Annotated in this window: 50 protein-coding genes, 1 pseudogene and 1 riboswitch (2 of these 52 running past the window's edge); of the genes and pseudogenes, 13 read left to right on the forward strand and 38 right to left on the reverse strand. The window is 62.4% G+C overall.

All coding sequences use genetic code 11. The features are described from left to right. Positions 1–1,093, reverse strand: the 5' portion of a protein-coding gene (locus BUA38_RS10740; protein ID WP_072817902.1) for a 2'-deoxycytidine 5'-triphosphate deaminase. 14 nt of this gene lie to the left of the window's left edge; the window shows 1,093 of its 1,107 coding nt (coding positions 1–1,093); its start codon is at positions 1,091–1,093; its stop codon lies beyond the left edge, outside the window. A 104-nt stretch (positions 1,094–1,197) separates the two neighbouring features. Beyond that, positions 1,198–1,277: riboswitch (SAM riboswitch) on the forward strand. Positions 1,278–1,347: 70 nt separating this feature from the next. On the opposite strand from BUA38_RS10740, the gene BUA38_RS10745 reads away from it, so the two are divergent. Then, positions 1,348–2,565 (forward strand): O-succinylhomoserine sulfhydrylase, encoded by a 1,218-nt coding sequence (locus BUA38_RS10745; protein WP_072817903.1) that lies wholly within the window; start codon positions 1,348–1,350, stop codon positions 2,563–2,565. Between the two features lie 27 nt (positions 2,566–2,592). On the opposite strand, the gene BUA38_RS10750 is transcribed toward BUA38_RS10745, so the two are convergent. Genes BUA38_RS10750 through BUA38_RS10760 form a run of 3 tightly spaced genes read right to left on the reverse strand, consistent with a single transcriptional unit; the run spans position 2,593 to position 5,756 of the window. Beyond that, positions 2,593–3,684, reverse strand: coding sequence for an SGNH/GDSL hydrolase family protein (locus tag BUA38_RS10750; protein ID WP_425304955.1), 1,092 nt, complete (start codon positions 3,682–3,684; stop codon positions 2,593–2,595). A gap of 15 nt (positions 3,685–3,699) precedes the next feature. After that, positions 3,700–4,506, reverse strand: coding sequence for an SGNH/GDSL hydrolase family protein (locus BUA38_RS10755; RefSeq protein ID WP_072817905.1), 807 nt, complete (start codon positions 4,504–4,506; stop codon positions 3,700–3,702). Then, positions 4,503–5,756 carry an OpgC domain-containing protein gene (locus tag BUA38_RS10760; protein ID WP_072817906.1) on the reverse strand — a complete coding sequence of 418 codons (1,254 nt, stop codon included), beginning with the start codon at positions 5,754–5,756 and terminating at the stop codon, positions 4,503–4,505. The genes BUA38_RS10755 and BUA38_RS10760 overlap by 4 nt, the downstream gene beginning before the upstream one ends. A 207-nt stretch (positions 5,757–5,963) precedes the next feature. On the opposite strand from BUA38_RS10760, the gene apaG reads away from it, so the two are divergent. Continuing rightward, complete coding sequence (gene apaG, locus BUA38_RS10765; RefSeq protein ID WP_072817907.1) at positions 5,964–6,356, forward strand: Co2+/Mg2+ efflux protein ApaG; 393 nt, start codon at positions 5,964–5,966, stop codon at positions 6,354–6,356. Between the two features lie 57 nt (positions 6,357–6,413). On the opposite strand, the gene BUA38_RS10770 is transcribed toward apaG, so the two are convergent. Continuing rightward, the gene (locus tag BUA38_RS10770; RefSeq protein WP_156898487.1) at positions 6,414–7,616 is read right to left on the reverse strand and encodes a multidrug effflux MFS transporter; all 1,203 of its coding nucleotides are present in this window, start codon (positions 7,614–7,616) and stop codon (positions 6,414–6,416) included. An 835-nt stretch (positions 7,617–8,451) separates the two neighbouring features. On the opposite strand from BUA38_RS10770, the gene BUA38_RS10775 reads away from it, so the two are divergent. Next, the gene (locus BUA38_RS10775) at positions 8,452–9,000 is read left to right on the forward strand and encodes a hypothetical protein (RefSeq protein ID WP_072817909.1); all 549 of its coding nucleotides are present in this window, start codon (positions 8,452–8,454) and stop codon (positions 8,998–9,000) included. A gap of 2 nt (positions 9,001–9,002) precedes the next feature. After that, entirely contained in the window at positions 9,003–9,407 is a 405-nt protein-coding gene (locus BUA38_RS10780) for a hypothetical protein (protein WP_072817910.1), read from the forward strand. A gap of 38 nt (positions 9,408–9,445) precedes the next feature. Here BUA38_RS10780 and BUA38_RS38765 read toward each other — a convergent pair. Both BUA38_RS38765 and dctP read right to left on the reverse strand, forming a co-directional pair. Further along, positions 9,446–10,486: pseudogene (locus BUA38_RS38765) on the reverse strand (methyl-accepting chemotaxis protein); the annotation flags it as partial. Between the two features lie 973 nt (positions 10,487–11,459). Continuing rightward, positions 11,460–12,467: a TRAP transporter substrate-binding protein DctP gene (dctP, locus tag BUA38_RS10790; protein WP_156898488.1), complete on the reverse strand. Its 1,008-nt coding sequence runs from the start codon at positions 12,465–12,467 to the stop codon at positions 11,460–11,462. Between the two features lie 233 nt (positions 12,468–12,700). Here dctP and BUA38_RS10795 point away from each other — a divergent pair, with 233 nt between their 5' ends. Then, positions 12,701–13,420, forward strand: coding sequence for a trypsin-like serine protease (locus tag BUA38_RS10795; RefSeq protein WP_072817913.1), 720 nt, complete (start codon positions 12,701–12,703; stop codon positions 13,418–13,420). A gap of 2 nt (positions 13,421–13,422) precedes the next feature. Here BUA38_RS10795 and BUA38_RS10800 read toward each other — a convergent pair whose 3' ends face one another. From BUA38_RS10800 to BUA38_RS10810, 3 genes are all read right to left on the reverse strand, one after another. Continuing rightward, positions 13,423–14,436 carry an Hsp33 family molecular chaperone gene (locus tag BUA38_RS10800; RefSeq protein ID WP_072817914.1) on the reverse strand — a complete coding sequence of 338 codons (1,014 nt, stop codon included), beginning with the start codon at positions 14,434–14,436 and terminating at the stop codon, positions 13,423–13,425. A 232-nt stretch (positions 14,437–14,668) separates the two neighbouring features. Continuing rightward, positions 14,669–15,607 (reverse strand): ornithine carbamoyltransferase, encoded by a 939-nt coding sequence (argF, locus tag BUA38_RS10805; protein ID WP_072817915.1) that lies wholly within the window; start codon positions 15,605–15,607, stop codon positions 14,669–14,671. After that, a complete protein-coding gene (locus tag BUA38_RS10810) occupies positions 15,604–16,812 on the reverse strand; it encodes an aspartate aminotransferase family protein (RefSeq protein WP_072817916.1) in 1,209 nt (402 codons plus the stop codon). The genes argF and BUA38_RS10810 overlap by 4 nt, the downstream gene beginning before the upstream one ends. A 471-nt stretch (positions 16,813–17,283) precedes the next feature. Between BUA38_RS10810 and BUA38_RS10815 the strand changes: the two genes are divergently transcribed. Beyond that, on the forward strand, positions 17,284–17,793 hold the full coding sequence (locus BUA38_RS10815; RefSeq protein ID WP_072817917.1) for a GcrA family cell cycle regulator: 510 nt from the start codon (positions 17,284–17,286) through the stop codon (positions 17,791–17,793). Between the two features lie 79 nt (positions 17,794–17,872). Here BUA38_RS10815 and phoB read toward each other — a convergent pair whose 3' ends face one another. From phoB to BUA38_RS10865, 10 genes are all read right to left on the reverse strand, one after another. Further along, positions 17,873–18,574, reverse strand: a complete 702-nt coding sequence (phoB, locus tag BUA38_RS10820) for a phosphate regulon transcriptional regulator PhoB (protein WP_072817918.1) — start codon at positions 18,572–18,574, stop codon at positions 17,873–17,875. Positions 18,575–18,636: 62 nt separating this feature from the next. Continuing rightward, on the reverse strand, positions 18,637–19,353 hold the full coding sequence (phoU, locus tag BUA38_RS10825) for a phosphate signaling complex protein PhoU (RefSeq protein ID WP_072817919.1): 717 nt from the start codon (positions 19,351–19,353) through the stop codon (positions 18,637–18,639). Between the two features lie 50 nt (positions 19,354–19,403). Further along, positions 19,404–20,240 carry a phosphate ABC transporter ATP-binding protein PstB gene (pstB, locus tag BUA38_RS10830; protein WP_072817920.1) on the reverse strand — a complete coding sequence of 279 codons (837 nt, stop codon included), beginning with the start codon at positions 20,238–20,240 and terminating at the stop codon, positions 19,404–19,406. Next, positions 20,237–21,082, reverse strand: a complete 846-nt coding sequence (gene pstA, locus BUA38_RS10835; protein ID WP_072817921.1) for a phosphate ABC transporter permease PstA — start codon at positions 21,080–21,082, stop codon at positions 20,237–20,239. Before pstA ends, pstB begins: the two co-directional genes overlap by 4 nt. Before the next feature lies 1 nt (position 21,083). Then, complete coding sequence (gene pstC, locus BUA38_RS10840) at positions 21,084–22,073, reverse strand: phosphate ABC transporter permease subunit PstC (protein WP_072817922.1); 990 nt, start codon at positions 22,071–22,073, stop codon at positions 21,084–21,086. Between the two features lie 200 nt (positions 22,074–22,273). Beyond that, positions 22,274–23,284, reverse strand: a complete 1,011-nt coding sequence (gene pstS, locus BUA38_RS10845; protein WP_072817923.1) for a phosphate ABC transporter substrate-binding protein PstS — start codon at positions 23,282–23,284, stop codon at positions 22,274–22,276. 122 nt (positions 23,285–23,406) lie between these two features. Continuing rightward, a complete protein-coding gene (locus BUA38_RS10850) occupies positions 23,407–24,705 on the reverse strand; it encodes an ATP-binding protein (protein ID WP_072817924.1) in 1,299 nt (432 codons plus the stop codon). A 36-nt stretch (positions 24,706–24,741) separates the two neighbouring features. Next, entirely contained in the window at positions 24,742–25,797 is a 1,056-nt protein-coding gene (locus tag BUA38_RS10855) for a lysylphosphatidylglycerol synthase domain-containing protein (RefSeq protein WP_072817925.1), read from the reverse strand. Between the two features lie 305 nt (positions 25,798–26,102). Further along, positions 26,103–26,399, reverse strand: a complete 297-nt coding sequence (locus BUA38_RS10860) for a hypothetical protein (RefSeq protein WP_072817926.1) — start codon at positions 26,397–26,399, stop codon at positions 26,103–26,105. After that, a complete protein-coding gene (locus BUA38_RS10865) occupies positions 26,396–27,799 on the reverse strand; it encodes an OmpA family protein (RefSeq protein WP_072817927.1) in 1,404 nt (467 codons plus the stop codon). The genes BUA38_RS10860 and BUA38_RS10865 overlap by 4 nt, the downstream gene beginning before the upstream one ends. Positions 27,800–28,049: 250 nt before the next feature. Between BUA38_RS10865 and BUA38_RS10870 the strand changes: the two genes are divergently transcribed. Next, positions 28,050–29,108 carry a polysaccharide deacetylase family protein gene (locus tag BUA38_RS10870; RefSeq protein ID WP_072817928.1) on the forward strand — a complete coding sequence of 353 codons (1,059 nt, stop codon included), beginning with the start codon at positions 28,050–28,052 and terminating at the stop codon, positions 29,106–29,108. 52 nt (positions 29,109–29,160) lie between these two features. After that, positions 29,161–29,970, forward strand: a complete 810-nt coding sequence (locus BUA38_RS10875) for an SDR family oxidoreductase (protein WP_072826020.1) — start codon at positions 29,161–29,163, stop codon at positions 29,968–29,970. A 74-nt stretch (positions 29,971–30,044) separates the two neighbouring features. Here the strand turns inward: BUA38_RS10875 and BUA38_RS10880 are convergent, their stop codons facing one another. The 6 genes from BUA38_RS10880 to BUA38_RS10905 form a co-directional block, all read right to left on the reverse strand. Continuing rightward, on the reverse strand, positions 30,045–31,214 hold the full coding sequence (locus BUA38_RS10880; protein WP_072817929.1) for an alkane 1-monooxygenase: 1,170 nt from the start codon (positions 31,212–31,214) through the stop codon (positions 30,045–30,047). Positions 31,215–31,532: 318 nt separating this feature from the next. Next, a complete protein-coding gene (boxB, locus tag BUA38_RS10885; protein ID WP_072817930.1) occupies positions 31,533–32,969 on the reverse strand; it encodes a benzoyl-CoA 2,3-epoxidase subunit BoxB in 1,437 nt (478 codons plus the stop codon). A 159-nt stretch (positions 32,970–33,128) separates the two neighbouring features. Further along, positions 33,129–34,817 (reverse strand): 2,3-epoxybenzoyl-CoA dihydrolase, encoded by a 1,689-nt coding sequence (gene boxC, locus BUA38_RS10890; protein WP_072817931.1) that lies wholly within the window; start codon positions 34,815–34,817, stop codon positions 33,129–33,131. Between the two features lie 103 nt (positions 34,818–34,920). Next, a complete protein-coding gene (locus tag BUA38_RS10895) occupies positions 34,921–35,445 on the reverse strand; it encodes a DUF309 domain-containing protein (protein WP_072817932.1) in 525 nt (174 codons plus the stop codon). Positions 35,446–35,500: 55 nt separating this feature from the next. Further along, positions 35,501–36,316 (reverse strand): alpha/beta fold hydrolase, encoded by an 816-nt coding sequence (locus tag BUA38_RS10900; protein ID WP_072817933.1) that lies wholly within the window; start codon positions 36,314–36,316, stop codon positions 35,501–35,503. A gap of 158 nt (positions 36,317–36,474) precedes the next feature. Further along, the gene (locus tag BUA38_RS10905; RefSeq protein ID WP_072817934.1) at positions 36,475–38,022 is read right to left on the reverse strand and encodes a benzoate-CoA ligase family protein; all 1,548 of its coding nucleotides are present in this window, start codon (positions 38,020–38,022) and stop codon (positions 36,475–36,477) included. 129 nt (positions 38,023–38,151) lie between these two features. On the opposite strand from BUA38_RS10905, the gene BUA38_RS10910 reads away from it, so the two are divergent. Next, complete coding sequence (locus tag BUA38_RS10910) at positions 38,152–39,060, forward strand: helix-turn-helix transcriptional regulator (RefSeq protein ID WP_072817935.1); 909 nt, start codon at positions 38,152–38,154, stop codon at positions 39,058–39,060. A 31-nt stretch (positions 39,061–39,091) separates the two neighbouring features. Here BUA38_RS10910 and BUA38_RS10915 read toward each other — a convergent pair whose 3' ends face one another. Together BUA38_RS10915 and BUA38_RS10920 are read right to left on the reverse strand one after the other, a co-directional pair. Next, positions 39,092–40,858, reverse strand: a complete 1,767-nt coding sequence (locus BUA38_RS10915; RefSeq protein ID WP_072817936.1) for an adenylate/guanylate cyclase domain-containing protein — start codon at positions 40,856–40,858, stop codon at positions 39,092–39,094. 95 nt (positions 40,859–40,953) lie between these two features. Continuing rightward, a complete protein-coding gene (locus BUA38_RS10920) occupies positions 40,954–41,739 on the reverse strand; it encodes an IclR family transcriptional regulator domain-containing protein (RefSeq protein WP_072817937.1) in 786 nt (261 codons plus the stop codon). Between the two features lie 119 nt (positions 41,740–41,858). On the opposite strand from BUA38_RS10920, the gene BUA38_RS10925 reads away from it, so the two are divergent. Together BUA38_RS10925 and BUA38_RS10930 are read left to right on the forward strand one after the other, a co-directional pair. Continuing rightward, complete coding sequence (locus BUA38_RS10925) at positions 41,859–43,214, forward strand: aromatic ring-hydroxylating dioxygenase subunit alpha (RefSeq protein WP_072817938.1); 1,356 nt, start codon at positions 41,859–41,861, stop codon at positions 43,212–43,214. A gap of 130 nt (positions 43,215–43,344) precedes the next feature. After that, on the forward strand, positions 43,345–44,793 hold the full coding sequence (locus tag BUA38_RS10930; RefSeq protein WP_072817939.1) for a glutamine synthetase family protein: 1,449 nt from the start codon (positions 43,345–43,347) through the stop codon (positions 44,791–44,793). 136 nt (positions 44,794–44,929) lie between these two features. On the opposite strand, the gene BUA38_RS10935 is transcribed toward BUA38_RS10930, so the two are convergent. From BUA38_RS10935 to BUA38_RS10980, 10 genes are all read right to left on the reverse strand, one after another. After that, positions 44,930–46,741, reverse strand: a complete 1,812-nt coding sequence (locus BUA38_RS10935; protein WP_072817940.1) for an OprO/OprP family phosphate-selective porin — start codon at positions 46,739–46,741, stop codon at positions 44,930–44,932. A gap of 186 nt (positions 46,742–46,927) precedes the next feature. Continuing rightward, positions 46,928–47,662: an ABC transporter ATP-binding protein gene (locus BUA38_RS10940; protein ID WP_072817941.1), complete on the reverse strand. Its 735-nt coding sequence runs from the start codon at positions 47,660–47,662 to the stop codon at positions 46,928–46,930. Continuing rightward, complete coding sequence (locus tag BUA38_RS10945; protein WP_072817942.1) at positions 47,655–48,422, reverse strand: ABC transporter ATP-binding protein; 768 nt, start codon at positions 48,420–48,422, stop codon at positions 47,655–47,657. Before BUA38_RS10945 ends, BUA38_RS10940 begins: the two co-directional genes overlap by 8 nt. Then, on the reverse strand, positions 48,415–49,362 hold the full coding sequence (locus tag BUA38_RS10950; RefSeq protein WP_072817943.1) for a branched-chain amino acid ABC transporter permease: 948 nt from the start codon (positions 49,360–49,362) through the stop codon (positions 48,415–48,417). Before BUA38_RS10950 ends, BUA38_RS10945 begins: the two co-directional genes overlap by 8 nt. Beyond that, a complete protein-coding gene (locus BUA38_RS10955) occupies positions 49,359–50,276 on the reverse strand; it encodes a branched-chain amino acid ABC transporter permease (RefSeq protein WP_072817944.1) in 918 nt (305 codons plus the stop codon). Before BUA38_RS10955 ends, BUA38_RS10950 begins: the two co-directional genes overlap by 4 nt. Before the next feature lie 123 nt (positions 50,277–50,399). Continuing rightward, on the reverse strand, positions 50,400–51,572 hold the full coding sequence (locus tag BUA38_RS10960) for an ABC transporter substrate-binding protein (protein ID WP_072817945.1): 1,173 nt from the start codon (positions 51,570–51,572) through the stop codon (positions 50,400–50,402). Between the two features lie 95 nt (positions 51,573–51,667). Next, the gene (locus BUA38_RS10965) at positions 51,668–52,837 is read right to left on the reverse strand and encodes an ABC transporter substrate-binding protein (protein ID WP_072817946.1); all 1,170 of its coding nucleotides are present in this window, start codon (positions 52,835–52,837) and stop codon (positions 51,668–51,670) included. 238 nt (positions 52,838–53,075) lie between these two features. Next, positions 53,076–53,726 (reverse strand): flavin reductase family protein, encoded by a 651-nt coding sequence (locus BUA38_RS10970; RefSeq protein WP_072826021.1) that lies wholly within the window; start codon positions 53,724–53,726, stop codon positions 53,076–53,078. Positions 53,727–53,748: 22 nt separating this feature from the next. Beyond that, on the reverse strand, positions 53,749–54,660 hold the full coding sequence (locus BUA38_RS10975; RefSeq protein ID WP_072817947.1) for a fumarylacetoacetate hydrolase family protein: 912 nt from the start codon (positions 54,658–54,660) through the stop codon (positions 53,749–53,751). Between the two features lie 9 nt (positions 54,661–54,669). Continuing rightward, entirely contained in the window at positions 54,670–55,794 is a 1,125-nt protein-coding gene (locus tag BUA38_RS10980) for a cupin domain-containing protein (protein ID WP_072817948.1), read from the reverse strand. Between the two features lie 134 nt (positions 55,795–55,928). On the opposite strand from BUA38_RS10980, the gene BUA38_RS10985 reads away from it, so the two are divergent. Next, complete coding sequence (locus BUA38_RS10985; RefSeq protein WP_156898490.1) at positions 55,929–56,624, forward strand: GntR family transcriptional regulator; 696 nt, start codon at positions 55,929–55,931, stop codon at positions 56,622–56,624. Between the two features lie 5 nt (positions 56,625–56,629). Further along, positions 56,630–57,310: the 5' portion of an NAD(P)/FAD-dependent oxidoreductase gene (locus tag BUA38_RS10990; RefSeq protein WP_072817950.1), read on the forward strand. The gene runs 585 nt beyond the window's last position; only the first 681 of its 1,266 coding nucleotides appear in the window; its start codon is at positions 56,630–56,632; the stop codon falls past the right edge of the window.

A 57,310-nucleotide genomic window follows, 5' to 3' on the forward strand; every position in this document is an offset into this window, starting at 1 on the left:
GCTTGGAGAGCTTCAGCCCCTGCGCCTGATAGTTCGAACCGATGCGCTGGCCGTACATCGCATTCGGCCTTGATTGCATTTTCTCGTAGACCAGACGGCCGACGATCTGCCCGTGCTCGAGAATGAACGGCACTTCGCGCGAGCGCACTTCCAGGACCGCGCGCGAGCCCTTGCCGCCGGCGCCGGCATAACCGAAGCCGGGATCGAAGAAGCCCGCATAGTGCACGCGAAATTCGCCGACCAGCGGATCGAACGGCACCATCTCCGCGGCATAGTCCGGCGGCACTTGCACGGCTTCCTTCGAGGCCAGGATGTAGAACTCGCCCGGATCGAGGATGAGGCTGCCGTCGGACCGCGCCGCGATCGGCTCCCAGAATTCGTCGACCGTGTAGCCGCCGCGGCGGTCGACATCGACCACGCCGGTGTGGCGCTTGGCGCGGTAGCCGACGAATCCCTTGGAGTTCTCGCCCGAGAGATCAACACTCAGCGCCACGCCGTTGGCAAGGTCGGCATCGTTGACATCGACCAGCCGCTCCAGCGTATGCAATGCGTTGAGTTCGTCGGCGCTGAGGATCGCGTCGCCGACGCGGAAACGCACCTGCGAGAGCCGAGATCCCTCGCGCAGCAGCACCGGAAAGGTCTTGGGACTGATCTCGGCATAAAGCGGACCGTGATAACCGGCGCCGATCATGTCGAAGCGGCGCGTGCCGTCCGCGATCACGCGGGTGAAGACGTCGAGCCGGCCGGTCGAGCTTTTGGGGTTTGCAGCAGCGACGATTTCGCCCGGCAGCGCCAGCGATTCCAACAACGGCACGATATAGACGCAGTTGGTCTCGAGCACCGCGCCATCGGCCAGTGAAATCTCGTGCAGCTTCAGCTCATCAATGCGCTCGGCCACCGTCGCGCCCGGCCCCGGCAGAAAGCTCGCCCGCACCCGGTAGGCGATGTCGCCGAGACGAAGATCGAGGCTCGCCGGCTGGATCTGGCTTTCGACAAACGGATAGGCCGGAAGGATCAGGCCCGAATCCGCCATCGCCGCGATCGTGCGGTCGGGCAGGATGCCATGGGCGCCGGGCGGAAGCGTGAAACTCACGGGGGCAGGATCCTTCAGGAATGCTCCAAACGCCGAAAAACAAGGGCTTTTATCGGTTAACCGATGGCCGCCTTGACGGAAAGGGTGCGAGGGAATATCAGCATGACTTATCCCGTGGTGATTTGAGCCGGCCGGCTTGCAGCCACGTTAAATAAGTCGCTAAACAGGCCGGGGACAGTGTGATCCCGGCCTGATGGAATTTTTCCAGGCCGGTTTTTTTATGGCCGTTTTCGAAAGGATGGCCAGGAGGTCACATGTCCAGTTCTACCAAGTCGGCGTCTGCCAAACCCTCTCCTACGGCCCGCTACCGCCCCGAAACCCGCCTGGTTCACTCCGGAACCATCCGCTCGGAATTCGGCGAAACGTCGGAAGCGATGTTCCTTACCCAGGGCTACGTCTACGACACCGCCGAGCTGTGCGAAGCCCGCTTCAAAGGCGAGGACCCCGGCTACATCTATTCGCGCTACTCCAATCCGACGATTGCGATGTTCGAGCGCCGCATGATCGAGCTCGAAGGCGCCGAAGCCGGCCGCTCCACCGCAACCGGCATGGCGGCGGTGACGACCGCGATCCTCGCGCCGCTGAAGGCCGGCGATCACGTCGTGGCGGCGAAGGCGATGTTCGGCTCCTGCCGTTATGTGGTGGAAGACCTGCTGCCGCGCTATGGCATCGCCTCGACGCTGGTCGACGGCCTCGATCTCGACCAGTGGCAACGCGCGGTGCGGCCGAACACCAAGAGCTTCTTCCTGGAAAGCCCGACCAACCCGACGCTCGACGTACTCGACATCTCGGCGATTGCCGATATCGCGCACGCCGGCGGCGCGCGGCTGATCGTCGACAACGTGTTCGCCACGCCGATCTGGCAAAGTCCGCTCACGCTCGGCGCCGATGTCGTGGTCTATTCCGCAACCAAGCACATCGACGGCCAGGGCCGTTGTCTCGGCGGCATGATCCTGTCGTCGGAGGCGTTTGTTGCCGAGCATCTGCACAACTTCATGCGCCAGACCGGCCCATCGCTGTCGCCGTTCAACGCTTGGGTGCTTCTCAAGGGATTGGAGACGCTGGCGGTGCGGGTTCGTGCCCAGACCGACACGGCGGCGAAAGTCGCCGATGCTCTCGTCCAGCACCCGAAGGTCTCGCGCCTGATCTATCCCGGCCGCGAAGATCATCCGCAGGCAGCGCTGGTGAAGAAGCAGATGCGCGCCGGATCGACGCTGGTCGGCTTCGAGGTCAAGGGCGGCAAGGCAGCGGCATTCCGCACGCTCAACGGCCTGAGGCTCGCGCGCATCTCCAACAATCTCGGCGACGCCAAGAGCCTCGTCACCCATCCTGCCACCACGACGCATCAGCGGCTTTCGCCGGAAGCCCGCACCGAGCTCGGGATCAGCGACGGCTTCATCCGCTTTTCCGCCGGCCTCGAGCATGCCGACGACCTGATCGAGGATTTGCACGCGGGACTGGAGCGCGCGTAGCGCGCCCCGGGATGACGCCTGAAGGCGTCACATCGGCCGGTTTGGCACGCCGGACGGCACGTTGACGCCGAGCTTGATCTGGCCGACCGAGCGAATGATGTCGTCGCCAAGCAACTGGGCGAAACAGGCATAGCCCCAATCGTTCATGTGCAGGCCGTCGGCAATGACGAAACTGTCGATCGGCAGCGACTGGTTCTCATGCCACTGCCGCATCACCTCGAACCGCGGGAACACGCCGATATGCCGAAGCTGGGCGATCCTGCGGAGCAGCTTCACCATCCTGCTCGCGCCTTCCGGATGCTCGTTCACCCGCGGCGAATATTGCAGGTCGACCAGCACGACGTCGGCGCCCGACGCCTGAATCCGGGCCACGCCATCCTGTACCATTTGCCCCGTTGCATCAGGGTCGAGATCGCGGATCACCGCGTTGGTCCCGACCTGCCAGATCACCATGTCGGGATGCATGTCGATCACTTCGGTCTGCAACCGCTTCATCATTTCGGGGGCATCTTCGCCGCCACGGCCGCGATTGACGACCGTGATATTTGCGGTGGGATATTTCCGCTGCAACTGCGCCGCCAAGCGGTTGGGATAGGTGAATTCGGGCGAGGAGGTGCCGTACCCCTGGGTTGACGACGATCCGAACGCGACGATCACGAGCGGCTCTCCCGCGGAGAGCTTGCGCGCGACACGAGGCAGCGAGAACGATCGCGCCAGTCCCTTGGGGGCCAGGCACGGCACACGGCCGAAAATATCGCTGGCGGATTTTGCGACCTGCCTGACCTTGTCGATCGCCTTTTCGGTCAGGCTCTTCGGTTGCAGAGCAGGCTGGACCTGATTGGCCGGCGGCGCTTCCTTGGCGGGCGGCGTCTGATTTGGTTCGCCAGCCTGGGCCGTGGCGCCTGGTTCGGATTTATCGGCGGCCGGCCTGGCGTCGAAGTTCGCGCTGCCGGAATTCGTACTTTCAGATTTGGCGCTATCGGACTTTGCGGCGTCGATTACCGCGGCCTGCTGCGTTGTCTCGGCGCGAGCGGGCACGAGCGCAGCCGGCAGTATGAACGCTACGGAGGCTGCTAACCACATCGATCGGCAAAAAGGGCGGCAATAGCTCCAAAACATCAACGATAGACTTCCTCAATTCTCCTGCACGGGCTTCGGCTGCGCCGCCGCCAAAATGAATTCCGACAGGGCTCGTCCGAGGCAGTTGTGAACCCGCCTTGCAAGCTCCGAGCCATGCACGGCCGTGAACAGGTCAAACTCTCCCGACTCCGACCAGGTCTTCATCAGCGCGAAGCGATCAAACAGCGGGACCTCATGCTCCTGGGCAACCACGCGCATGTTGTCCAGGTAGGGCGAAGCCGAAATCATCGATTCCGTGCGCGGGCTGTATTGCGGGTTGACCAGCACGACGTCGGCGCCCGCCTCCTTCGATGCCACCACGCCTTCGCCGACGGCGGTGCGGAAATCGTCGGGATCGACAGAGCGCATAGCATCCACGGTTCCGGTCTGCCAGATGACTAAAGTAGGCTTTTTACTCTCTACCAACTTCCCGAGACCGCTAGCGATCTCTTCGGCGGTCTTTTTGGCCTGTATTTCTACGGATAAGTTAACCTCGACCGCCGGCAGCTTCGCCTTCAATGCGGCCAGCATCTGACCGGGATAGGCGGCAGCCTCCGACGCACTCGCAACGCCGACATTGATGGTCGACGAGCGACTGCCGATGACCAGAATATTCAGCGGGCGGGCCGCCTTGATGGCCTCAGTGACCTTCGGCAGCGCATTGTCGCCGGAGAACAGATAGTCGGGAACCTCGCATGCTGCGGGGGTGGCGGGCGTTGGCGCAGGCGCAGGCGCTGGTGCATCTTCAGCGCGCAGGGGAACGACGGCCAGAAAACCGGCCAACACGCTCACACTCAGGATTGCCCCTGAGACGAACCTCATGCGCCCCCTCCCGCCAAATCGGCGTTGCCGCCGGTGGCCTTGGCTTTGGACCCACTCTTGTCGGCAGAGTGCTTGTACCATGAAAAAAGCCACGCCGCGGCCGACATGATCAGGATTCCCGAAATACTGATAACAAAATGCAACCCGGTACCGCCCGAGAACTCCGCCAGGATGAAGTGGCCGGCAAAGGCCAGGAATACGCCAAGACAGAAGATCTCAAGCGAATGCTGGCCGCAAAGGATTAACGGTTTGAGCCACGGCGATTTCAGACCTGGCCAATCCTTGGGCAGGAAGCGCACGGTCACGGCCGCCAGCGCCAGGAAGTGCGCGAAGCGCAGCACGTCAAGGTCGGTCTTGCTGATGGGATACATCCACTGCTCGAGCCGCTTCGGCATCAGGTGGCTGAGCTGCGGCATATACCAGGTCAGTGTGACAAAGAAGGCGAACAGCAGGTAGCCGATGCTGATCCACAGCGTGACCGGCGAGGCGAGGATGCGCGACATCCGCTGCGCGCCGCCCTGGGCGCACCAGGCGCCGAACACGAACAGCAATTGCCAGGCGAACGGATTGAAGGCCCAGAAACCGTTCGGATAGGCCGATAGATAAAGATCGAATTCCCAGGTCGCGGCGTAAAGCAGAACGGACAGCCCAAGCGTCAGGTCGGCGCTCCGCCGCATCAGCCACAGGATCAATGGCAGGAACAGCATCAAGACGATGTAGAGCGGCAGCACGTCCATATTCACGGGACGGAAACGCAGCAGCAGCGCCTGGACGATGGTGACGTCGGGCTCTTTCAGAAAATCCAGGATCCCCATTTCTTCGGTGTAGAGCGGGTTCTCGAAGCGGGTGGCGACATAGGAGATTTCGGCAAGGAAGATCGTGAACAGGAAGACGTGCGCGACGTAGATCTGCCAGACCCGCCGCAGGATGCGCGCGGTCGCCACGACCAGGCCGGCGTCGCGCATCGCCCGGCCGTAGACAAAGGACGCGGTGTAGCCGGAAATGAAGATGAAGATTTCGGTGGCGTCGGAAAAGCCGTAGTTGCGGATCGTAAGCCAGGTCAGAAGGTTCTGCGGCAGATGGTCGATGAAGATCAGCCACAGCGCGAGCCCGCGGAACAGGTCGAGCCGCAATTCACGCTCGGCCGCCACCGGCCGCGCAATTGCCGGCGCGGCGGCGGCATCGCGCGCTACAACAACGGCTTCGGCCGCAAGCGGCGGTCCGGAAATCTGATCGGCAACCGAGGTCATCTCAGATCATCTCTAACGGCATGGTCCGTTCGGCCGACGCATCCCGCAAGTCTATAGGCCAAAGGGGGACAAGCAAAGCCGGGCGTTAACTCCGAACTGTGGTGAAACGGGGATGGAAAACACCGCATCAGGCGCTCCGGCACAATTGGTTCTGCTCAAGCGATCGGGTAGGATATCAATTCCCAGAGAGACAATGATCGAATCTGCATGTACCGCGCCGTGACCCGCGACATCGAAGTGACCGTGGAGCCAAATTTCCTCCCGGAGCGCTCGTCCGTGGAAAACCGGCAGTATTTCTGGTCCTACACCATCGTCATCGTCAATTCCGGACCGGAGACCGTGCAACTGCGCACGCGGCACTGGATCATTACGGATGCGACCGGCCGCCAGCAGGAAGTCCGCGGCGAGGGCGTGGTCGGGGAGCAGCCGGTGCTCGCGCCCGGCGAGCGTTTCGAATACACCTCCGGCGTTCCCCTGCCGACGGCGTCCGGCTTCATGACCGGTCGCTATCAAATGGTCACCGAAAACGGCGAAAAGTTCGAGATCGACGTGCCGACATTTTCGCTCGACAGCCCCGAGGCCAAGCGCGTGTTGAACTGACGGGCCGACAGAACGCTTCGGTTCGCTTTGCTGCTCGATGCCGGATCCGACCAGGATTTAGTTTGCCGCCCTCGCATGAGGCGTGAAGAGACGGCCCTTTTCGACAATCAAGACCACGGTCAGGGATGCCAGCGTGCAAAGGAAAAATCCGGTCGCAAACGGCAACAACGTGCCGTCATAGGATTGGCCGATCGTCGTGCCGATGCCAATGCCGAGCAGCGTCGTGATGGATCCATAAAGCGATGACGCGGTACCGGCGATTTTGCCCTGAGGCTCCATCGCCAGCGATGTGAAATTGGCAAACATCAGCCCGAATGCGAACATCATGAGTGCCGCCAGGCTCACGAACAAGGCAAGCGGCAGCATTCCCATCTTTGCCGCCAAAAGCATGATCCCGGCCACGGCAACGAAGCCGACCAGCGCACCATGCGAGATCACACGCATGCCGATCCGGCCGACGAAACGCGCGTTGAGAAAGCCCGCGATGGCTGTGCCGATCGCGGCTGCCGCGAACGCCAGCGGAAAGTAGTGACCAAGTCCATAGATCTGGGTGAAGACCTGCTGCGACGAGAACACGAAGGCGAACAGGGATCCCTGCACGCCGCCGGCTGCGACTGCATATCCCAAGGTCTGGCGATTGGTCACGGTCTGGCGAAACGCGCCGAGAACGTCACGGATGGCCAGCGATTTGCGCTCGTTGACGGCTAAGGTTTCCGGTAGCCGGACGGCGCTCCAAATGAGCGCGAACACTCCGTACAACATCAAGACCACGAAAATTCCGCGCCACTCCGTCAACGCCATCAGCGCCTCGCCCAGCGACGGCGCGATCACGGGGACCGCGATAAAGATCATCATCGCCAGCGACACGACGCTCGCCATTCGACGCCCGGCGTAACAGTCACGGACGATTGAGGTGGCGATCACACGGGTCGCCGACGTGCCGAGGCCCTGCAACACACGCGCCAGCAACAACATCTCGAACGATGACGACATGATCGCCAGAATGCTGCCGACGCAATAAAGCGCCATGCCATCGATCAACACAGGACGCCGGCCGAAACGATCCGACAGCGGCCCCATGATAAATTGGCCGATACCAAAGCCGATCAGGAACGACGACAAGACTTCCTGCGGCTTGTTGGCGGCCGTGACATGGAATGTCGATGCGATGTCGGGCAGCGCCGGCAGCATCATGTCCATGGCCAGCGGGTTCAGCGCCATGATTGAAGCGATAACGATGACGAATTCGGGGAAACCCATCGGTTGATGCTTCGAAGAAACCCAAGCATCAGCATTCGTGTCGGTCACAGTGCGCACCTCTCTGTAGAACAGAGGGATAAGCGCTATGTTGCGATGCACAACCCACGTTCGAGAATGGCTGCTGCCCACCGTCTGTAGAGGAAAAGCCGCGATGAACTGACGGCGGATAATCGATGCCATTTCTGCACATGTCCGCGATCCCGCCGCGTCATCCGCGCGAGTCTTGTTCCGCAAATCTCCGCCTCCCTTCTGAAGAGGGCGCAGGGAATGCCGGGCGCTCCATGCACCCGCAGCCTCGCGTGCAAATAAAAAGCACACGAGCGAAGTCACCACGGGTTCACCGGAAACACCCGGCATTCCCTGCGCGATGGTTTTACGGCTTCCTTCGTGCTCTCCCTGGTGACCGGCTTTCTTGCCACCATCCCCGCGTGATGCGCAGCATCATCGCGAGTTGACACCAGCATCGGGGTGCCAGGACCACACGACTTCGCCGTCCGCCTCACGCGCTCGTCTCTCGCGCAACAGGCGTCCACCGCATCCCGCGCTCTACGTATCGTGACGATCGCGAAACGCCCCTCTGTAGGAGGCGGGATGGAATCGCTCTTAATGCTGTGTCTACCATGGCGTCAAGCGAATTTCTGAAAATCAGAAATTCGGGCGAGTCTTGCCCAAGGGGGAGCCTTACTACCCGGGCGCCCGCCTCTCGGGCTGCCGTCGCTGTGAAGGGACGCCTAAAATTCGCCCTGCCAATCGGCAATGGAAATCATGAACCGACCTCGTACTGTGCCTGCCCTACCCTCTGGATCATTCACCCCATCGGGACGACAGCCGCCAGATGTCAACAACCGGGTGCCAAAGAATTTGTCGGGGAGTTTTTCTGCTCGCAGCGAGTCTCGCGCTCGCGATTGGCGGGCCGTCGGCGCTGAACGCCGATCCTCTCTCTTCGAGCGCCGCTCAGGACAAATTCTACAATCTGGCCTGCACCAGGCTCGCCCGAACGCTGGCTGAAAACTCGGAAGAAGCCCACCTTGCTGAAATGCCGGGCTGGATCAGAATTTGCACCGGTCATCCGAGGCGGAGCGAATGTATCGAGACCGCGGCCCTCATCAGGCAATACAGGAAGGCACCGTTCCTGAAATGCGGGCAAGACATCAAGAACAGCTCCGATATTGCCGCTTCGTTTCTTCCGTCGTTCGACCTGGTCTGCGCCAACGTCACCGCGACATGGCTGAGCCACACGGAAAGCGAGCGCCAGGTGGAAGCTGCGGGTTGGACCAGGACCTGTAACGCGCATCCCGACGTTTCGGTGTGCAAGGGCGCGGCCGACCTCATCGACGAAAACCGCAAGGTTCAACCGCTGAACTGCGGATCGAATGGAAATTGATCATGTCGATGATCAGAGACGTAGCGATGTCGAAGGCGTTTCTGGTTTTCGCGGTGCTGGTCTTCAGCCTGCCCTCGCTCGCAGCCGAACAGGCCGACACTTCGTCGCCAGACCAATTTGAGCTGAGCTTCGCCGATCAGGCCTGCCTGGAAGCGATCACCTACCTGATCGGGCACGAGTACGAACGGAGCAACAGGCCGCTGTCGGAAATGGCTCAGGCGTATGTCAGAAGGTGCAACGGCCACCCGAACAAGGCCGCGTGCGAAATTGCATCACAGGCCATGGTGCGGGAATGCGGCAAGACTCCGTTTACATGCGGCTCCGACACCGCGGACTATAAGAAGCCCGTCATCATGCCGGAACATCCGCTGCTGGTGAGGCCGGACTACGCGCTTCCGCGGAAATAGCGACTTCAGAACACAGCCGCGCGCCGTATATACCCAGATCAGGCGGCCTTCACGTCCTCGACAAAGCCGATGACGGCCTGCCAGAGCCGGTCGGCCTGACCGGACAACTCGTTGGAGTTCTCCAATGCAATCCGGGCATGCTCGTCGGTTTCGGCGGCGGCCTGAAGGACGCCCGCGATATTGCTCGACACCTCGTCGGTGCCGGCCGCGGCCTGCTGGACGTTGCGCGCGATCTCGGCCGTGGCAGCGCCCTGCTCCTCGACCGCGCTCGCAGTCGTGGTCGCGATCTGGTTGATTTCCATGATGATGGATTCGATGCCCTTGATGGCGGTGGCGGCCTGCTTGGTCTCGCCCTGGATCGACGAGATCTGCGCTGCGATATCCTCGGTCGCGCGCGCCGTCTGGGCGGCGAGGTTTTTGACTTCCGAAGCGACGACCGCAAAGCCGCGGCCGGCGTCGCCCGCACGCGCGGCCTCGATCGTCGCGTTGAGCGCCAACAGATTGGTCTGCGAGGCAATGGAGTTGATCAGGTTGATCACCTCGCCGATGCGAACGGCGGCCTGCGACAGGCCTTCCATCGTGGCCGTGGTCTGGCTCGCCTGGTCGGCGGCGCGGCGCGCGACGTTCGCCGAGCTTTGCGCCTGCTGACCGATCTCGCGGATCGAGGCCGACAATTCCTCGGCCGCAGAGGCGACCGTCTGAACATTGGCGGACGCCTGCCCGGACGCGGTCGCCACCGTGCTCGACTGCGACTTGGTCCGTTCGGCCGCGCCACTCATGGTGGCCGCGCCATCGTGCATGCGTTGCGCCGACTGTTTCACGGCGTCCGCAATATCCTTGACCGCGCGCTCGAGCCGCGCGGCCAATTCTCTCAGGCCCGCCTTGCGATCCTGCTCGGTCTGCGCCGCGAGACGGTGCTTCTCGGTCTCGACCTCGGCCATGCGGATGGCGTTGTCCTTGAAGATGCTGACGGCGCGCGCCATGTTGCCGATCTGGTCACCCCGCCCGGCGCCTTCGATTTCGACGCTCAGATCCCCGTCGGCGAGTTGCGACATCGTTCGGGTCATCCGCTTGATCAGGGTCGAGATCGACACCGTGATGAGACCGGCCAGGATAATGGCCAGCACGCCGACCGTTACCGCCGCAATCGAGCCTGCCGTCGAGGCCTCCTCGGCAATTCGCGCGGCGGTCGACACGGCTTCGCTGCGGCTGGCCTGATAGTCATTGCGGAGAGATTCTGCGTCGTCACCGAGCTTGATGCCGGTTTTGACCAGAGCCGCAAACGTCTGCTCCGTCGAGGCCGCCGTGCTGACGAGCTGATCGGAAGAAGCCAGCATCTTTTCGGCCTGCGCCGGCAATGCGGCGATGATCTTCGCCAGCGCCGGATCGGCCGGAGGCGAAGCCTTCACGGCGGCCAGTTCCCTACCGACCCGTTCGCGTTCCGTCGCGATGATATCGAGATCACCGGCCGACGGCGTTGCCATGTAACGATAGACGACAGTGCGAAGCGCCTGGATCGCCTGTTCGAGCCGTTGCGCCGGTGGAAGCGACGCTTCATTGGCGGCGCCAAGCTCAAGCGTCGCGGTCGTCAGCGTGTTGGTGAGCCGGATGCCGCTGGCGTTGATGCCGCCAAGCGCGGCCTGGCGCTTCTTGATTTCTTCATCCAGCTTGCCGAATGCAGCATGGTAATCGGAAAGGCCGGTGCGCAGCACATCGCCGCGCGGGCCGACGACTTCGCGGACCTTGTCGATCGACTTGTCGAGCGGCTCGAACGCCGCGAGCGCCTTTGCCCGATCCGTCGCCGCGCCGGAACGGACATAATCGACGATGACACGCCGCAGCAGCAGAAGTTCGCGGCCAAAATTGCTGACGGTGTCGGTCGCCACCGAGGCACGCTCGATGTGAGCGACATTGTCCCGCACGTCGCGGATCCGAAGATTGTAGAAAACGGAGGTGCCGGCACTCAGCACGATCAGGAGCCCAAAGCCGCCGATCAGGCGGCCATTGAGGCTGATCCGGTTCGCGACAGATAATAAGGACATCGGTTTTGCCTCACTTGCCAAAAGCGCGGATAGCGTCGATCTTGTCTTTGCCAAACTGCTTCTGGAACTGGCTTTCAAGGCTGGCGAGAGAGGCGACGAAGGCAGGCCGGTCGATATCCTCGACCACCTTCATGCCGCGGCGGCGAAGCTCCTCGAGGCCGTTCTTTTCGGCCCGATCGACATAGACCCGGCTCGCTTTGCTGCCGACGACGCCGGCGAGACGCAGCGCCTGCTGATCTTCCAGCGTGAGGCGCTCGAAAACCCGCTTCGAGATCAGGAAGGCCGCCGGCGAATAAACATGCCCGGTGAGGCACAGGTAGCGCTGGACCTTGTCGAAATTCGCCGCAAGGACGGTCGGGATCGGGTTTTCCTCGGCCTGGAAAGCGCCGGAAGACAGCGCCGAGTAGAGATCGGGGAAAGGCAGCGGGCCCGCATCGGCGCCAAACGCCTTGAAGCTTGCCACCATCACCTCGGATTGCGGCACGCGCAGCTTGAGGTTTTTGAGATCTTCCGGCCGATGTACCGCGCGGTCGGAGGTTGTCAGATGGCGAAGACCGTTTTCGCCCCAGGCGAGCCCGATGATGCCCTTCGGCTCGACCCGCGCCAGCGCCGCCTTGCCGATGTCGCTGTCCAACACGGCGCGGGCGTGGGCCACGTCGCGAAACAAGAACGGGATATCGAAGATGCTGAGTTCGGGTTCGATGGCGGCAAAGACCGCGGAAGACGCGAACGTCATCTCGAGCGTACCGGCGGCAACGTCCTGGCACATTTCCAGCTCGCCGCCCGTTTCGCCCGCGGGATACAACTCGACCCTCAGCCGGCCGCCGCAATTGCGCTCGACATAGGTGGCCAATTCCAGCGCGCCGGCGCCGAACTGGGAATCCCGGGGATTGGTGAAGCCGAGCCGCAAGACCTGCGGCTGGACCGTCGAATAAGCCCGCCGGGTCGAAAGCCCCGGCATCATGGCGGCCGCAGCGGCACCGGCAAGGAAATGCCGTCTGGATGTTCTGTTACGCATGTCTTTCCCCGCGGCCCAACGCGAGGCGTAATAGACGGCAAACACAGTAAAAAAACTGATAATGCGGGCGGCGGAGGGCCGCTATTCGACGTCCGCTGTGCTTCAAACGTCTATTAAAGTGACAACTTTCTGATTTTCAGAAGCGCCCCAATATGAAACTGCCCGAAAAGGCGAGGCTATTTTTGAACACATTCTCCGGTTGATCATTGCCGTCGCTTGGAAGAGGCGGACCGATGCGAAGCGTCATTTTGGGAGGGTACGTCACGCTTTTCATTGCGCTATTTTTTCACGGCACGCCGGCGACTGCGGTGGTTGGCGGTGATCCGATTGACAACACCCTGCAGCAATACACGGTGGCCGTCGGGGGCACGAAAGGTCGTTGTACCGGCGTGGTGCTGGTGCAGAACATCGTTCTCACGGCCGCGCATTGTACGCAGGACTCTCAGAACCTGTGGGTCGGCGGCCATCGCGGCTGGGGCGATCTCTCGAATCCGCCGGTGGGGTTAAGCCCCGTTGTGGAAGTGATTCAGCATCCTGGCTATCGGGAGAAACCGGGTTGGCCCGACCTTGCGCTGCTCAAACTCGAGAAGCCGCTGCCCGACCGATTCATTCCGGCCTATTTTGGTGGGTACACGCCCCACAACGGGGACGGTCTTATTGCCGCCGGTTACGGCGAAGGCTTTGCCAATGATCCGACCGGGGGCACCCTCCTGCGCATGGTGCTGCTGCGCGTTTCCATCGGCACCTCAGGCTACCTGACCCTGGTCAGCCCAGGCGAAGCGGACGCGGGGTCGGGCCGTGGTGATTCCGGCGGGCCGGTTTTCGCCTATCGCGGAATGCATGCGCTGGTCGGAATCGTCGTCGGCCATGTTTCAAACGCGACAATGGCGGTCGCCATCGCACCATATTACGTGTGGATCAAAGACACGATCGAGAAGCTCAACTCACACTAGAGTTACGCGGCGCCCTCTTCCACGCCGGCTTCCTGCGGCGTGAACTGATAGACCGACGAGCAGAATTCGCAGGTCACGACGACCTTGCCGTCCTTCACCATCGCGGCGCGGTCTTCCGCCGCAAAGCTCTTGAGCATGGCGGAGACCGCATCGCGCGAGCACGAGCATTGCGCACGCAGCGCCAGCGGCGAGAACACCCGCACGCCGCGTTCGTGAAACAGCCGATACAATAGCCGCTCGCCCGACAACGCCGGATCGATCAGTTCGACATCCTCGACGGTTGCGATCAACGACTGACCCTCGACCCAGGCGTCGTCCTCGGCAACGGTGTGCGTAGCCGTGCCCTCCGGCGCGTCGCCGGGATGGAGATCGGCCTGCCGCGCGCGCTCCGGTGCTTTCGGCAAAAACTGCAACAGCATGCCGCCACCGCGCCAGCGCCGCCGCGCACCGCCTTCGCCGCCACGCCACTCCTCGCCGACTGCAAGCCGCACCCGCGTTGGAATCTGTTCAGAGCGCAGGAAGTATTCATGCGCGGCGTCCTCCAGGCTGCCACCCTGAAGCGCGACCAGGCCCTGGTAGCGGCTCATCTCCGGTCCCTGATCGATCGTCATCGCCAGATGGCCCTTGCCGAGCAGCTGGCCGGAGGTCTGTCCGTCCCTGATCTGGCCGGCATCGAAGCGCGCATAGGCGCGCAGGCGATCGGGTGCCTGAAAGTCGACGATCAGAAACGACACCGGGCCGTCGGTCTGGGTTTGCAGAATGAAGCGGCCGTCAAATTTGAGCGACGAGCCAAGCAACGTCGTCAGCACAATCGCTTCGCCGAGCAGCTTCGCCACCGGCGTCGGGTAGTTGTGCTTGGCGAGGAGATCGTCGAGCCCGGGGCCGAGCCGGGTCAGCCTTCCGCGCAGATCGAGCGAAGCCACCTCGAACGGCAGCACCGCGTCGTCAACCGGCACATGCGAGGGCGCGCGAACCGGCGTTTCTTTCAGTTTGATGTCGGGGGAATTGGAGGTCATGGCGCTTATCTGGGGTCGGATGGTGCAGAAAGAAAGGGGAATTAGCGAAGCGAATTCGTGCCACAGGCATGTTCTTATCCCTCCCCCTTGTGGGGAGGGTGACACGCAGCGAGCAAAGCGAGCGGCGTGTCGGGTGGGGGTAAAGCGAAGCGCAGCGTTTCCGTTAGCACCCCCACCCCGCCCACGCTCCGCGTGGCCGACCCTCCCCACAAGGGGGAGGGATAAGGAGCAGCTACCCTACCGCCTGAAGGCACCAGGCCAGAATGCCCTTTTGCACGTGAAGGCGGTTTTCGGCCTCGTCGAACACCACCGATTGCGGACCGTCGATAACCTCGTCGGTCACCTCGTCGCCGCGATGGGCGGGCAGGCAGTGCATGAACAGCGCATCGGGCTTTGCAAGCCGCATCAGCCGCGCATTGACCTGATAGGGCCGCAGCAGGTTGTGGCGATGCTCGCCGTCCTTGTCGCCCATCGAGAACCAGGTGTCGGTGACCACGCAATCGGCGCCGCGCACGGCAGCTTCGGGATCGTTGCCCAGCACGATCGGCGCCTGCGTCGCCTTAATCCAGTCGCGCATCACCTTGTTGGGCGCAAGCTGCGGCGGCGTCGCGACGTTCAGATTGAACTTGAAACGTTCGGCAGCATGCGCCCAGGAAGCGAGCACGTTGTTGTCGTCGCCGCTCCAGGCCACGGTGCGGCCCTGGATCGGCCCGCGATGTTCCTCGAACGTCATCACGTCCGCCATCACCTGGCAGGGGTGGGAACGCCGCGTCAGCCCGTTGATGACGGGCACGGTGGCGTATTGGGCGAGTTCGAGCAACGCGTCGTGATTAAGAATCCGGATCATGATGATGTCGACATAGCGCGACAACACGCGCGCGGTGTCGGCGATGGTCTCGCCGCGGCCGAGCTGCATTTCCGCGCCCGTCAGCATGATCGCCTCGCCGCCGAGCTGGCGCATGCCGACATCGAACGACACCCGCGTACGCGTCGAGGGCTTTTCGAAAATCATCGCCAGCGTCTTGCCGGTGAGCGGACGGTCGGCAGGCGCGCCGCCGGCCTTCTGCGCCTTCAGCTTCGCCTTCATGGCCGAACTCGCGGCCAGCACCTCGCGCAACTCGCCGAGCGGAAGCTCGTTGAGATCGAGAAAATGACGCAGCGTCTTGCTCATCGCGCGGCCGCCTTTTCCCGGGCAGCCACCAGCGCGGTGCAGGCGCGCTCCAGGGACTGCACGGAGTGATCGATCTCGGCCTCCGAGACAATCAGCGGCGCGAGGAAACGCACCACGTTGTCGCCGGCGCCGACGGTGAGCAGCTTCGCGTCGCGCAATGCGTTGACGAGATCGCCGGACGGCACCACCGCCTTGACGCCGATCAGGAGACCTTCGCCGCGCACCTCCGTCAGGATCGACGGGTAGCGATCGACCACGGAAGCAAGCTTCTGCTTCAACAGCAGCGACATCTTCTGCACATGGTCGAAGAAGCCTGGCGCGAGCATCACGTCGAGCACGGCATTCGCCGCGGCGACCGCCAAGGGATTGCCGCCGAAGGTCGAGCCGTGGGAGCCCGGCGCCATGCCGGACGCGGCTTCTGCCGACGCCAGCACCGCGCCGATCGGAAAGCCGCCGCCAAGCGCCTTGGCCAATGACATCACATCGGGCGCGACGCCGACACGCTTATAGGCAAAGAGTTCGCCGGTGCGTCCCATGCCGGTCTGAACTTCATCGAAGGCGAGCAGTATTCCGTGCTCGTCGCATAGCGCGCGCAGCGGCTTGATGAAGGCGGGCGATGCCGAACGCACGCCGCCTTCGCCCTGCACCAGTTCGATCAGGATGCCGGCGGTGTGCGGGCCGATCGCCTTCTTGACGGCTTCGAGATCGCCATGCGGCACCTGGTCGAAACCGTCGACCGGCGGGCCGAAGCCCTCGAGATATTTCGTCGTGCCGGTTGCGGCGAGCGTCGCCAACGTCCGGCCATGGAAAGCGCCTTCGAAGGTGACGATGCGATAGCGTTCGGGATGGCCCTTGGAGAAATGATAGTGGCGCACGAGCTTGATGACGCCCTCCATCGCCTCCGCGCCGGAATTGCAGAAGAAGACGTAGTCCGCAAAGCTCTGCTCGCAGAGCCGCGCGGCGAGACGCTCGCCATCGGGACTCCTGAACAGGTTCGACATGTGCCAGAGTTTCGTCGCCTGCTCCTGCAACGCGGCGACCAGGTGCGGGTGCGCGTGTCCGAGCGCGTTCACCGCGACGCCCGAGGTGAAATCGAGATAGCGCTCGCCGTTGGTTGCGTATAGCCAACAGCCCTCGCCGCGCTCGAAGGCGAGATCGACCCTGGCGAATACCGGAAGCAGATGCGACGTCGCGCTCTTGTTCATGGCTACACTTGCGTTAGAGGTGGCCGTTCTTTGCGCGCATTGGCGCGGTCGCAAGTTACGGCCAGACGTGGACGATCAGAGTGGCGACCAGCGGTCGAAACGGAACGTGCCGCCTTTTCGGGGCGGCACGTGGCAGGTATTTTAGGCCTGCCGCGAACTGTGTCAACGGATTGCCCGTAAAACTGCGGTCTCCGGCGCGCAACACAATCGTTAAAAACGGTGGAACATGTGGACGCACTTGCGTCGACTCTTGCGCCGGAGTCACGCCATATTGTAGCGTCTCAGACGTCGGATACGACATCTCGTGCGGTAGGTTCGGCTCCTCTAAGTCGTCAGTAGTTGAGTAACGTTCGGGCGCGCTCATTTCGCGCCCGGCGAGGGCTAAGGGATTCTGCCGGAAGGGATTTTTGAGACGATTGGCACCGCAGCGCTGCCCGCAACAGGCCGGCGCGACGCGAAGGAAAGAGTGCGATGACGGTATTGACATGGTCTGACGATCGCGTCGAACAACTGAAGAAGCTCTGGGAAGCGGGCCTCTCGGCGAGCCAGATCGCCGCCGAACTCGGAAATGTGACGCGGAATGCGGTAATCGGCAAAGTGCACCGGCTTGGGCTTTCCGGACGCGCCAAGAGCCCCTCTTCGGCCGCACCGCGCCCGCGCAAGGCGCGCCCCGCGCAACATATGATGCGGGTCTCGCGTCCGGTGTCGCGCGGCAACACGGCGCTCGCGCATGCTTTCGAGGTCGAACTCGAGCCGGATCCGATCGCCTATGACAATGTGGTGCCGATGAGCCAGCGGCTGTCGCTGCTTGAATTGAACGAGGCCACCTGTCACTGGCCGGTCGGCGATCCCTCGAGCCCGGAGTTCTTCTTCTGCGGCGGCAAAGCGCTGAACAGCCTGCCCTATTGCGCGCATCATTCGCGCATCGCCTATCAGCCGACCGGCGACCGGCGTCGTCAAGCGCCGAAGACGACGCGGTAATTGCAAGCTTCATCGAACGCGAAAAGAGCGCGCCTTGGGCGCGCTCTTTTTTATGACCGGGTCATACTCCGCGAAAGGCTTATTCGACCTTCGCGAAGCGATCGTCGAGCGCGTAGCCCGCGCCGCGCACGGTGCGGATCGGGTCCTGCTCGCGGCCCGGATTGAGCAGCTTGCGCAGGCGGCCGATATGCACGTCGACCGTGCGCTCGTCGATATAGATGTCGCGGCCCCAGACGCTGTCGAGCAGTTGCTCGCGTGAGAACACGCGGCCCGGATGCTCCAGGAAGAATTCGAGCAACCGGTATTCGGTCGGCCCGAGATCGACCGGACGGCCGGAGCGGGCGACACGGCGCTTCTCGCGATCCAATTCGATATCGCCATAGGTGAGCACGGTGGCGAGACGCTCCGGGCTTGCACGGCGCAACAGACCACGAACCCGCGCCAGCAATTCCGGAACCGAGAACGGCTTGACGATGTAATCGTCGGCGCCGGTCGCAAGTCCCCTCACCCGTTCGCTTTCCTCGCCGCGCGCGGTCAGCATGATGATCGGAAGCTGTTTGGTTTCGGGCCGGGCCCGCAAGCGGCGGCATAATTCGATGCCGGAGAGTCCCGGCAGCATCCAGTCCAGCACGATCAGATCGGGAACCCGCTCCTTCAGGCGGGTATCGGCGTCGTCGCCCCGTCCGACCGTTTCGACGTCATATCCTTCGGCGTCGAGGTTATAGCGCAACAGCGTTGTCAACGCTTCCTCGTCTTCCACCACCAGAATGCGTGCGCTCATGTGCTTAGCCTTCTTTCGTCTTTGAAATGTGAGCTAGGTGCGATTGCCCCGGACAGCAAAGATCAGGTTCCGGGCACGGTTGTAGCAAAGGTCGTCATGTCACCTTTCGGTCGTTTGTCGAGAATTTGCTGGCCCTCGATCATGTAAAACACGGTCTCGGCGATGTTGGTGGCATGGTCGCCGATCCGTTCAATGTTCTTGGCGCAGAACATCAGATGAATACAGAAGCTGATGTTGCGCGGGTCTTCCATCATGTAGGTGAGCAACTCGCGAAACAGCGAAGTACAGATCGCGTCGACTTCCTCGTCGTTCTTCCAGACGGTCATGGCCGCCGGCAGATCGTGCGCCGCGTAGGCATCCAGCACCGACTTCACCTGCGATTGCACAAGGTCGGTCATGTGCTCGAGCCCGCGGATCAGCTTCAAGGGCTGGAAATCGCTTTCCAGCGCCGCGACCCGCTTGCCCATGTTCTTGGCAAGGTCGCCGATCCGTTCGAGATCGATCGCAACCCGCATCGCGCCAACGATCTCGCGCAAATCCACCGCCATCGGCTGACGCCGGGCAATTGTCAGCACCGCGCGCTCTTCGATCAGACGCTGCAAGTTGTCGATCTCGGCGTCGGTCTCGACCACGCGGCGGCCGACCGCGACATCGCGGCGGATCAGCGCATCGACGGCATCCACGATCATGCGCTCGGCAAGACCGCCCATTTCGGCCACCAGCCGCGTCAATTCCTGAAGGTCGCTGTCGAACGCCTTGGCGGTATGTTCAGAGGCCATCCTGCTCTCCTTCGATCATGCCCGAACCACGCCGGGCCTGATCTTATTCCCTAGCCGAACCGGCCGGTGATGTAGTCCTGGGTTCGCCGGTCGTTCGGCGAGGTGAAAATCTTGTTGGTTTCGTCGAACTCGATCAATTCGCCCAAATACATGAAGGCTGTTTTGTCGGAGACGCGGGCCGCCTGCTGCATGTTGTGGGTAACAATGGCGATCGTGTAATTTTCGGCGAGTTCCTGGATCAGTTCCTCGACTTTCGCGGTCGAGATCGGGTCGAGCGCCGAGCACGGCTCGTCGAACAGGATCACCTCGGGACGCACCGCCACGGTGCGGGCGATGCAAAGCCGCTGCTGCTGGCCGCCGGACAGGCTCAGGCCCGAAGCATTGAGCTTGTCCTTCACCTCGTTCCACAGCGCGCCGCCGCGCAGCGCCCTTTCGACCCGGTCGTCCATTTCGGACCGCGAGATCTTCTCGTACAGGCGGATACCGAAGGCGATGTTCTCGTAGATCGTCATCGGAAACGGCGTCGGCTTCTGGAACACCATGCCGACCCGCGCCCGCAGCAAATTGAGATCAAGCTTGGGATCGAGAATGTTGGTCTGGTCGAGCATCAACTGGCCGGTGGCGCGCTGTCCCGGATAGAGGTCGTACATCCGGTTGAAAATCCGCAGCAAGGTCGACTTGCCGCAGCCGGACGGGCCGATGAACGCGGTGACGCGGTTGGTGCCGAGCGTAATGTTGATGTTCTTCAGCGCGTGGTGTTCGCCGTAGTAGAAATTCAGGCCGCGCGCGGTCACCTTGGCCGGCGGCTCGGCATGGCCCGAAGCATGGCCGACCACAGTCGGCACCGGTGTCGCGGGAACACTCACGGAAGCGGAAAGATCGGTCATTTTGCGGTCCTCTCGGCGCCAAGAATGCGCGCGCCAATGTTGAGAGCAAGTACGGTCAGCGTGATGATGAGGGCCCCGCTCCAGGCCAACTGCTTCCAGTAGGCGTAGGGGCTCTGCACGAAATTGTTGATCGTCACCGGCAGGTTCGCCATCGTCTTGGTCAGGTTCAGGCTGAAGAACTGGTTGGAGAGCGCGGTGAACAGCAGCGGCGCGGTCTCGCCGGCGACGCGCGCGGTTGCCAGCAGCACGCCCGTGATCAGGCCGGAGCGCGCCGCACGATAGGCGATCCGCCGGATCACGAACGAACGCGGCAGGCCCAGCGCGGACGCCGCCTCACGAAGTGGGTTGGGAACGAGCAGCAACATGTCCTCGGTGGTGCGCAGCACCACCGGGATCACGATCACCGCAAGCGCCAGCGAACCTGCGAGCGCCGAGAAGCCGCCCATCGGCACCACGATCGCGCCATAGATGAACAGGCCGATGATGATCGATGGCGCGCTCAACAGGATGTCGTTGATGAAACGGATCACCGAGGTGAGACGGTCGTTGCGGCCGTATTCGGCGAGATAGGTTCCGGCGAACAGGCCAAGCGGCGCGCCGAGGCCGACGCCGATCACGGTCATGATGATGGAGCCGGTGATCGCGTTCAAAAGACCGCCTTCGTTCGATCCCGGCGGCGGCGTGTTCTGGGTGAAGAGTTCGAGGTTGAGGCCCTTGAGGCCGTTGAAGAACAGCGTGAACAGGATCAGCGCGAGCCAGGTGACGCCGAAGACGGCGGCGCCGACGCAGAGCGCGCGAACCACGATGTCCTTGCGACGGCGGGTCTTGTAGATCGGGTTCACGCTACTTCCCCGCCTTTTTTTCCAGGCGCAGCAGCATCAGCCGCGCGCCCGACAGCACCAGGAAGGTCAACACGAACAGCAGCAGGCCGAGCAGCATCAGCGCCGACTGATGCAAGCCATCGCTCTCGGCAAATTCGGAGGCGATCGCCGCCGAGATCGTGGTGCCCGGGGCAAAGATCGAGGACGAGATCCGGAACGAATTTCCGATGATGAAGGTGACCGCCATGGTCTCGCCGAGCGCACGGCCGAGCGCCAGCATGACGCCGCCGATGACGCCGACGCGGGTGTAGGGAATGACGACGTTGCGGACCACTTCCCAGGTCGTGCAGCCGATGCCGTAGGCGGCCTCCTTCAGGACCGGCGGCACGGTCTTGAAGACGTCGACCGAAATCGCGGTGATGAACGGCAGCACCATGATCGCGAGAATGAGCGCGGCATTGAACAGGCTGAGATAGGAGGGCGGGCCACCGAAGATCGAGCCAAGCACCGGAACGCCGTCGAACAGGCTGATCATGAACGGCTGGAACGTATAGGCCAGGAACGGGCCCAGCACGAAGAAGCCCCACATGCCGTAGATGATCGAGGGAATGCCGGCGAGCAGTTCGATCGCAATTCCGATCGGCCGGCGCAGCCATTGCGGGCAAAGTTCGGTGAGAAAAATCGCGATGCCAAGGCCGACGGGGATCGCGATCAGCATCGCGATGAACGATGTGATCAAGGTGCCGTACATCGGCCCCACCGCGCCGAGCACCGGCGGATCGGCCGACGGCGCCCAGCGCTGCGTCCACAGGAACGCAAAGCCGTATTCCCTCATCGCCGGCCATGCGCCGACGATCAGCGAAAGAATGATGCCGCCGAGAATGAGCAGGACCGAAATCGCGCAGGCGCGGGTGATCCAGTAGAAGGTGACGTCTCCGGCCTTGAAAGCGTTCAGGGCCCTGGCGCGGTCGTGAGGTCCTGCGACTTCGACTGCTCCGCTTTGAACCGCCATGTCTGCCACGCCAATTCCCTCAGTCTGGTTCAAAGTTCCGCTCGCGCGCGCTTTGCTGGATGCCGCTTTGCCGGGTGCGGTCTTGTCCTGACACCAAATCAGTCCCGAACAAGCATAACGCTTCGCGGGATCGGCGGTAGAGCGCAGCCCGCCCGGCCACGAGATGGTTCCGGGCGAGCCACGTGTTTACGCAAGACGCATCAGCTCTTGATGTCGGCCGACCAGGTCTTCTCGATCAGCTTGACGACCGGCTCCGGCATCGGAATGTAGTCGAGCTCCTCGGCCATCTTGCCGCCGTTGGCGAAAGCCCACTTGAAGAACTTGACGGCTTCCGCGGAGGCAGCCTTGTCGGCCGGCTCACGGTGCATGAGGATGAAGGTCGAAGCCGTGATCGGCCACGACTGTTCACCCGGCTGGTCGGTGAGGATCACGTAGTAACCGGGGGCGCTGGCCCAATCGGCGTTCGAGGCTGCGGCCTGGAACGCGGCGACCGTCGGCTGCACCGGCTTGCCGGCCTTGTTGACCAGCGCCGTGTAGATCAGCTTGTTCTGCTTGGCGTAGGCATATTCGACATAGCCGATCGAATTCTTGGTCTGGCCGATGTTGCCGGAGACGCCCTCGTTACCCTTGGCGCCAACGCCGACCGGCCATTCGACCGCGGTGCCGGAGCCGACCTTGGTCTTCCACTCCGCGCTCACCTTGGAGAGATAGTCGGTGAAGTTGAACGTCGTGCCCGAGCCGTCGGAACGGCGGACCACGGTGATCGCCTCGCTCGGCAGCTTCACATTCGGATTGAGCTTCTTGATCGCCGGGTCGTCCCACTTGGTGATCTTGCCGAGATAGATGTCGGCGAGTGTCTGGCCGTCGAACACCACTTCGCCTGGCTTGACGCCTTCCAGGTTGACCACAGGAACGATCGCGCCCATCACCATGGGCCACTGCACCAGGCCGTCCTTGGTGAGCTGATCGACCTTCAGCGGCATGTCGGTGGCGCCGAACGTCACGGTCTTGGCCTCGATCTGCTTGATGCCGCCGCCAGAGCCGATCGACTGATAGTTCAGCCCGTTACCGGTCTCTTTCTTGTAGGCGTCGGCCCATTTCGAATAGATCGGGAACGGGAACGTCGCGCCCGCTCCGGTGATGTCGGCGGCAAAAGCCGACGTCGATGCGGCGACCAGGCCGGCAGCGACGATCGTTTTGAAGAAATTCATTGCTGGTCTCCATCTCGTAAGCGATTGCGCTCACGCGGTCCGTTTAGGAGCCGTCGTTGCCGCTTTTACGAAGGTTTGGTGACAGTTGGATGACACAAGCAAGCTATTGAAATTACTTGCTTTCAGCTCAAAGACGGCGGCCTTGCCTGGGGAAAGCAGGCGGTAAAAGTCGCACCCTGCTTGAGCACGCTTTCGATCAAGAGCCGGCCGCGGTGGCGGTTAACAATATGTTTCACCAGCGATAGTCCGAGCCCGGTTCCACCTTGGGCGCGGCTGTCGCCGACATCGACCCGGTAGAACCGCTCGGTCAGCCGCGGCAGGTGCTCAGGCGCAATGCCCGGACCGAAATCTCGGACCAGAACCCGCAGTTCCAGCTGACCCTCGCTGGAGGTGGCCGCCACCAGCGAGACGTTTACCTTGCCGCCTGCGGCGCCATACTTCAGGGCATTCTCGACCAGGTTCTCGAACAGCCGCATCAGCTCTTCGCGGTCGCCCGCGATCCAGGCCGGCGTCTCCGGCAGATCGACATTGACCTCGACCTGACGCTCACCCGCCAGCGGCTCCAGTCCGTCGACGACCTGGCGGATGATGGGCACGATATCGACCAGCGTATCCGGGCGAACATGGGCCGAGAGTTCGACCCGCGACAGCGATAACAGGTCGTCGATCAGCCGCGCCATTCGCGTCGCCTGGCTATGCATGATACCGAGGAAGCGCTCGCGCGCCTTGGGATCGTCGCGCGCCGGCCCTTGCAGCGTATCGATGAAGCCCGACAGTGCCGCCAGCGGCGTACGCAATTCATGGCTGGCATTGGCGACGAAATCGGCGCGCATCTCCTCGACCCGGCGCAGCGGCGTCTGGTCGTGAAACGTCATCAACATGCACTTGTCGGTACCGCCAAACATCGTCGGCACCGGCACCGGAATGATGACGAGCTCCATCCAGCGATCGACCGGCGCGTGATCGAGATAGGTGGCGCGCCGCACCTCAGTGGTCGCGATGGCTTCGCGCAACGCCGTGATGATCTCCGGCGACCGGAGCGCGAATTGCGCGAGCTCGTTCTTGCGCAGCGCCGGTGCAAGCTGGGCCGCGGCGGCATTGAGGTGAATGACGCGGCCGGCGCGGTCGAGCAGCACGGCCGGATCCGGCATGCCGGAAACGACCGCGGCGACTGCTGCGGACTCGACCGGATTGACGCCGCGAACGTCCTCACGTGACATCGTGGCGTCATGCAGGCGCCACGGCACCAGTGCGGCGGCTGCGATGCAGACGAAAATCGCGACCGCGCGCAGCGCCGACAATTCGCCGAGCACGACCACCGCCGAAAGCGCCAGCGCCGCCGCAAGCAGGATGATGGCCGAGTGCCTCAGCCGGTCCGGCCACGGCGAAAAAAAGAACGAAGGCGTATCGTCTATTGCCATCGGACCAATGCCCGCTTTCCGAAGTTCAAGCCAGCGTCAGGCCCCATGATCTCCACGCTCGCGGACGTAAACAGCTTCGCGCGGTGGTTCGACGGCCACTGCGGCCGCTGCCTCTCGCAGTCGTTTCGACCGGGTTCCGACGATAACTTCTCGAAACGTCAATAAGATTACAGATAGGACGAACGGCGCAATATAATAGAGCAACCGGAACAGAAGCATCCCGGCGAGAAGGTCCTCCCGGTCCATTTGCCACAGGCCGACCAGCATGGCGGCGTCGAAAACGCCGAGCCCTCCGGGCGAATGGCTGGCAAAGCCCAACAACGTCGCCGAGACAAAGATCACGGCCACCACCACGAAGCCGAGATTGGGCTCGTCCGGCACCAGCGTGTACATCGCGAGCGCGCAGAAGCCGAGATCGACGATGCCGATCCCGATCTGCAACAGCGTCAGCGGCCCGCCCGGCAGTACGACGGTCCACGGCCCGCGGCCGACATTGCGCGGCTGTATCCACACCCAGACCACGTAGCTTACGAGGCAAATGATCAGCGCAATGGCGATCAACCGGTTGAGCCAGGACGGCAGCTGATCGACCGCAGAAGCTGCTTCCGGGTGATAGGCAATGCCGAGCCCGAGCACCGCGGCGTTGCCGAGCCAGAAGGTGAGGCCTGCGATGAAGCAGATCTTGGCGACGTCGATCGCGTTCAGTCCCCAGGCCGAATAGATGCGATAGCGCACCGCGCCGCCGGTAAAGACGCTGGCGCCGACATTGTGCCCGATCGAATAGCTGGCGAAGGCCGCAAGCGCATTGATGCGGTAGGGGATGTCACGGCGACCGATCGTGCGCATCGCGAACAAATCGTAGAAGGTCAGCGTGAAATAGCCGGCAGCCACGAACAGCGCGGCGAGTGCAATCGACCGCGGCTCGGTGCTCTTGATCGCCTCGAGGACCTCGAACGTGTCGATGTCGCGCAGCATGTGGTAGAGCACATAACAGGCAATACCGATGACCGTGACGCTGACCGCGACGCCGAGCTTGTGCAAGATCTGCCTGTGGCGCAGAAACGAGATCGCCCTGCGTATCGGTTCCAACATCTAGACCTCGCCGTGCGGACAATACCGCCAACCGCGCCTTGCCCTACGATCCAGTTCTACCATTCGCTCCACAGCCTCGCGCACTGCTCCGGAGCAAATTTGAAGCCCGCTCCGGATAATCCCCCGGTCTGTTGGTAGCCGGTTTTGCGCCGGAGGGGAATTCGCTTCATGCTAATAAGCCTTTTTCTTCAACATATTAGACGCCCTGTACAGGCTTTTCAAAAGGCGCGGCATGCCCGCGATCTAGGCATCCGCGGCTTTCCACGGGCGGCGGGCAATTCGTCGAAAGTCTCATGCGCAATCTCTCAAGCTGCGCTCACGGGCCCGGGAAGGACGCGGTTGCGCAACCACGATCCGATCGCACAACCGATCAGATAGACCGCAAAGATCACCAGACCGAGATCGAGCCAATAGCCCACCCGCCCCGGCACGATATGCGTCAGTGACGCCGCCAGCAGAAGCGCGACCAGCGCGCCGAGCCAGCCGGCGAGAGCTTTGGAGACGCCATGGCCGCGATGAACCACCGCGATCCAGCCCATGGCGAAACCCAACAGTAATGCGGCAACCAGCCAGCCCCAATGAAATGTCGCCAGAAACATCATGGCTGCTCCTTCACCACGAATTCAATGCGGCGGTTGCGCGCCTTGCCTTCGTCGGTGTCGTTGGCGGCGACCGGCTGGGTGCTGCCATAGCCGATTGCCGCAAAACGGCTCGCGGGCAGGCCGGCCTTCACCAGATAATCGACAACCGCCTGGGCGCGCCGTTCGGACAGGGTCTGGTTCGCAGGTCCATCGCCATCGCTATCCGTGTGCCCGACGACCTCGATATTGGTGGCCGCACAACGCAGCGCAATCTCGATCAGGTGATCGAGCAGGCCTGCCGAATCCGCATCGATATTGGAGCGCCCGGATTCAAAGCGGATCGTACCCTTGCCGAGCACGTCCGTAAACAACTGCTGGCAGACGGTCGCGTCCACGGGCGCCGCCGCAGGTTTAACCGAGACATCGGCCTTGAGCTGCCAGCCTTGCGGGAAATCCTTGATCAGGTTGGCGCGAAGCTGACCGGCGGCGGCGTCGTAGAGCACATCACCTGACAGCTTCACTTCGCGATCCGTCACCACCAGCGTCCCCGTCGACAGGCGCGACAGCGCGCCAAGCGCCGGCACCACGGCGTTGGAAAAACCGGACGGCGCCCCGAGGCTGGTCTTGAGGTTGTCGACGACCTTCTCGCTGAAGAACTTGCGGCCCGCCGAGGCAACGATCGCGGTGTGCGCGTTGTTATCGGGCACATAGCCCGTCAGCGTCACCGTCAGCGCCACCGGATCCTTGTTGGCCTGGAAGATATAGGGCGGCGCCTTGATGTCGTTGGCGGCGACCGAAAAGCCCTCGGGCAGATTCTTCAACGCTGCCGCAATCGCCTCGCGGCCGCCGATTTCGCGCGCCATTCCGGCGAGGCTGACCTTGCTGTCCGAAATCGTGATCTTGCCGTCCTTCAGCTTCGCCACCTGGTCGAGCAGGAGTAGCGCAGCCTCGTCGAAACGCGGCGGGGCGCCGCGCGACAGGTTGGTTTGATCGACCACTTCGACGCCGCCAAGGTCGGCGCGCGCCGCTTCCAAAAGCTTGCCTTTGGTGGTGGGCAAGGGCGAACTGCCGGTTAGCGTCACCCTCACCACATCGCGTTCGGCCGACCAGACGAACGGCTTGGCCTCCGGGACCAGACGGGTTTCGTCGTTGACCAGCCGTACACCCGGCACGGCCTCAATCGTGGCCACCGCATTGCGGCGTCCCTCATCGGAGAACGCATCAGCCACCAGGGTGACGTCGCGGCCACTGACCGTGATCTTGCTCTTGTCGAGCAAAACGTCCTTGAGCGCGGCAGTCGATCGGCCGGCGAGTTCGGTTTCCAGGGGGGAAGTGCTGAACCAGCCGGCCAAAGCCCAAATGACGGCCAGCGGTATCGTGCCCGGCCACCATTTGCTGCTCCACCTAGCCAATCCGCGCATCCGACATCCTGCGAGGCGAGAGGCCTCGTCTTTTCCGAAATTCGCAAACAGCCAGCAGGCGTTTCCCCAGGCGCGAATTTCGGCAAACGGGGGGCCGGCAACACACCGGAACGAGAGAGAAAACAAACCCTTGGGGGGCTGTCAAACCCGAAATAGCGCGGGATGACGCCGCCGGCGGCCGAGGCGGCTAATCGTTTCTTCAGATGTCCGCCGCTAGGTTGAATGCCCTTTCAACCAGCCGACCTTCCTGATGAAGCAGTTACGCAGCAACATCATCCGCGCCGGCCTGGAAGCGCTTTATTTCACCGGTGCGCACCACCTGTTTCGCCCGATTTTCTCCGGCGTCGGCAGCATTTTCATGCTGCATCACGTGCGGGCGGCGCGCGAGGCGGCGTTCCAGCCCAACCGCCATCTCGAAATCACACCCGAATTCCTGCGCACGGTCCTTTTGCACCTGCGTTCTCGGGGCGTCGACATCGTCACCATGGACGAGATGCACCGCCGGATGAGCGAACGCGACTTCTCGCGGCGTTTCGCCACCTTCACCTTCGACGACGGCTATCGCGACAACCGGGATTTCGCACTGCCGGTCATGCGCGAATTTGACGCACCGTTCGCGGTCTATGTCACCAGCGACTTCGCGCAAGCCACGGGAAACCTGTGGTGGATCGCGCTCGAGATGGTGACCGCCAAGGCATCCCACATCGAGGCCACCATCGATGGCGCGGCGACGCGCATCGATAGTTCGACGCTGCCGGCAAAAAAAGCCGCCTTCGAACGCCTGCACGACTGGCTGCGAGCCCTGCCCGGCCACGACGATCTCGCCCGCGAGATCGGCAAGCTCTGCATCCAGCACGGCATCGATCGAAACAAGATTTGCAGCGACCTCTGCCTGTCATGGGACGAGTTGAAGCCGTTTGCCGACGAGCCGCTGGTTACCATCGGCGCGCATTCGGTGACCCATTGCAACATCGCCCAGCAGACCGACGAGATGGCAAGGCAGGAAATGACGGCGAGCCGTTCGCGGATCGAAGACGCACTTCAGCGGCCGGCGCTGCACTTCGCCTATCCTTACGGTGACCGGCGCGCCGCTGGCCAGCGCGAATTCGCGCTCGCGAAAGAGGCCGGATTTAAAACAGCGGTGACGACGCGGCCAGGCATGGTCTTTGCCGAAAACGCGGAATATCCGACCGCGCTGCCGCGGGTTTCGCTCAACGGCAATTACCAGCACGAGCGGATCCTGCCGGTGCTCACCTCGGGCGCCGCGACCGCGATGTGGAACGGCTTTCGCCGCGTCGACGCGGCTTGACTAGCCCAAATCGCGCGCCCAGAACTTCCGTCAAAGCCAACGGAGGATGCGCATGTTCACCGACCTGTTTTCGCTTCGTGGCCGTGTCGCCTTGGTGACTGGCGGATCGCGCGGCATCGGCAAGATGATCGCCGCGGGGTTTCTCGCCCAGGGCGCGGCCAGGGTCTACATCACCGCACGCAAGGCGGCGGCGTGTGACGCCACTGCAAAGGAACTGACCGCGGCTTATGACGGCGAGTGTATTGCGCTGCCGATCGATATTTCCACCAACGCCGGCATCGAGATGCTGGCCGGCGAGATCGGCAAACGCGAAGGCAAGCTCGACATTCTCGTCAACAATGCAGGCGCGGCCTGGGGCGCCGATTTCGACGAATTCCCGGAGAGCGGCTGGGACAAGGTGATCAACCTCAATCTCAAGACGCCGTTCTTTCTGACCAAGGCACTCGCCGCGCTGTTGCGCGCGGCTGCGAGCGCGGAGCGGCCGGCGAAGGTGATCAACATCGCCTCCATCGACGGCATCTTCGTCAATCCGCTGGAGACGTATTCCTACGCCGCGAGCAAGTCCGGGCTCATCCACTTGACGCGGCGGATGGCTGCGAAACTGATCGGCGACCACATCGTGGTGTCGGCGATCGCGCCGGGTCCGTTCAAGTCGGACATGAACAAGGCGGCGCGCGACAACGCCGATGAGGTGGCGACGCGGGTGCCGGCGGGACGCATCGGCACCGACGAGGACATGGCGGGTACTGCGATCTATCTCGCCTCGCGCGCCGGCGACTATGTGGTCGGCGCCACCATCGCGGTCGACGGCGGTATCGTCTATGCCAATCCCGGCATCCAGGGCGGCGGCTGGGATCATTGAGGGGCGGCAGCGCCATTCGCTCGCCGCGTCAACTTATCCGTCATGCCCCGGCTTGACCGGGCGTAGCGCAAGCATCACGCGCTGGTCATCGCCGAGCCGCGATTCGGCGAAGCAACATCGCGCCTGTTCAGCTTACTGACGTCACCGCCCGCCCAGGCCAATGTTTTCGGGTCCATGACGCGGAACCACAGCGGCGGGATCGCAGCGAGCCCAAACATCCCCGTGTAACCGTTCGGCAGGCGCGGGATATCGTCGAAATCGCGCAGCGACTGATAGGGACGCATCGGGTTGGCGTGGTGATCGGAATGACGTTGCAAGTGCAGCGTCATCAAGTTCGAGACGATATGGTTGGTGTTCCAGGAATGGCGGGGCTCAACCGGCTGGTAGCGGCCGTTCGGCAGCTTCTCGCGCAACAGCCCATAGTGCTCGACGTAGTTGGCCTGGGTGAGCGCATACCAGCCGAGGAAGTGATGGGCGACGATGAACGGCGCGACTTTCCAGCCGAACAGGGCAATCAGCGCCGCGGCGACGATAAGCGTGAGCGCAAAGCCCTGCAGGATCTCGTTATTGAATGACCAAACGCGCTCGCCGCGCTTCGTCAGTCGTTCGGCTTCATTGCGCCAGCCTCTCTTGAGCGCGCCAGGCAGTTCGCGCGACGCGAAAACATAGATCGATTCACCAAAGCGCGCGCTGGCGGGATCCTCGGGTGTCGCGACCCAGGTGTGATGGCCACGATTGTGCTCAACGCGGAAGTGGGCGTAACCCACCGCATTATTGGCGAGCAAGCCAAAGAAGATGTTGAGCCGGTCGGACTTGTGGCCGAGTTCGTGCCCGACCAGCAATGCGCCACCGTCGATGGTGCCGACGCCGAGTAGCAACGCAACGTAGGACCACCACGGCAGATCCTGCGTGCCGAAGAAGGCAATCAGGGCAATGTAATTCACCCAGGGAAACACCACGTTGAGGCGCGCGAGCCGCAGGTAGTAGGGATCGGCTTCCATGGCGGCGACCACTTCCGCCGGCGGATTGTGCGTGTCTTCGCCGATGATGGCATCGAGCAGCGGGATCAGGCCGAAAATGAAGACGAAGGGAATCAGCGTCGCAAGCGGATTTTGCGCCCTGAGATAGAGCCAGTAGGACAGCAGAGGGACCAGTGGCGGAATGAACGAGAGAAACCACAGATAGCGTTTGCCGTCCCGGTAGGTGATGGTTTCGCCAGCAGCCGTGGTGCCCGTGAAGATCATCGCAATCCTCCAGCGTCGCGTTTCGAGGCAGCTTTTTCTTTGATTATAGCACGGCGGCAGGCGGGCTGGCACCGCCGGTTCACAGGTCAAATTGTGGCATTGTCGGCATCTCGCGGTGCGGCGGCTGGGATAGTTAGAATCTCGTCTGCAAATTATTGCGCCCTCTCCCCCTGCGGGAGAGGGCAACTCCTCTGGCAGAACTACGACGCCCGGGTGAGGGGTTCGGTCCAACGATTGCTTTAACTCGCGGACATAGACCCCTCATCCGTCGCGCTACTGCGCGACACCTTCTCCCGCAAGGGGAGAAGGTGAAGACAATCAGGTCTCGATCTTCACGTATTCGAAATCGCCCGGCTTGTTGTCGATGCCGATCTTGGGCGGCGAGATCCAGGAGGCGAATTCGCCGGCGGACGTCACCGGCTTCATCAGCGAGGCGATGAAATCTCCATCCTCGATTGACGGCAGCCATGCGCTCTTTTTCGCGGCCCAGGTCGCATCGTCGATCAGCACGCCCTCCGGCGTGGCGTGGATGTCCTTGAACTCGCCGATGGCGCGGTGGAAGGCGACGTTGGGCAGCGTCAGCTTGAAATCGTAGCCGGCGCTCGAGATCACCTTGTTCCAGCGCAACAGACCCTTGACGCAGTCCTGGGTGTAGTCGTCACGCAGGCGCATGTTGAGCGCGGTGAGCGCCGGCTCGTCGACGCGGGTGATTTTACCGTCCACGAGCTTGAGCACCGGATAGGTGTCGTTGGTCAGGCGATGATCGTCCGCGATCTGGGTCTCGTGATAGCGGCCCTTGATGCCGGCGTTGAACGCATTCGCCGCGTTGGTCGAGACCTCCGAACCGAAAAGATCAAGCGACAGCGAATAATGCAGGTGCAGCTTTTTCTGGATGGTCGGCAGATCGATCACCCCGAGCGCGCGAACCTTCGCGATGTCGGTCGGGTCAGAGATACCCGCTTCCGTCATCGCGTCACACGTCCGCTGCACCACGCGGGTGATGCCGGTCTCTCCGACGAACATGTGGTGCGCTTCCTCGGTCAGCATGAAACGGCAGGTGCGCGACAGCGGATCGAAGCCGGACTGCGCCAGCGAATGCAGCTGCATCTTGCCGTCGCGGTCCGTGAAATAGGTGAACATGAAGAACGACAGCCAGTCCGGCGTCGCTTCGTTGAACGCGCCCAGCATGCGTGGGCTGTCGGCATCGCCGGAGCGGCGGCGCAACAACTCGTCGGCTTCCTCGCGGCCGTCGCGGCCGAAATATTTCTGCAACAGGTAGACCATCGCCCAGAGATGACGCCCCTCCTCGACATTGACCTGGAACAGGTTGCGCAGGTCGTAGAGCGAGGGCGCGGTCTTGCCGAGATGGCGCTGCTGTTCGACGGAAGCAGGCTCGGTATCGCCTTGAATGACGATCAGCCGCCGCAACATCGCCCGGTATTCGCCCGGCACTTCCTGCCAGGCAGGCTCGCCGTAATGTTCGCCGAAGGGGACGACGCGGTTCTCTTCCTGTGGCGCGAGCAAAATGCCCCAGCGATAGTCCGGCATCTTGACGTAATCGAATTTCGCCCAGCCGCGCGGATCGACCGAGTAAGCGGTGCGCAGGTAGACCAGCGACTGCTGAAAGCCCTCCGGCCCCATGTCGCCCCACCAGTTCATGTAACCGGGGTGCCAGCCCTCGAGCGCTTTCAGCACCTGGCGGTCCTCGCTGAGATTCACGTTGTTCGGAATCTTGGTCGAGTAGTCGACATTCATGATGTTCATCGCCGTACTCCTTGCTCGCTCTTCGTGTCCCGGACGCGGTGCGGTGCGAAGCGATGCATCGCAGAGCCGGGACCTATTCAGGTCTCGGTCGATATGGGTCCCGGTTCAGCAGCGCGTCACATACGCGCCGCGCTGCGCCCGGGACACGAATCAAACCCGTGTCGTATCGAACTGCGCCTTCTGCCCCGTGCCGTAACGGCGCAAGGCCCCCTCCTCGCCGACCGCATTGGGCCGCTGGAAAATCCAGTTCTGCCAGGCGGTGAGGCGCGAGAAGATTTTCGATTCCATGGTCTCGGGGCCGACGAAGCGCAGGTTCGCTTCCATGCCGGTGAGGCCATCCGGCGAGAAACTCGCGCGCTCCTCGAGGAACACGCGGACCTCGTCGTCCCAGTCGATATCGTCGAGCGCAAAGGTCACGAGTCCAAGCGCCTCGGCCTCTTCGGCGTCGAGCGCCTCGCCGATCCGCTCGCGCGCCTGGTCGAGATCGGACGGATTGGCCTGAAACCGCGATTCAAGCCGCGTCAGGCCGTGGCTCATCGGATAGGCGCCGAAATTCAGCGCGGAAAGCTGGACGGTCGGCGCGGCGCGGTTATCGCCCTGGCGCGTGCCGATCAACATATAGGAGCGGTCGGCGGCCAGCACGAGTTCGGCGAGCGTGCCGACAAAGCACGAGCCGGGCTCGATCAGCGCCACCAGCGTGCGCGAGGTGACGTCGATGCGCTTGAGCACGCGTTTCCAGTATTGCCGGATCTCGTTGACCAGCCAGTGCGCCTTGTTGGCTTCGAGGAACGCATCGTAAGCCAGCATATGCGCCGGATCGCCGTGCGACTTGAACACCACCATCGCGATCTGAAGCTCGTTGATGCGAAGATGCAGGATCGCATCGTCCAGTTCTCGCGCGACCTGGAGCGGCCAGAACTTGGCGCCTTGCGCGATCAGACGATCGATATCGGCGGGCGGCGGCGCCTCGGGCGCAGCAACCGAAATGGTGGCGATCCGCGCGGCACGATCGATATCGACGCTGACCGTGCCGTAACGAATGGTGGTGTCGCCGATGGCGCGCGACAATGGCGTCAGCGCGATGCCCTTGCCGTTGCCGTTGCGCTTTGAGATGCTCGCGAATTCCTTGGCGCGCTCGGACACCCTGGATTCGAGCTTGCTGTTCGGCGCAATCTCGTCGACCAGACGCCACTGAACCGCGCGCTTGCCCTTGATGCCTTCCTCGATGGTGCAGAAATAGTCGGCATGGTCGCGGCGCACCTTGCGCTTGTCGACGACGCGCGTCAGCCCGCCGGTGCCGGGCAAAACCGCGAGCAGCGGCACTTCGGGCAATGCGACGGAGGCTGAGCCGTCGTCGGCCAGGATGATGTGATCGGTCGCAAGCGCGAGTTCGTAACCGCCGCCGGCCGCGGTGCCGTTGACCACCGTGATGAAGCGCTGTCCGGAATTTTCCGAAGAGTCCTCGAGACCGTTGCGCGTCTCGTTGGTGAATTTGCAGAAATTGACCTTATGCGCGTGCGTCGCGCCCGCCAGCATGCGGATATTGGCGCCGGCGCAGAACACCCGGTTCTTGCCCGAGCGCATGACCACTACTTTCACGCCGGGATGCTCAAAGCGCAGGCGCTGCACGGCGTCGGCCAATTCAATGTCGACGCCGAGGTCGTAGGAATTCAGCTTGAGCTGATAGCCTTCGAACAGCCCGCCATTCTCGTCGACGTCCATGGTCAGCGTCGCGACCTCGCCGTCCACGGCAAGTTTCCAGTGCCGGTAGCGCGACGGGTCGGTTTGAAAATCGATAAAGCTCGCGCCGCCTGCGAGAACGCGTTCGTCACCGGCCATGGGCCCATCCCTGCTTGCGGTTCTTGGTTACGGGGTACATGCACAATAATGCATGTTAGCCGGCAGGTCTAGAGGCCGAAAGCAGCAAAATGTGCATTTTCTTTCATAATTTGCCGGCGGACCCGATCTTGATCCAGTCGATCTTCGCCAATGTCGGCTGGGCCAGGCGGCCTTCCAGCAGCCTGCCGAGATGGGCCGCCGGGAAGCGATCGGCAAAGCCGTCGCCGGCCCCGCTCGTGCGGCGCGACAGCAAACCCTTGATGGCCGCGAGCGCTTCGCCCCATAGCCGCGCGGTCGCATGCGGCTTTTGCATCCGCAGCTTCAGGTTGGCATTGGCGATCTGGATACAGGCCCGCAAGAGAATCCGCTCGCGCCCGCCTTGCGGCGCCGCCGCCCAGACCGCTTCCAGCACCTCCTGCGCTTCCCAGAAATAGCCGGCGTCGTTCAGCGCAATGCCGTAGCGAAGCGCGGGATGCCTTGCCGGCACGTAGCCAAAGAATTGCGCCGGCACCAGCGCCTTGGCCTGCCACAACGTCTCGTGATCCGGTTCGCTATCGGCCGGTTCGCCGGGTACATAGGCCCATTCGGGCAGCGGCAAATGCGCCGCGGTCGACGAAGTAATATTCATTGATCAATAGCCACAAAGGAGAAACGAAACGGCGGAGCTTAAATGGTCGGACGACTTAAACGGTCGGATATCCCGCGCCTTCATGCACTGTCAAAATGCAGTTGGCAAATTCCGAAATAGTTGCGAGCACTAGTTCAGGCGCCTCACGATGCGGCGAATGACCCGCGCCCGGTATAATGGTCACGTCAACGGGGCAATAGCACTCTTCCTGCGCGATCTCGATCTGGCGAATTGTCCCATACTGATCGCCCTCGCCCTGCAGGATGGCGACGGGCACCCGAATGTAGGCGAGATAGTCGCTGATGTCCCACCGACGAAAGTCGGGATCCAGCCAGGCGTCGTTCCAACCATAGAATGCGTTGTCGACGTTCTGATGCCAGCGCGCGAGTTTTGATCGCAGATCGGTCGTCTCATAGGTTGTCCTGATCTCGGCGATCGAGGCGACCGAGACATCCTCGACGATGAAATGCGGCGCGATCAGCACCACGCCGCGCACGCGGTGATCATTGGAACCGCCGGCATGGATCGCCGCGATCGAGGCGCCGTCGGAGTGTCCGAGCAGCACGCCACGCTCAAAGCCGATTCTCTCGAGCAACACGGGCAAAACATCGAGCGCCTCGCGGCTCATATAGTCGAGCGGACGCGGCAACGTGACTGGCGTCGAGGCGCCGTAGCCGGCGCGCGAATAGACGAACACGCCCATGCCGGTCGCGGCCTGCAAGGATTGCGGAAAATCGCCCCACAGCGCCGCCGAGCCCAGCCCCTCATGCAGCATCACGATGGTGGGCGCCTGCGAAGGCTGCGGCCCGATCAGGCGATATTCGAGATCATGATCGTTGATGCGGAGGTGGCCGGAGGGAGAAAGGGACATGCGTTCTCTTTTACATCGTTCGTCATTCCGGGGCGCGCGTTGGCGCGAGCTATGGTGCGCAATTGCGCACCTGAGAATCCATTCCTCAGCATGACCTGTGGCTAAATGGATTCCGGGTTCATGCTCCGGATGCCCCGGAATGACGGCCACAGGCAGGGCTACGCGGGTCCATCCCGCAGCTTGAACCGCTGGATCTTGCCGGTTGCGGTTTTCGGCAACGTATCGACGGTCTCGATCCAGCGCGGATATTTCCAGACGCCGATCTTCTGCTTGACGTGCTCCTTCAGCGCCTCGTCGAGACCATCTGCTTTCGCACCGGCGCGCAACACCACGAACGCCTTCGGCTTCAGCAGGCCTTCCGCATCTGCCTCGGGCACCACGGCGGCTTCCAGCACGGTAGGATGGGTGATCAGCGCGCTCTCGACCTCGAACGGCGACACCCAGATGCCCGAGACCTTGAACATGTCGTCGCTGCGGCCGCAAAAGATGTAACGGCCGTCGGCCTCGCGGACATATTTGTCGCCGGTGCGCGTCCAGTGTCCCTCGAAGGTGCGGCGGCTCTTGCTGCGCTGATTCCAGTAGCCTTCGCCGGCGGAAGGCGCGTCAACCAGCAATTCGCCGACCTCGCCGTCGGCCACGTCCGCGCCCGCCTCGTTGACCAGCCGGACCTTGTAGCCCGGCACCGGACGGCCCGAGGAGCCGTATCGGATATCGCCGGGCGCGTTCGACAGGAAGATGTGCAACAGTTCGGTCGACCCGACCCCGTCAAGAATGTCGACGCCAAAGCGCGCCTTCCAGGCATTGCCGACCGATTCCGGCAACGCTTCGCCTGCCGACGTGCAGACGCGCAGGCGCTCGCCGCCAATTTGGGCCTTGAGCTGCTCATCGTTCAGCATCGCCGCGAACAGGGTCGGCACGCCGTAAAAGATACTGGGGTGATATTTGTTCATCAGCGTGAACATCACCGCCGGCGTTGGACGCTCGGGGTTGAGGATCGTTGTCGCGCCGACCGACATCGGAAAGGTGAGCGCATTACCGAGGCCATAGGCAAAAAACAGTTTCGCCGCCGACAGGCACACATCGTCCTCGCGGATGCCGAGCACCTGGCTGGCATAGGTCTCGGCGGTGGCGGCGAGATTGGCATGCAGATGCCGCACGCCCTTGGGCATGCCGGTCGAGCCCGACGAATACAGCCAGAAAGCAGGTTCATCCGGATGCGTCGGCGCGGTCACATAGGTATCGCGCTCGTTCTTGAGCTCATCCGACAGCAACTTGTGGCCGAACGCATTTTGACCTGACACGACGACGCATTCGAGATCGCTCATGCGTCCGACAACGTCTTTGACGGCCGGATAGAGCGCTTCGGAGACGAACAGCACCCGCGCGCGGCAATCGGCCAGCACATAGGCATATTGATCGGACGTCAGAAGCGTATTGAGCGGGACCGGCACGATGCCGGCGCGGATCGCGCCGAGAAATACGGAAGGAAAATCCACCGTATCGAGCATGATCATCGCCACGCGCTCTTCGCGGCGGACGCCGAGCCGGCGCAGCAGATTGGCGACACGGCAGCTCTGCCGTTGCAGTTCGCCATAGGTCAGTTCGGCGACGGTGTCGGTATAGGCGAGCTTGTGGCTACGCCCCTCGTCGATGTTGCGATCGAGCAGATAGGTCACTGCATTGTAAGCGGGCGATGTCTCGCTCATGCCGGTCCCCTGGAAGCTCCCTCGTCCCGGCGCGGAGGCGGCCTCCACTCGGGTTTTAAGCATTATAATTCATAGAAATGCACCCCGCCAGCTTGCTGTCAATCCTCCTCGGCATTATGATTCCTGTCGATGGACGGCACCAGCGACCCCGAAACCGGTTTTCTCGAGCAGCTTGGCCAGCGTGTACGCACCATGCGGGCGCTGCGCGGCATGTCGCGCAAGGTGCTCGCCAAGGTCTCCGGCATTTCCGAGCGCTATATCGCCCAGCTCGAGAGCGGAAAAGGCAACGTCTCGATCGTGCTTTTGCGCCGCGTCTCGAACGCGATGGGCGCGCATCTGGAAGATTTGATTCCGCACCAAGAACCGTCGCCGGACTGGGCGGTGATCCGCGATCTCCTGCGAAAAGCAACGCCGAACCAGATCGCGCAGGCCAAGGACATTCTCACCGGCCAGAGCGGCGCCGAGCCGCGGCTGAAATCGTTCGCGGGTATTGCGCTGATCGGGTTACGTGGCGCCGGCAAGTCGACGCTCGGCAAGCTGCTCGCCAAAAAAATCGGCTGGAATTTCGTCGAGCTCAACAAGGAGATCGAAGCGCAAAACGGCCTCTCGGTCGCCGAAATCATCGCGCTGTACGGTCAGGAAGGTTTTCGCCGGCTGGAGCAGGCCGCGCTGACGCAGCTGTTGGCGCGGAAAGATTTGACGGTGCTGGCGACCGGCGGCGGCATCGTGTCCGAGCCCGTGACCTTCGATCTTATTCTCTCGTCGTTTTATACGATCTGGCTGAAGGCCGAGCCAGAAGAGCATATGGCCCGCGTCCGCAAGCAGGGCGACTTGCGCCCGATGGCCGACGACCGCTCGGCGATGGCGGAATTGCGCAACATCCTGACAAGCCGCGAGCCACTCTATGCGCGCGCTTCCACGGTGGTCGACACCGCAGGCCTCACGGTGGATGCCGCAGCAGTACGGCTGCTGGATGCGGTTTCGCCCATGCTGCAAAATGAGCCGAAAGCGTTCGGCCTGCGCAGCGCTGCGGTTTAGATGCGTGTGATCGACAGGTCGTGGTTTCCGGTCATGCCGGCAGGCCGGCCTTGAGAAGGCCGGCCTCATGCCGTTTGCGGTCGGCCTCGTGCTTGTAGTGCTGGGTGCCAAGATAGGCCGCGACTGAGAATTGCGGCTCGCGTTTGACGACCTCGGCTGCGTGCGCGGCGGCTGCGACCGAATTGCCCATTTGCGCGAACGTTGCAGCCAGGAAGGCATGATGCGTGTGATCTGGCCGCGTCAACCGCGAGAAGGCTTCGGCGGCCTCGGCATATTTTTCGGCGCAGTAGCAGGCACGGCCGAGATGGCTCCAGAAGCGCTCGGGGTGATAGGGGTTGAGGCGCATCGCCTTCTTGATCCAGTCGATACCCTCCTCTGGCCGTCCTAGCCACGTCAGCAGCTCGCCCTGTTGCACCACGACGAGATCGTAGTTGGGATTGAGGGTCAGCGCCCGCTCCTGGTGGTACGCGGCCTTTTCATGATCGTCGCGGTTCAGATTCACCGCGGCAAGGATCCGGTGCACGTCGCTGTCATTGTCATCCAGCGCAAGCGAGACTTCCAATTCCGCGGCGACCTGTTGGAAAGTGGCATCGCGATCCGCGCACCAATCATAAACCCATGTCTGGCCCAGCACGCACGCCTTCCAGGCATGAGCATGGGCGTAGTTCGGATCGAGTGCGAGAGCGCGGTCGAGCAGGTGCTGCGCTTGCTCATTGTCGGCTCGCGTCGAACGATGATGCAGCACCTTGGCGGCCAGGACGCACTCATAAGCAATCATGTTGTCCGTGGGCTTGCGTTTCGCACGGTCGTGCGTGGCCGCCTCGACGCGCCCCTGCAGGGTTGCGACAATTGCACGCGTGATTTCATCCTGGATAGCAAAGATGTCCTCGAGGTCGCGATCGTAGCGTTCGGCCCAGATGTGCCGGTCGGTCTCCGCGTCGATCAGTTGTACGGTGACGCGGATACGGCCGCCTGCCTTCCGCACGCTACCCTCAAGGACATAGTCGACGCCGAATTCGCGCGCGACCTCCTGCACTTTGACCGCCTTCCCCTTGTACACGAAGGTGGAATTGCGCGAGATAACGAGCAGGTCATGGAAGCGCGACAGCTCCGTGATAATGTCCTCGGTGAGGCCGTCGGCGAAGAACTCCTGCTCGGAATCGCCGCTCATATTGATGAGCGGCAGCACGGCGATGGACGGCTTCTTTGCGGATGTGGTCGCAGCCGCGGCATGGTTCGCAACCTCCGGCGCAACGCTCACGTTCTGGTCAAGCCGAAGCCGGAAAACGCGAATGGGACGCGCGATGTTCTTGACCTGCTGGTCGCCGAGATCCTCGAAGACAACGTCCTCCAGTCGACAACCGGCCTGATCGCAGACGGCCCCGGAGACACAAATACCACCGGGGTCGGCGAGAGCTTCCAGGCGGGCGGCGATATTGACCCCATCGCCGAAGATGTCGTCTTCATCGACGATCACGTCGCCCAGATTGATGCCGATACGAAATTGAATCTGCCGAGCCGGCGGGACATCCGTGTTACGTCGCGCCATGCGCCGTTGTATCTCGACGGCGCAAACCACTGCATCGACGACACTCTGAAACTCGACCAGCATGCCGTCGCCGGTCGTCTTGATGATGCGCCCGCGGTTCTTCGTAATGGCCGGATCGATGAGTTCAATCCGGTGAGCCTTGAGGCGTGCCAGCGTTCCCGCCTCATCGACCTCCATGAGCCGACTGTAGCCGACCATGTCGGCGGCAACCACCGCGGCAAGCCTGCGTTCAGGTCCGAGTTTAACCATCCGTCGGATTCCTTCGCAGTGAACTCTAGCAGATCGGAGCTCGTAGTGGGGCGGATTTGCTCGCGGTCTTTTGGCGCGGCCCGGCCTCCCTCCCCTCAGACCAACTTTTGCGTGACCTCCGCTGCCTGCTCGCGCAGCAGCGGCAAAAAGCGCTTGACCATCTCTTCGGTCGAGACCCGATCGACATGCGCGCCGATATTGATCGCAGCGACGATGGCTCCGTCATAGCGCTTCACGGGCACGGCGATCGAACGGAAATGAGGCTCGGCCTCGCGATCCACCAGCGAATAACCGCGCGCGCGATCGGCGGTGATTGCCGCCAGCAAGCGTTTCGGATCGGTCAGCGTCTGCGGCGTGAGTGCCTCGCGCTTCATGGCGCCGAGTCGCGCCTTCAATTCGGAATCGCCGAGCCGGCCAAGCATGGCGCGGCCGACCGCCGTGCAGAAGGCAGGCAAGCGATAACCGATATCGACGCCGCCGGAAAAAATCCGCGTCGGGCTGCCGCGCGCGATGAATACGACCTCCTCGCCATCGAGCACCGCGAGTGAGCTGATCTCCTGCGCAGCGGTAGCGATCTCATCCAGCACGGGCTGCAACACCGCGACAAGCTGGTTCGAGCGCAAATAGCTACCTGCAAGCGTCAGGACATGCGGCGTCGGCGCAAACATTTTGCCGTCGCTTGCGACGTAGCCGCCATGCTGAAGCGTCAGGAGGATGCGCCGCGCCGTGGCGCGCGGCAGGCTCGTGAGGTCAGCGATCTCGCTGAGCGTCATCGGCGACGGCCGCTCGCCGAACGCCTGCAACAGCCGCAAACCCCGATCGAGGCTTTCGACGAAATCGGTGGCGCGGGGCTCGCTGTCGGTGCGCTTGGGTTTGACCATCAGAGAGGCTTGCGAACTTTCGAGGCCGTGTTACGATGATTGAACATTTGTTCAATAGACGAACAACCTAGCTGCGACTGCCTTCCATCGCAAGCCTTTTTAGGATGAGGTAACGCGCCATGATGAGCCAGGAACAGAACGACCTGATCACCCGCACCGGCCCGAAAGACCCTTGCGGCAAGCTGATGCGGATGTACTGGCAGCCGGCGGCGCTGCTCGACGAACTCGAAGGCCCACGGCCGGTTCGCCCGGTCAAACTGCTCGGCGAAGACCTCGTGCTGTTTCGCGACGAAGAAGGGCGTTACGGCCTGATCGAGCGTCACTGCGCGCATCGCGGCGCCGACCTCGCCTTCGGCCGGCTCGAACATGGCGGCCTGCGTTGTGCCTTTCATGGCTGGCTGTTCGACGCGTCCGGCCAATGCCTGGAGACCCCTGCCGAACCGAAGGGCTCCAATCTCTGCCGTGGCATCAAGCAGCGCGCTTATCCGGTGGTGGAAAAAGGCGGCATCCTCTGGGCCTGGCTCGGCGAAGGCGAACCACCGGCCTTCCCGGAGATCGACTGCTTCGTCGCGCCCGGCAGTCATACGTTCGCGTTCAAGGGCCATATCGGCTGCAACTGGTTGCAGGCGCTTGAAGTCGGCATCGACCCTTCGCACGCTTCCTTCCTGCATCGCTTCTTCGAGGACGAGGACACTTCCGCGGCGTACGGCCGCCAGTTCCGCGGCGCCTCTTCCGGCACTGACCTGCCGATGACAAGAATCCTGCGCGAATATGACCGGCCGATCATCAATGTCGAGCAGACCGAATACGGACTGCGGCTGATTGCGCTGCGCGAAATCGACGACGAGCGCACGCATGTGCGCGTCACCAACCAGCTTTTCCCGCATGCCTTCGTCATTCCCATGAGCACGGAAATGACGATCACGCAGTGGCATGTGCCCCTCGATGACGAAAATTGCTACTGGTACGCGATCTTCACGAGTTACGCCGCGCCGGTCGACAAGAAGAAGATGCGCGAGCAGCGCCTCGAACTCTACGAATTGCCGGACTACAAGTCGCGCAAGAACAAGACCAACGACTATGGCTTCGATCCGCACGAACAGGAGACCGAGACCTATACCGGCATGGGCAGTGACATCAACGTGCACGACCAGTGGGCGGTGGAATCGATGGGCCCGATCCAGGATCGTACCCGCGAGCATCTCGGCACCGCCGACAAGGCGATCGTGCAGTATCGCCGCCTGCTGCGCCAGGAGATCGACAAGGCAGCCAAAGGCGAAAAGCCGTTCATGTTCCTCGATGCGGCACATGCCAGGAGCATTCAGGGCCCGGCGACGATGGACGGTATCGGACCGACGCGCGGCTGGGAAACCTTCTGGATGGAAGTCGACGTCAAGCGCCGTCGCGGCGCGCCATGGGCAGCGCCAGTGACCGCAGAAATCGACGACAAGGCTCCGCATCTGAGGGTGGTGTGATGAATCGCCTAGCTCATCCTTCGAGACGCGCGCAAAGGCGCGCTCCTCAGGATGAGGTCACCGCCCCTCATGGTGAGGAGCGCGTTAGCGCGTCTCGAACCATGAGGCCGCCAATGTCGGGAGTACCGCGTTGAATTTCGTCGAACGTCATGGCCTGTGGTCCGGCGAGCAGAAAGAGGCGGCGAGCCGTCTTCGCCGCATTGTCGAGGAACAAAAGCTCGAAACCATTCGCCTGGGCTTTCCCGACCAGCACGGCATTCTCCGCGGCAAAACTTTGGTCGCAAGCGAGGCGATCGCCTCGCTCGAGAGCGGCTGCACCATCACAACGACGATGTTCGCCAAGGACACCGCGCACCGCACGGTATTTCCGGTGTTCACCTCCGGCGGCGGCTTCGGCATGCCGGAGATGGAGGGCGCGGCCGATGTGCTGATGGTCGCCGACCCCACAAGTTTTCGCGTGCTGCCGTGGGCGCCTGCGACCGGCTGGCTGTTGTGCGACGTCTATTTTGCCGACGGGCGCGCGGTGCCGTTTGCGACGCGGCACCTGTTCCGGAAAGTTCTCGATCAACTCGGACAACGCGGCCTCGATTTCGTCGCCGGCCTTGAAGTCGAGTTTCACATCTTCAAGCTCGAAGACGCGAGGATGTCGCCGGAGGACGCCGGACAGCCCGGCCGACCGCCCGACGTCAGCCTGCTCTCGCACGGCTATCAATATCTGACCGAGCAACGCTACGACCAGATGGCGCCGGTGCTCGATCTCATCCGGCGTGACATTCTCGCGCTCGGCCTGCCCTTGCGCTCCGTCGAGGTGGAATTCGGCCCGAGCCAGTGCGAATTCACCTTTGCGCCGAGGAAGGGGCTTGAGCCCGCCGACACCATGGTGCTGTTTCGCAGCGCCGTGAAGCAGATCGCGCACCGGCACGGCTATCATGCGACCTTCATGTGCCGGCCGAAACTGCCGAACGTATTCGCCTCCGGCTGGCATCTGCATCAGTCGCTGGTCTCGCGCGGAACGAGCGAGAACGCGTTCATGGCGAAAGAAGACGACAAGCAAGGCGATGCGCCCTTGAGCCCGCTCGGCCGCCATTATCTCGCTGGCCTGTTGGCGCACGCACGCGCCTCGGCGCTGTTCGCGACGCCGACGATCAACGGCTACAAGCGCTATCGCGCTTATTCGCTGGCGCCGGACCGCGCGATCTGGGGCCGCGACAACCGCGGCGTGATGGTGCGCATGCTTGGCGGCGCGAATGATCCGGCCACCCGGCTGGAAAACCGCATCGGCGAGCCCGCCGCCAATCCCTATCTCTACATGGCTTCGCAGATTCTCGCCGGTCTCGACGGCATCGACCGCGCGCTCGATCCGCCGCCACCAGCCGACACGCCCTACGAAATGCAAGCGCCGGCGCTGCCGAAAACCTTGCGCGAGGCGCTCGACGCGCTGAAGGACGATACATTCTTCCGCGAAAAACTCGGCGCCGGCTTTGTCGACTACTATCTGCACATCAAAAACGCCGAACTCGAACGTTTCCAGGCCGAAGTCTCGGACTGGGAGCAGCGCGAATACTTCGAGATGTTTTGAGTTCGCGCGATCTTATCCCTCCCCCTTGCGGGGAGGGTCGACGCGAATGCAATGAGCGTCGGGGTGGGGGTTTACTTGAAAACGCCCCCGCCCTGGCTTTCGCCTCGCTGCAGCCTTCCCTCCCCACGCTGGATAATCAAAACACCAGCTGCGTGCGCGCGCCGACCCAGTCGACGGTGGCGCCGCGGTAGTTCGGCCCGCCGAAAAATTGCGGATTGTCGACGACGACGTGCTCGTAATCGAGCATGAATTTCATGTTGAGGTTCGGATACCAGTTCAGCCCGATGCCGTAACTGGTTTCCTTGCCTCCGCCATAGGTCGTGGTGCCGCCGGTAAAAACACCGGGCGCCGAATAAGCGGGGCCAAGTACCGAAGTCGTCAGATACGGGCTGTTGAGATTGACGACGGTGAAGCGCGTCGCAAATTCGAACGCGCCCCAGCCGGCACCGCCCCATATCATCGGCGCTTCCGGAATCACGCCGGTATAGGCGCCACGGGTCGGATCGTAGTGTCTGACACCACCGATGCTGTAACTCGCCTGCACATAGCCGCCGTCGAAATTGAGCGTGGGACCGGCGACGCCGCCCTGCAAATTGCCCGGCGAGGTTGGCACCGCCGCACGTGTATCGATGGTGTAGTGATAATATTCGCCTTGGGCGAAGAAGTTCTTGTAGGTGCCCGCGACTTCGACGCCGAACACCTGGCCGCCACTTGCCGGAATATTGCCGGTCGCCAGGAACGAGGTCGGATCGACGCGAAGCTCGGGCCGGTCCGAGAGCGAGACCGCCTGCAGGTTCGGGCCGATGCTCGGTTCAAACAGGTTGGCGTAGTTGAAACCGAGGTGGAAGGACGCGTCCTTTTGCTGGATCACCTGATAGGCGCCGCGCGCGAGGAACGCCAGTTGCGGTCCATTGCCGGTCATCTGTGCGCTGGTCACGCAGGGCGTGCCGGCGGTAATCGCTGACGTGCCGGTGTTGCAGGAGGCGCCGGCGGTGTGCAGCGCGCCGGCGTTGGGACCGGTCAAATACAGGCCGAGCCAGTAACGGTCGTTGTTGGAACGCACGTCGATCGCGGATCTGAAGTCGCCGCCGCCGAAGGTGGTGGCGATCACCTGCGCGGTCGAGCGCTCCATGAACATGATGTCGTTGGAACTGGTCGCCTCCTCCATCGTCCACGGCACGTCCATGATGCCGAAGTCAAACGCGACCGGGAACTGTTGGCCGTGGCTGTAGAGGCCGTTGTAGGTGATGAACGCGTTCTCCACGCCGGACAGGAACGTGTTGCTCGTCGTTGGGCTCGTGCTCGCGTTGGCGCTGGCGAGCGCGTTGTTGATGTTGCTGGAGTCCGACGAATTGCCGAGATCGTAAACGAACGCATAGTGCCAGTCGCTCATGAAGGTGCCGATCACGCCGATACGGGCGCGGCGCAGATCGAGGCCGTCGGACAGGCCCTTGCGGTCGAGCGTCTCCGGTCCCGGATTGTAGTTCGTATAGCCGCCGGTATCGACCTGGAGACGACCGAACAGCTCGACGGTGTTGTCGCCGGTCGCGTCCGAAAAGCCGAAGTGATAACCACGATCGTAGGTCATCAGCACCTTGGCTGGCGTCGCTGGCGGCGGCAGACCGGCCGGCAGAATAGTCGAAGCTGGCTCGGTGGCCGCGCGCGTTGCCGCCGGTTGCGTGACGGGCGGACGCGAGGCTGCGACTGGGGCCGGTTTTTCCCTTCGCAGTCGCCTGATCTCGGCCTGCAAGGTTTTGATCTCGCTCTCGTGCCGATCTTCGAGTTGTTGAATCTTTGCTTCCAGCCGTTGCAGCCCGGCCGCATCCTCGGCGCGCGCCCCCGCGGCCATTCCGAAGATGACGCTGGATGCGACGACAACGGATGAAGCGTATCTGGCCGACGCGCGTCCGCCCCTTGAGACGACGTCGCCGCGAATTTTCCAATGCATCGAAACCCCCGAAACCTGAAGCTGGAACGGAGATCAAGATCAGCGAAAAATACGCTGTCAAATCGGAGTTAAAGCCAATCGCAATCGGCGATCACGCGACAACAGAATGCTTCATCCGCCGCGTGGAGAAGAAGCCTTTTCTCATGAAAAATTCTGGACGCCGCAGAGGCAATCTAGGCGCGCCACTCAAATTCCGAGATAGCGGTGCTGCAGATCGGGCTCCGCGACCAGCTGTTCGGATGTACCGTTCCAAACACTGCGCCCGCGCTCGATGATGTAATGGCGGTCAGCGATGCGGGCGAGGTTCTCGACATTCTTGTCGATCACCAGCACCGACTGCCCGCGCGCCTTCAACATCGACAAGCAATTCCAGATTTCCTCCCGGATCAGCGGCGCCAGCCCTTCCGTGGCCTCGTCGAGAATGAGCAGTCGCGGATTGGTCATCAGCGCGCGCCCAATCGCGAGCATCTGCTGCTCGCCGCCGGAGAGCTGATTGCCCATGTTGTTGCCGCGCTCGGCGAGCCGCGGAAACAGCGCGTGGATTTTTTCCAGAGTCCAGGGATCATCGGAAGAGAGGCGATTGGCCGAAGCGGCGACGAGATTTTCGCGCACGGTGAGATTCGGAAAGATCTGGCGGCCCTCCGGCACAAGCCCGATCCCGAGCTGCGCGATGCGAAATGCCGGCAGGCCCCGGACCTCGCGGCCATCGAAGCGGACGTTGCCTGCGCGCGGCGCAGTCAGGCCCATGATCGAACGCACCGTCGTGGTCTTGCCCATGCCGTTGCGGCCCATCAGGGCGACCATCTCGCCCTTTTGGATCGACAGCGACAGGCCGAACAATACCTGGCTCAGACCGTAGCAGGTCTCGATGGAATCGACTTCGAGCAGCGGCATCGCGTCAGCCGACGTTTCCTTAGCCATGGCTGGTCACCACATGCTGGTCGCCGAGATAGGCGCGCTTGACCTCCTCATTGCCGCGGATCACGGCCGGAACGTCGGAGGCGATCACGCGCCCATAGACCAGCACCGTGATGCGGTCGGCGAGCGCGAACACCGCGTTCATGTCATGCTCGACCAGCACGATCGTGACTTCCTTCCGCAAATCAGCGAGCAGTTTCACCATGCGCGCGGACTCGGTGGCGCCAAGCCCGGCCATCGGCTCATCGAGCAGCAGCAATTGCGGCTGCGTGGCGAGCGCCACCGCGAGTTCGAGCTCGCGTTGCTCGCCATGGCTCAGCTGCGAGACCGCGACATCGGCGCGACCCGCGAGCCCGACACGTTCCAGCGCGGCCAGCGCGGTTGCGCGAAGGCTTTTCTCCTTGCGCGCATTGCCGAAGAAACGGAACGAATGACCGTCGCGGGCTTGCGCCGCGAGCGCGACGTTGTCGGCGGCGGTGAAGTTCGGCAGCAGTGAGGTGATCTGGAACGATCGCGCGAGCCCGAGATGACTGCGTTTCCAGGCCGGCAGATGGGTGACGTCCTGCCCGGCAAAGCGGATGGTGCCGGCGGTCGGGCACAACTGGCCGATCAACTGGCTGATCAGCGTGGTCTTGCCGGCGCCGTTCGGCCCGATGATGGCGTGCAATTCGCCTTTCGCAATATCGAGCGAAAGATTGTCGGTCGCGACGATGCCGCCAAAACGACGGACGAGATTTTCGATGCGGAGCAACGGTTCAGCCACGGGAGAACCTCCCGATCAGACCCATGATGCCGCCGCGTCCGAACAGCACGATCAGGAGCAGCAGCGGCCCCATGATCATCGCCCAGTATTCCGTGACCTGCGACAGGAATTCCTCCAGCAAAAGATAGACGACCGCGCCAACGACTGGACCGAATAGCGAACCCATGCCGCCCAGGATAACCATGACCATGAGATCGCCGGAACGGGTCCAGTACATCACGGCCGGACTGATGAAATCGGTGTTGTTGGCAAGCAGCGCGCCGGCCAATCCGCACATGGTGCCCGATATGACGAAGCAAACGAGCTGATACCGCGTCGCCGGGAAGCCTATCGCCTGCATGCGCTGCTCGTTCGAACGCAAGCCCTGCACGACCAGCCCGAAGCGCGAATTGACGATGCGCCAGACCAGAAACACGCCGCCCAGCAGGCAGAACAGGCAGACGTAATAAAACTGCACGCGGTTGGAGAGGTTGATCAGGCCGCCGAAGGTAGAGCGCTTGTAGATCGTCAGCCCGTCGTCGCCGCCGTAGCGCGACAGGCTGGAGGCGACGTAATAGGCCATCTGCGCAAAGGCGAGCGTGATCATGATGAAATAGACGCCGCGGGTACGCAGCGACAACGCGCCGATCACCAGCGCAAACAGGGCTGAGGCGAGCAGCGCGACCGGCCACTGGATGAAACCGGAACCGAAGCCCTCGGCGGCGAGAATGCCGACCGCATAGCCGCCGATGCCGAGATAGGCGGCGTGGCCGAAGCTCATCATGCCGCCGTAGCCCATGATGAGGTTGAGGCTGACGGCGGCGAGCGCGAAGATCACGATGCGCGTGAACAGCGTCAGCAGGAAGACGTTGCCGGTTGCTTGCGAGAACAGCGGCAGCGCCAACAGACCGGCGACAACAATCGCCGCGACGACATTGCGGGCGTTGAGCATGGCGGTCATCGACGGTTGGCCGGAAACAGCCCCTCCGGCCTTGCCACCAGCACGATCGCCATCAGAAGATAGATCAGCATCGACGACAGTGCCGGCGCCGCGGTCGAGGCCGCCGCCGAACTCAGGATGCGCCGCAAGAGATCGGGCAGGAACGCGCGGCCGAGCGTATCGATCATGCCCACGAGGATCGCAGCAACAAAGGCGCCGCGGATCGAACCGATGCCGCCGATGACGATGACGACGAAGGCGAGAATGAGAATGTTCTCGCCCATACCGATCTGCACGGTAAGAATCGGCGCCTGCATCAGCCCGGCAAGGCCGGCGAGCGCCGCGCCAAGGCCGAACACCAACGTGTACAGCAGCTTGATGTTGATGCCGAGCGCGCCGATCATCTCACGGTTCGAGGCGCCGGCGCGGATCAGCATGCCGACGCGGGTGCGCATCACGACCACATAAAGCATCGCCGCGACAGCGAGCGCGACCGCGATGATCGCCAGCCGATAGGCAGGGTAAAACACGCCCGGAACGATCTGCACCGGCACGGTGAGCCAGGCCGGCAGTGGCAGCGCCAGACCCGCCGGGCCCCAGATCAGCCGCACCATATCGTTGAAAAACAGGATCAGCCCGAAGGTCGCGAGCACATGGTCGAGATGGTCGCGGCCGTAGAGATGCCTTAACGCGACCACCTCCAGCACGATTCCAAGCAGCAGCGTGGCGCCAAGCGCCAGCACGATGCCGATGACGAAGTTACCGCTCCAAGCGACGAAGGTCGCCGCGAAATACGCGCCCATCATGTAGAGCGAGCCGTGGGCGAGATTGACGAGGTCCATGATCCCGAAGACGAGCGTCAGCCCCGCCGCCAGCAGGAACAGCAAAAGGCCGAATTGCAGCCCGTTCAGGAATTGTTCGACGACCAGCAGCATGTTTGTTCGAGACAACCCCCAATTTCGGTCTTGTCGACCTCATCCCACCCCTCCCGGACGGGAAGGTCGAAGAAAATGCGGCAGCGCTTTAACGCTGCCGCATTCCCCAAGCAAAATCCGTGCTCATTTCATCGGACATCTGTCGTGATAGCGATCCTGATCGTCCTTCGCGATGGTGGCGACGGTCTTGAGCGACAAAGTGCCGTCGGCATCCTTCACAACATCCTGCAGATAGAAGTTCTGGATCGGAACGTGATTGTTGCCGTACTTGAAAGAGCCGCGCACCGACTTGAAGTTGACTTTCTCCATTTCCGCCTTCATCGCGTCCTTCTGGCTGAGGTCGCCCTTTACCGCAACCACCGCGCTATTGATCAGCAGTGCCGCATCGTAGGCCTGCGCCCCGTACGCGCTTGGACGCAAGTCGGGGTGCTTTCTGCGATAGTCGGAAACGAAGCGCTTGTTCTCGTCGTTGGGCAGGTCGTTCACCCATTCGATCGCGCCGAGAATGCCGAGGGCGTTTTCCTTTTGCAGCGGCAACGACAATTCGTCGATCGTGCCGTCCGTATAAAGAGGAACCTGCCGCTTCATCCCGGCCTGCACATACTGATTGAGGAATTGCACGCCGGCCGCGCCGGGAAAGAACACGAACATCGATTCCGCTTTCGAGTTGCGCGCCTTCGACAGCTCCGCCGAAAAATCAAGCTGGGTCGGCCACACCGTATATTCCTCGCCAAGAACCTCGCCCTTGAACGTGGTCCTGAAGCCGGCCAGGCGGTCTTTTCCGGCCGCATAATTCGGGCCGATCAGAAAGACGGATTTGATGCCCTTCTGATTCATGTAGAGACCCATCGCGGCCGGCGTCTGGTCGTTCTGAAACGAGATCAGGAAAACATATGGCGAGCACAACTCGCCCGCGAGCTGCGAAGGCCCCGCATTGATGCCGATCAGGAAGGTCTTCGAATCGACCGCAGGCTTGAGCGAAGCGAGCAGCACATTCGACCAGTTGTAGCCGGCGATGAAGTCGACATGATCGGACTGGATCAGCTTCTCGGTCTTCTGCTTGCCGACATCCGGTTTCTGCTGGTCGTCCTCATAGATCACTTCGACCGGCTTGCCGGCCATCCGGCGGCCAAGATGATCGAGCGCCAGTTCGAATGCGTTGCGGGCGTCGATGCCGATCGCGGCGGCCGGACCGCTGAAGGTGTTGACGAAACCGATTCGGATGGTGTCCGCCGCCGTGGCAGGCCCGGCAACAGCAATTATCAGCATACCCACAAGCCAAACTGCCGTTCTCATGTGGATCCGCTCCGAGTGTTCACTTGTCGAAGTTCATCTCAGCGAGATCGCCACTGCCATCTATCAGATGCTTTAAACTTAAAGCAAGTTCCGGGCTACTTCATCGAGCACTTGTCGTGGAAGTTATCCTGATTGTCCTTGACGATGGTGGCGACGGTCTTGAGCGACAGCGTGCCGTCGGCGTCCTTCACCACATCCTGCAAATAGAAATTCTGGATCGGAATGTGGTTGTTGCCGTATTTGTAGGGACCGCGCAGCGACTTGAAGTCGGCCTTCTCCATCTGCGCCTTCATCGCGTCTTTCTTCGAGGTATCGCCATTCACCGCGGCCACGGCGCTGTTGATGAGTTGCGCGGCGTCATAGGCCTGCGCGCCATAGTAGGTCGGGCGCGCCGGCGCATATTTCTTGTAATCCTGGACGAACCGCTTGTTCTGTTCGTTCGGCAGGTCGTTCACCCATTCCTGCGCACCGGGAACGCCGATCGCATTGTCCTTCTGCAACGGCAGCGACAATTCGTCGACCGTGAACGCGGTGTAGAGCGGCATCTGCTGCTTGATGCCCGCCTGCGCATATTGATTGAGGAACTGCACGCCGGCCGCGCCCGGATAGAACACGAAGATCGATTCCGCCTTCGAGTTGCGCGCCTTGCTCAACTCGGCCGAGAAATCGAGCTGGCTCGGCCACACCGTATATTCCTCGCCGACGATCTCACCCTTGAAGGTGCTCTTGACGCCCGCGAGCATATCCTTGCCGGCCGCGTAATTCGGGCCGATCAGGAACACCGACTTGACGCCCCTCTGGTTCATGTAAAGGCCCATCGCCGCCGGCGTCTGGTCGTTCTGCCACGAGGTCGAGAACACATATGGCGAGCAGAGTTCGCCGGCGAGCTGCGACGGTCCGGCATTGGCCGAGATCAGGAAGGTCTGCGAATCCACCGCGGTCTTGAGCGAAGCGAGCAGCACGTTCGACCAGATATAGCCGACGATGAAATCGACCTTGTCGGATTGCACCAGCTTCTCGGTCTTCTGCTTGCCGACATCCGGCTTCTGCTGATCGTCCTCGTAGATCACTTCGACCGGCTTGCCCGCCATCTTGCGGCCGAGATGATCGAGCGCGAGCTCGAAGGAGTTGCGCATGTCGTTGCCGATCACGGCGGTCGGCCCGCTGAAGGTGGAGACAAATCCGATCTTGATCGTGTCCGCCGCAGCCGCGGGATAGCTCAAGGCCAGCGCGGTGGCGCCCGCAAGCCAGAATGCCGTCTTCATTGGGTATCCCTCCTCAACTGGCACACACATCGTCTGCCTTTTACGCGTCATGACGCGTTGGGCTTTTGGTTGCTTGTTTTGTGCGCGAAATGACTGCCCACCAGCAAGCACGAACCAAAGATTCCCTCTTTGGACCTTCGGACCATGCTCCCGACCCCATGCACCATAATTCGCGATCGCCAACGAAGGCAAGAATTATAGTGCAGGTCAGCGGAGGCCATAATTGTCGCAGCTGGGCTCATGGCGCCTCGCTTGTCGCAGGATGGGCGTGTTGCAATTGCGTCCAGGTCGGCCGGTCCAACTGAAACAGGTCGGTACAGCGGGCATACCAGCCGCTGCCATGCATGCGCCCGATCAGGCGCAACGCCTGCGTGTCAATGTAGCAACGCTCCCTGTCCTGCACGAACGCATCTTCGACATGGGCGCAGACGATGCGCCCGATCACGATGGTCTGGTGCGGTCCGGTCACCATCGACGTCAGGATGCGGCACTCGAAAGACACCGGAGATTCTGCAATACGCGGCGGACGAACCGCGTGGGAAGGCACCGCAATCAACCCGGCCAGCGCCAACTCATCGATCTCGGGTGGCGCGTCGACACATGTCGTGTTCATCGCATCGGCATTCCGCTCGGACACGAGGTTCACGACGAACTCACCGGTTGCGAGGATGTTTGTCGCCGTATCCTTGAAGCGGCCCTTGCCGGCGAGAAGCCCGAGCGCAAGCGTCGGCGGTTCGTGTCCCAGCACGTTGAAGAAGCTGTACGGTGCCGCGTTGATGACGCCGTCGTCCGAGAGGGTCGTAACCCATGCGATCGGACGCGGCGTCACGGTCGCAGTCAGAATCTTGTAGCGGCTCTGCGCCTCGAGGTTCTCCATGTCGAACAACATCGCCCTGCTCGCTTCCGTCAGTTCAGACTGCAACGACCGGATGGCGCAGCCGCCCGATCCCCGAGACTTCGGCCTCGACGACATCGCCAGGCCAGAGCCATTCCTGAGGCGAACGCCCCGCCCCGACCCCATCGGGCGTGCCGGTTGCGATGATGTCGCCCGGCTCGAGCGTGATCGCAGCCGAAATGTCGTAGATCAGCAGCGGCACAGTGAACAGCATGTGCCGGGTGTTGGAGCGCTGCTTTTCGATCCCGTTCACCGTGAGCCAGAGGTCGAGGACATGCGGATCGGCGATCTCGTCGGAGGTGACGATGCAAGGTCCGAACGGCGCGTAGGTGTCCTGGCCTTTTGAATAGATCCACTGACCGGCACGGCGATTATCGCGCGCGCTGATGTCGATCATCACGCTGTAGCCGAAGACATGGTCTAGCGCCTTGGCTTGCGGCACGCGCCGGGCGGTCGTGCCGATCACAACAGCCAGTTCGACCTCCCAGTCGAGCTGTTGCGTAATCGCCTTGTTGTGCTCGATCGCCTCGTCTGGGCCGATGACGCTCGTTGGCGGCTTGGAAAAGATGATCGGCTGCTTTGGCAGTTCGCTCGCCGTGTCGAGAGCGCGGGATGATTCCGCGACATGTTCGACATAGTTGAGGCCGATACCGAAGATGTTCTTGCGCGGCCGAGGAATCGGCGCCAGCAGCTTCACATTCGCAAGCGGCAAGGTGGCCCCGACCGGCCAGCGACCATTGCAATCGTCTAGAATGTCCTTCAGCACGGGCAACGCGGACGGCCCCAGATCGATGAAGGCAATCATCGACGAGGGCAGTTTCGGTCCCGCATGGATGCCGATCTGCTCGACGTCGACAACAACATCACCAACGATCGCGCCAAGGCGCGCCGCCGCTTCGACCGAAGCGCGATAGGTCACGAGACGCATGTTCAATTCCTAGGTTGCGTGCGGCTGCCGGCCTTCGTTGTCGCCGAAGGCTTCCTCGCGATAGAGGCCAAGCGCGTGCATCACCGGCAGATCATTGAAGGAGAACAGACAGGCGTCCTCGCTCCCGGATACGTTGGCGTGTTCATGCCAGGCCCAGGACGGAACGCAGAAGATGTCGCGCTCCTTCCAGTCGAAACGCTTTCCATCGATGATCGAGTAGCCGCTTCCCTTTGCGACCTGGTAGATGAAGCTGCCGGTGTGGCGATGCGCGCGCGTGGCCTCGCCCGGCCGCAGCATCTGCATGGCCGCGCCAATCGTCTGCATGACAGGACCGCCGGTCACCGGATTGACGTAGTTCATCAGCAGGCCGTCATAGGGCGAACCGCCCGATGCTGCGGCATAGCGCTGCAACGCCTCGTAGGTCGGGCCCCACTCGTATTTCAGAAGCGGCGAATATCCCCTGCTCCATTCGGTGTCGGCGGGCCGCAGGCCGGGATTGCCCCACGCATGCGCCATATCGTCGACGGGATGGCCGACGTCCTGCTGCATCTTGGGATGCACCGCATAGAAATTGGCTTCGAGCGCATTGACGAGCGGAATGTCGAGGCCATCCTGCCAGATGCAGGGCGTGCCGTCGGCGGCAACGCCGTGCTCATGCCAGGTGCCGTTCGGCGTCAGCACAAAATCATTGGCGCCAAGCGTGAGCTTGTGGCCATCGACGATCGTGTAGGCCCCCTTGCCCTCCATGATGAAGCGAAGCGCGGAGGCCGAATGCGCGTGTGCCGAGGCCACCTCTCCGGGATGCATGACCTGCAGGCCGGAATACAGCCACCCCACGGCGGCCGCCTGCTCCCGGCGGCCGGGATTGTTGAGATAGATGACGCGGCGGCCGGCTTTTTCCGGCGACACCAGTTCGACCGATCGAAGCACATGCTTGCGCAGATCCTCGTAGCGCCACAGCACGGCAACCGACGTCGAGCGCGGCTGCCAGGGCTCGATCTTGTTGGCGACTGTCCAGAGCGCACCGGTATCGAGGCCGTCGAGCTCGTCGTAATAGGCGAGCAGCTCCGGGGTATCCTCGACATTCGCGCGCCCGGCGACGTTTTCCCGGTGATTTTCGTGACGTGATGCCATTGGCTCTCTCCCGGGGCATTATATAAAATAAGTTAGATCTGGCGCGCAAGACATATTTTCGAAAATATACGATATTATCGAAAATAAACAATCCGGAGATTCGATGCATGGTTGCCTCGGGGAGCGAAAAACGAATGATCGGCGGCGATGCCAACGAGCCGGCGACGCTGGGCGAAGCAGCCTATCAACGCCTGCGCACCGACATCGTCACCGGCGCGTTCAAGGGGGGAATGCCGTTGCGGCTGGAAGCCCTGCGCCAGCGCTATGGATTTAGCTTTTCCCCCCTGCGCGAAGCCTTGATGCGACTGCAGTCGGAGCGTCTCGTCCTTTCGACAGCGCTACGCGGCTTCTCCGTCGCGCCGCTGTCGCGGGAGGAGATGCAAGACGCCACCGAAACCCGAATCCTGATTGAAAGCGAGGCGCTGCGCCGCTCGATGCGCGACGGTGACGACAACTGGGAGGCGGGCATCGTTGCGGCCTTCCACGCCCTGAGCCGGCAGGTCGAACGGCAGTCGCAGGCATCAGGCAAGCTGGAGATGGCCGAGATCAGCGCGATGGAGGAAAGGCACCATCAGTTTCACCGGTCACTGATCGCGGCCTGCGGTTCGCCAAGACTCCTGGAACTGGCGGACCAACTCTATGTCGAAACCCAACGCTATCGCCTGCCGAACCTGATTGGCCAGGTCGCGCCCAAAAAACGGCGCAACGTGGCCAAAGAACATCAGGAAATCATGGAGGCCTCCCTTCAGCGCAGCCAGGATGCGGTTCGACTTCTCGCCGAGCATTACCGCCGGACGTCTGATATCATCAGGGCGTCAATGGAAGAGTGAGTAACGTGTCGCAGGAACCCCATCGCGTGGTGATTGTCGGCGCCGGCTTCGGCGGGCTGGAATGCGCACTGCGGCTAAAGGGCGCGCCGGTTGAGATCACGCTCGTCGACCGCCGCAACCATCACCTTTTTCAGCCGCTGCTTTATCAGGTCGCGACCGCCTCGCTCGCGACGTCCGAAATCGCCTGGCCGATCCGCTATCTCCTGCGTGACCGCAGCGACGTCACAACGCTGTTCGCCAACGTCAACGGCGTCGACGCGGCCAACAAGCGCGTCCTGCTCGAGGACGGCGACACGCTTGGCTACGACACCTTGGTGCTCGCGACCGGCGTACGCCACGCCTATTTCGGCCATGACGAATGGGAGCCGTTCGCGCCGGGCCTCAAGACGCTCGAAGACGCGACCACGCTACGACGTCGGATCCTCGTCGCCTTCGAGCGCGCCGAGCGCGAAAGTGACCCGGAAAGGCGCGCCGCGCTTTTGACCTTCGTGATCATCGGCGCGGGACCTACCGGCGTCGAACTCGCCGGCACCATTGCCGAACTTGCGCGCGACACCTTGCCGCCCGACTTCCGCAACATCGATACCCACAAGACGCGGGTGGTCTTGATCGAAGCCGGCCCGCGCGTGCTCGCAGGCTTTCCCGACGACCTTTCGGCCTATGCGCAGCGTTCGCTCGAAGAGGTC

Source organism: Bradyrhizobium erythrophlei, from assembly GCF_900142985.1.
GTDB classification, from domain to species: Bacteria; Pseudomonadota; Alphaproteobacteria; order Rhizobiales; family Xanthobacteraceae; genus Bradyrhizobium; species Bradyrhizobium erythrophlei_B.

What these genes read in the sequence shown, in the direction of transcription:
- BUA38_RS10745 (WP_072817903.1), top strand. Translation starts at nt 1,348, where the DNA reads ATGTCCAGTTCTACCAAGTCGGCGTCTGCCAAACCCTCTCCTACGGCC.
- BUA38_RS10750 (WP_425304955.1), bottom strand. Translation starts at nt 3,684, where the DNA reads ATGTTTTGGAGCTATTGCCGCCCTTTTTGCCGATCGATGTGGTTAGCA.
- BUA38_RS10755 (WP_072817905.1), bottom strand. Translation starts at nt 4,506, where the DNA reads ATGAGGTTCGTCTCAGGGGCAATCCTGAGTGTGAGCGTGTTGGCCGGT.
- BUA38_RS10760 (WP_072817906.1), bottom strand. Translation starts at nt 5,756, where the DNA reads ATGACCTCGGTTGCCGATCAGATTTCCGGACCGCCGCTTGCGGCCGAA.
- apaG (WP_072817907.1), top strand. Translation starts at nt 5,964, where the DNA reads ATGTACCGCGCCGTGACCCGCGACATCGAAGTGACCGTGGAGCCAAAT.
- BUA38_RS10770 (WP_156898487.1), bottom strand. Translation starts at nt 7,616, where the DNA reads ATGGGTTTCCCCGAATTCGTCATCGTTATCGCTTCAATCATGGCGCTG.
- BUA38_RS10775 (WP_072817909.1), top strand. Translation starts at nt 8,452, where the DNA reads ATGTCAACAACCGGGTGCCAAAGAATTTGTCGGGGAGTTTTTCTGCTC.
- BUA38_RS10780 (WP_072817910.1), top strand. Translation starts at nt 9,003, where the DNA reads ATGTCGATGATCAGAGACGTAGCGATGTCGAAGGCGTTTCTGGTTTTC.
- dctP (WP_156898488.1), bottom strand. Translation starts at nt 12,467, where the DNA reads ATGCGTAACAGAACATCCAGACGGCATTTCCTTGCCGGTGCCGCTGCG.
- BUA38_RS10795 (WP_072817913.1), top strand. Translation starts at nt 12,701, where the DNA reads ATGCGAAGCGTCATTTTGGGAGGGTACGTCACGCTTTTCATTGCGCTA.
- BUA38_RS10800 (WP_072817914.1), bottom strand. Translation starts at nt 14,436, where the DNA reads ATGACCTCCAATTCCCCCGACATCAAACTGAAAGAAACGCCGGTTCGC.
- argF (WP_072817915.1), bottom strand. Translation starts at nt 15,607, where the DNA reads ATGAGCAAGACGCTGCGTCATTTTCTCGATCTCAACGAGCTTCCGCTC.
- BUA38_RS10810 (WP_072817916.1), bottom strand. Translation starts at nt 16,812, where the DNA reads ATGAACAAGAGCGCGACGTCGCATCTGCTTCCGGTATTCGCCAGGGTC.
- BUA38_RS10815 (WP_072817917.1), top strand. Translation starts at nt 17,284, where the DNA reads ATGACGGTATTGACATGGTCTGACGATCGCGTCGAACAACTGAAGAAG.
- phoB (WP_072817918.1), bottom strand. Translation starts at nt 18,574, where the DNA reads ATGAGCGCACGCATTCTGGTGGTGGAAGACGAGGAAGCGTTGACAACG.
- phoU (WP_072817919.1), bottom strand. Translation starts at nt 19,353, where the DNA reads ATGGCCTCTGAACATACCGCCAAGGCGTTCGACAGCGACCTTCAGGAA.
- pstB (WP_072817920.1), bottom strand. Translation starts at nt 20,240, where the DNA reads ATGACCGATCTTTCCGCTTCCGTGAGTGTTCCCGCGACACCGGTGCCG.
- pstC (WP_072817922.1), bottom strand. Translation starts at nt 22,073, where the DNA reads ATGGCGGTTCAAAGCGGAGCAGTCGAAGTCGCAGGACCTCACGACCGC.
- pstS (WP_072817923.1), bottom strand. Translation starts at nt 23,284, where the DNA reads ATGAATTTCTTCAAAACGATCGTCGCTGCCGGCCTGGTCGCCGCATCG.
- BUA38_RS10850 (WP_072817924.1), bottom strand. Translation starts at nt 24,705, where the DNA reads ATGGCAATAGACGATACGCCTTCGTTCTTTTTTTCGCCGTGGCCGGAC.
- BUA38_RS10855 (WP_072817925.1), bottom strand. Translation starts at nt 25,797, where the DNA reads ATGTTGGAACCGATACGCAGGGCGATCTCGTTTCTGCGCCACAGGCAG.
- BUA38_RS10860 (WP_072817926.1), bottom strand. Translation starts at nt 26,399, where the DNA reads ATGATGTTTCTGGCGACATTTCATTGGGGCTGGCTGGTTGCCGCATTA.
- BUA38_RS10865 (WP_072817927.1), bottom strand. Translation starts at nt 27,799, where the DNA reads ATGCGCGGATTGGCTAGGTGGAGCAGCAAATGGTGGCCGGGCACGATA.
- BUA38_RS10870 (WP_072817928.1), top strand. Translation starts at nt 28,050, where the DNA reads ATGAAGCAGTTACGCAGCAACATCATCCGCGCCGGCCTGGAAGCGCTT.
- BUA38_RS10875 (WP_072826020.1), top strand. Translation starts at nt 29,161, where the DNA reads ATGTTCACCGACCTGTTTTCGCTTCGTGGCCGTGTCGCCTTGGTGACT.
- BUA38_RS10880 (WP_072817929.1), bottom strand. Translation starts at nt 31,214, where the DNA reads ATGATCTTCACGGGCACCACGGCTGCTGGCGAAACCATCACCTACCGG.
- boxB (WP_072817930.1), bottom strand. Translation starts at nt 32,969, where the DNA reads ATGAATGTCGACTACTCGACCAAGATTCCGAACAACGTGAATCTCAGC.
- boxC (WP_072817931.1), bottom strand. Translation starts at nt 34,817, where the DNA reads ATGGCCGGTGACGAACGCGTTCTCGCAGGCGGCGCGAGCTTTATCGAT.
- BUA38_RS10895 (WP_072817932.1), bottom strand. Translation starts at nt 35,445, where the DNA reads ATGAATATTACTTCGTCGACCGCGGCGCATTTGCCGCTGCCCGAATGG.
- BUA38_RS10900 (WP_072817933.1), bottom strand. Translation starts at nt 36,316, where the DNA reads ATGTCCCTTTCTCCCTCCGGCCACCTCCGCATCAACGATCATGATCTC.
- BUA38_RS10905 (WP_072817934.1), bottom strand. Translation starts at nt 38,022, where the DNA reads ATGAGCGAGACATCGCCCGCTTACAATGCAGTGACCTATCTGCTCGAT.
- BUA38_RS10910 (WP_072817935.1), top strand. Translation starts at nt 38,152, where the DNA reads ATGGACGGCACCAGCGACCCCGAAACCGGTTTTCTCGAGCAGCTTGGC.
- BUA38_RS10915 (WP_072817936.1), bottom strand. Translation starts at nt 40,858, where the DNA reads ATGGTTAAACTCGGACCTGAACGCAGGCTTGCCGCGGTGGTTGCCGCC.
- BUA38_RS10920 (WP_072817937.1), bottom strand. Translation starts at nt 41,739, where the DNA reads ATGGTCAAACCCAAGCGCACCGACAGCGAGCCCCGCGCCACCGATTTC.
- BUA38_RS10925 (WP_072817938.1), top strand. Translation starts at nt 41,859, where the DNA reads ATGATGAGCCAGGAACAGAACGACCTGATCACCCGCACCGGCCCGAAA.
- BUA38_RS10935 (WP_072817940.1), bottom strand. Translation starts at nt 46,741, where the DNA reads ATGCATTGGAAAATTCGCGGCGACGTCGTCTCAAGGGGCGGACGCGCG.
- BUA38_RS10940 (WP_072817941.1), bottom strand. Translation starts at nt 47,662, where the DNA reads ATGGCTAAGGAAACGTCGGCTGACGCGATGCCGCTGCTCGAAGTCGAT.
- BUA38_RS10950 (WP_072817943.1), bottom strand. Translation starts at nt 49,362, where the DNA reads ATGACCGCCATGCTCAACGCCCGCAATGTCGTCGCGGCGATTGTTGTC.
- BUA38_RS10955 (WP_072817944.1), bottom strand. Translation starts at nt 50,276, where the DNA reads ATGCTGCTGGTCGTCGAACAATTCCTGAACGGGCTGCAATTCGGCCTT.
- BUA38_RS10960 (WP_072817945.1), bottom strand. Translation starts at nt 51,572, where the DNA reads ATGAGAACGGCAGTTTGGCTTGTGGGTATGCTGATAATTGCTGTTGCC.
- BUA38_RS10965 (WP_072817946.1), bottom strand. Translation starts at nt 52,837, where the DNA reads ATGAAGACGGCATTCTGGCTTGCGGGCGCCACCGCGCTGGCCTTGAGC.
- BUA38_RS10970 (WP_072826021.1), bottom strand. Translation starts at nt 53,726, where the DNA reads ATGTTGTTCGACATGGAGAACCTCGAGGCGCAGAGCCGCTACAAGATT.
- BUA38_RS10975 (WP_072817947.1), bottom strand. Translation starts at nt 54,660, where the DNA reads ATGCGTCTCGTGACCTATCGCGCTTCGGTCGAAGCGGCGGCGCGCCTT.
- BUA38_RS10980 (WP_072817948.1), bottom strand. Translation starts at nt 55,794, where the DNA reads ATGGCATCACGTCACGAAAATCACCGGGAAAACGTCGCCGGGCGCGCG.
- BUA38_RS10985 (WP_156898490.1), top strand. Translation starts at nt 55,929, where the DNA reads ATGATCGGCGGCGATGCCAACGAGCCGGCGACGCTGGGCGAAGCAGCC.